Consider the following 45,469-nt stretch of genomic DNA (forward strand, 5'->3'; position numbering starts at 1 on the left):
CCGCGTGGGCGCGCCCAGCCCCCACGCACCCGCACCCAACGACGATACGATGCCTCGCGTAAATCACTCCCAGCCTCGGAGGAAACCCACATGTCAGGGGACCCGCAGGACGACTGCCTCTTCTGCAAGATCGTCGCAGGCCACATCCCCGCGACGATCATCCGAGAGACACCCACCACCGTCGCGTTCCGGGACATCAACCCCCAGGCCCCGACCCACGTCCTGGTGATCCCCCGAGTCCACTACCCCGACGCCGCCTCCCTCGCCGCCGCCGACCCCGCAGTCGCCGCCGACGTACTCCGCGAGGCCGGCGAGGTAGCAACAGACGAGAAACTCGACAGCTACCGCGTCATCTTCAACACCGGCAGCGGCGTGGGCCAGACCGTGTTCCACGCCCACGCCCACGTCATGGGCGGCCGCGGCATGCAGTGGCCCCCCGGTTAACTCACCGTGTCCGTACGCGAATTGGTGGTGCTCGGCACTGCCAGCCAGGTCCCCACCCGCCACCGCAACCACAACGGCTACCTCCTCCGCTGGGACGGCGAGGGCATCCTCTTCGACCCCGGCGAGGGCACCCAGCGCCAGATGCTGCGCGCCGGAGTCGCCGCGCACGACCTGAACCGGATCTGCGTCACCCACTTCCACGGCGACCACTCCCTCGGCCTCGCGGGCGTCATCCAGCGCATCAACCTGGACCGCGTCCCGCACCCGATCACCGCCCACTACCCGAAGTCGGGCCAGCGCTTCTTCGACCGCCTGCGCTACGCCACGGCGTACCGCGAGACAGTCGGCATCACGGAGTCCCCGGTGTCGTCGGACGGCGTGATCGCCACCGGTGGGAGCTACACGCTGGAAACCCACAAGCTCTCCCACCCCGTCGAGTCCTACGGCTACCGCCTCACCGAACCCGACGGCCGCCGCATGCTCCCCGACCGCCTCGCCGCGCACGGCATCAAGGGCCCGGACGTGGGCCGCATCCAGCGCGAGGGCACGATCGGCGATGTCACGCTCGACGACGTCAGTGAGGTACGGCGCGGCCAGCGTTTCGCGTTCGTCATGGACACCCGCCTCTGCGACGGAGTGCACGCCCTCGCGGACGGCTGCGACCTGCTGGTCATCGAGTCGACGTTCCTGGACGAGGACGAGCAACTGGCCGTGGACCATGGTCACTTGACCGCAGGGCAGGCGGCGAGGGTGGCGCAGGAGGCAGGCGTACGGCACCTGGTCCTCACCCACTTCAGCCAGCGGTACTCCGAGCCGGAGGAGTTCGAGCGGCAGGCGCGGGCGGCGGGCTACGAGGGTGAGCTGACCGTGGCCCACGATCTACTCAGGGTGCCGGTTCCGAAACGGCGGTAAAACACCCGTACGATACTTCGATGCCCATTCCCAAAGCCGAACTGCACCTGCACATCGAAGGCACCCTGGAGCCCGAGCTGGCCTTCGCGCTCGCGGCCCGCAACGGCGTCGAGCTGCCGTACGCGGACACCGAGGAACTCCGGAAGGCGTACCTCTTCGAGGACCTCCAGACCTTCCTGAACCTCTACTACGAGCTGATGGCCGTCCTGCGCACCGAGCGGGACTTCGAGGACCTCGCCAACGCCTATCTCGCCCGCGCCGCCGCGCAGGGCGTACGGCACGCGGAGATCTTCTTCGACCCGCAGGCGCACATCGCGCGGGGCGTGGACATGGGCACGGTGGTGGAGGGCCTGTGGCGGGCGCTGGGCAGCAGCGAGACCAACCACGGCATCTCGACCCGGCTCATCCTGTGCTTCCTGCGCGACGAGTCCGCCGAGTCGGCCCTGGAAACCCTGGACGCGGCCAAGCCGTACCTCGACCGCATCACCGGCATCGGCCTCGACTCGGCCGAGGTCGGCCACCCGCCGGTGAAGTTCCGCGAGGTGTACGAGGCCGCCGCGGCGCTGGGTCTACGACGCGTCGCGCACGCCGGTGAGGAGGGCCCGCCGGCCTACATCACCGAGGCGCTGGACATCCTCGGCGTGGAGCGCGTCGACCACGGGCTGCGGTGCATGGAGGACGAGGAGCTGGTGGCGCGGTTGGTGCGGGACCGCATCCCGCTCACCCTCTGCCCGCTGTCGAACGTCCGGCTGCGCGCGGTGGACGTCCTCGCCGAGCACCCGCTCCCCGCGATGCTGGACGCGGGCCTGCTCTGCACGGTCAACTCCGACGACCCGGCCTACTTCGGCGGGTACGCGGGCGACAACTTCGACGCGGTGCGGGAGGCCCTTGGCCTGACCGAGGAGCGGCTGCGGGAGCTGGCCCGGAACTCCTTTGTGGCGTCCTTCCTGGAGGACGACGAGGACCGGCGGGCACGCTACCTCGCCGAGGTCGAGGCGTACGTCTTCTAGTTCTAGCTGGTCGATTCCAAGGTGGGCCCGTGAGCCCGTGAACGCGTCCCGAGTGGCGCTCGTCTCTCCCGCTTGACCTGAGTAGACCTGTCTGTCTAATCTGATGCGCGACTAGACAGACAGGTCTACTCATGCTTCGGACGGGAATGGTCATGACGAATCTCTCGGTCGTCCCGGCGTCCAAAATGGCGCGCACCTCGGATGCGGCGCCCGTCGACGCCGCATCCGCTTCCGGATCCGACACCGCCGCCGTATCCGCCGCCGTATCCGCGCGGGGCCGACGGCTGCCGCCGAAAGTGGCGCTGTACGTACTCGCCTCGATCACCATCTCGTTCCTGGCGGCCTCCAGCGCACCGACCCCGCTCTACGCGGTCTACCAGGCCGAATGGGGCTTCGACCCGATCACCGTCACCGTGGTCTTCGGCGTCTACGCGGTGGCCGTGCTGCTCGGGCTGCTCACCATGGGCAAGCTCTCCGACCACGTCGGCAGGCGGCCGGTGCTGCTCGCCGCACTGGCGGCGCAGGCCGCCTCGATGATCGTGTTCGCCACCGCCGACGGCGTATCGGGGCTGATGGTCGCCCGGATCGTCCAGGGGCTGTCGACCGGCGCAGCGCTCGGCGCGATCGGGGCGGGGATGATGGACATCGACCGGCCGCGCGGCACGATCACCAACGCGGTCGTCCCGGGCATCGGCACGGCGACCGGCGCGCTGGTCTCGGGCCTCGTCGTCCAGTTCCTGCCCGCCCCCACGCATCTGGTCTACCTCGGGCTGCTGGCGCTCTTCGTCCTCCAGGCCGTCGCCGTCGCGCTGATGGCGGAGACGGTGACCCGCAAGCCGGGCGCGCTGGCCAGCCTGGCGCCGGAGATCAAGCTGCCACGCGCCGTGCGCCGGCCGATGCTGGTGGCCGCGCCGGTGCTGTTCGCCGTCTGGGCGCTGGCCGGGCTGTACGGGTCGCTCGGCCCGTCCCTCGCACGGCAGTTGACCGGTTCCAGGTCCGAAGTCCTCGGCGGGCTGAGCCTGTTCGTGCTCGCCGGAGTGGCCGCCGTCTCGGTGCTGGTCCTGCGGACGGCGGCGACCCGGACGGTGATGCTCACCGGCATCCTCGCGCTGATCGCCGGGGTGGCCCTCACCCTCGTCTCGATCCGTGACTCCTCCGCCACCGGCTTCTTCGTCGGCACCGCCATCGCGGGCGTCGGCTTCGGCAGCGGGTTCCAGGGCGGTATCCGTACGGTGATGCCGCTGGCCCGGCCGCACGAGAGTTCCGGGGTGCTGTCGCTGCTCTTCGTCGTCTCCTACCTGGGGATGGGGGTGCCCGCCGTGATCGCCGGGTTCCTCGTCGTCCACGCGGGCGGACTGACCGCCACCGCGCAGGAGTACGGCGTCGCCGTGATCGTCCTCGCGGCGTTCGCGCTGCTCGGGCTCGTGCGCGGCGGCGGGGACGGGGCGGCGGTCCTGCCGGGCGAGCGGATCGGCGGCAACGCCTGAGGGGTGGCCTCCGGCCGGGACAGGGCCGGAGCATGGCCGGGACATGGTGGGGACTGCGTCGGAGGGGCCGCGACCGGCGCATAATGTAGACAGATCTGTCTGAAGGAGTGACCGTCATGGCGAGTGTCCAGAGCACCGCGAAGCCGTCGGCGCGTGAGCGCCTGCTCACCGCCGCGAACGAGCTGTTCTACGCCGAGGGCGTGCAGAGCGTCGGGATCGACCGGGTCATCGAGCACGCGGGCGTGGCCAAGGCGTCGCTGTACAACACCTTCGGCGGCAAGGAGCAGCTCGTCCGGGCCTACCTCGACACCCGGCGCGCGGGCACCGCCGACCGGATCACGCGGGCTGTCGCGGAGCACGACACGCCCCGCGAGCAGATGCTGGCGATCTTCGAGACCCAGGGGCGGCAGTTCGACCGGCCCGACTTCCGCGGCTGCGCCTTCATCCGAGCCGGCGCCGAGGCCGGCCCCGGCGGGCTGGTCCAGGAAGCTGCGGACGCCTACCGCGGCTGGATGCGCGAACTCTTCACCCGCCTCGCCGCCGAGGCCGGCGCCGCCGACCCCGACGCCCTCGGCCACCAGCTCCAGATCCTCTACGACGGCGCCGGCATCTCCGCCCTGATGGACCACGACTCCACGGTGGCCGCGACCACCCGCGCGGCGGCGGCCGCCCTGATCGCGGCGGCGACGGGCGCATCCGCCGAGGCCTGAGCGGCGCCCGGCACGCGAGCGTGGATCACGCGGTGCGCCAGGGACAGGGACACTGACGCGGCGTCGGCAGAGCGGCCTGGCCAACGCACCGGTCACCGGCTCCGGTCGGGCCCGATCCGGGGACGGTGCGCCGCCGCCCGCTCGGCCGACGCCTGGCCGCCGGTTTCCCGACGCGGCACCCCTGGATGATCGATTCCGAGGGATCGGCTGCGCGCAGGGGACGAGAGTGCCCAACGGCAGTGTGTGAAGACAGAGTTGGACACCCTCGCGACCGCACTCCATGCGAAGACCGACGACCTGTTGAAGGCGTCCCGGCATCTGGCACCATGCCGGCCGGCTCCGCCACGCCCGCGTCATGCGGCGAACCCTCGCGCTGACCGTCGCGATCCGGCACAACGACCACACCAGACAGCCCGTCCTGCGCTCACTGGCCGCCTACGACCACTGACCCCTCGGAAGCGATCGTCTACTAGCCGCCGTTGCCGGTGGCTGTGGCACCCGCGTGCCGGGGGCCCGCCGTGTCGTAGGCCCCCTGCGCCGGGATGGCCGGGGTGTCCAGCGGGATCTCGACGACCGGCTGCTCGGGCGCGCCGATCTCCGGTACCGGTCCGGTGGGGATACCGCCGGACGCGGCGACCACGGCACCCGGGGTGCCCCCGCGCCGCCGGACCGTGCCCGGCAGCAGCAGCCGACCGCCGGTGTGGAGAGCGACCCCGGTCATCGGTACGGCGATCACGACCAGCCCCACCGCGAGGATCACGCCCATCGCCGGGAACCCGGCCCGCGCCGACAGCACGCTGCCCACCAGGGGTCCCGCCGCCGTACCGAGCGACGAGGCAGAGCCGACGAGGACGGCCCAACGCCCGCGCGGATCAAGGGAGGCGGCGAGGCCGAGGACGTAGGACAGGACGATCGGGTAGAGGGTGTTCCAGGCGATCTCGCCGGTCGCGAACGTCCTCAGGTCGTGCGCGGACGCGCTGAGCACGATGCAGCCCGCGATGAGCGCCGTACCCGCGCCGATCGGCACCGCGCGCCCCAGCCGGGCCCCGAGCGCGCCCGCACCTATGACACCGACGAGGGCGGTACCGAGCGCGATCGCGAAGACCGCGCCGACGGTGACCTCGGAGAGGTGGGCCTGGTCGATGCCGATGCGGCCGCTGACGCCCCAGAGGGAGTTCTGGGCGAGGGACCAGCACAGCAGGGTGCCGGCGAGGACCAGTCCGGCGCGGCGGTGGGGGAGCCCGGCGGTCTCCACGCGCGTGTGCGGTGTCGCCGTACGGACGGGGAGGCGGCCGGTCAACGGCCATACGGCGAGCGAGGTGAGGGCGATCGCGGCGAGCGGCTGGCCGTGGCCCGCGCCGAGGTGCGGAACCGTCAGATAGACGGCGCCCGCGAGCGCCGACACGCACAACAGGCCGAGCGTGGAAGCGCGGTGGGGGTCCCGTTCGGCGGCGATCCCGGACGCGGCGACCGTGGTGGCCGTACCCGATCCGAAGCCGCCGATCACCGCACCCGCGACGACCGCGGGGACGGCGTGGGTGAGGGCGGCCGAGCCGTACCCGAGAACGGCCAGCGCGAGGCCGATCCGGGCGAGTGTGCGCGGGCCGACCCGGTCGACACGCGAGGCGAGCAGAAACCCCGCCGCGGCCGAATTCAACAGCAGCGCACTGCCGACGGCACCGGCCTGCGTGGCGGACAACGGCAGCCCGGCGTCGAGGCGGCCGACGGTGGTGGGCAGGAGGTAGGGGGCGAGGTACCCGGCCGTGAAAAGGGCGACGAGGGGCCAGGGCGTGGTGGTGCTGCGGGCGAACACGGGCGTTCCCAGGGCATGCGAAAGAAGCGGCTCAAGAAGGGGGTTGGGCGACGACCGTCGACGGACAGGAACGCGCGGCCAATTTGTATCAAGCACGCGGTTCGCGAAAGAAGGGCGGGGGGTGTGATCTGGGGCACGTTCGGTTTGGGGGTTGGGGGGCCGGGTAAACGAGGGCCCAATTTCCGGTGCCGGGCGGCTTCGTTCGGCCGTCCGGCACGTGTTCATGCAGGCCAGCACAGGCGGCTAGCCCGGCGCCTCTCAATTCCGGCTCTTCTCAACGCGGGCCGGCACTCCGTCCGTTCACTTCTGGGCGCAGGCCCGCACCGTCAGCCTGTCCGGCGTTTGAGGACGAGGCCCCTTCAGGGCCGAAGCGGGGGTCTGGGGGCGCAGCCCCCGGAAGGCGCGCCCACTACCGCCAGTGCACAGCTCCACCGGCCGCAGTCGACGCGGTCTCGATCTTCGCCCGCACCTCCCGCATCACCGCGACGATCTCCCCCTCGTGCTCCGGCGTGAGCCGAACCACCGGCACCGAGCAACTGATCGCGTCCAGCGCCGGGTTGTCGTACCGCAGCGCGAACCCGAACCCGACGATCCCGAGGACCCCCTCCTCGCGGTCGACCGAGTAACCCCGGGCGCGAATCGAAGCGAGGTCGGCGGCCAACGCCTCCCGGGACGTGTGGGTGTTGGGGGTCGCGGCCTCGTACGGCCCGTCGGGCAGCTCGGCGTCCGGCCGTTCGGCGAGCAGCGCCTTGCCCAGGGCGCCGACGTGGGCCGGGAGCCGCCTCCCCACCCTGCTGATGGTCCGCAGGTACTCGTGCGACTCCCGCGTCGCCAGATACGCCACGTCCCGCCCGTCCAGCCGCCCCAGGTGGATCGTCTCGCCGAGCGTCTGGGACGCCTCGTCGAGATACGGCCGTACGGCCCTCACGCGCGGGTCGGAGTCCAGATAGCTCGTGCCGGTGAGCAGGGCGTGGATGCCGATGCCGTAGAGCGAGCCGGTGATGTCGGTACGGACCCAGCCGTGTGCGATCAGGGTCTGGAGGAGGGCGTACATCGAGCTGCGCGGCACGCCGAGCGCGTCGGCGAGTTCCTGGAGGCGCGCGGGACGGTCGCCGCGCGCGGCGAGCAGTTCGAGCAGCTCGACCGTGCGGGCGGCGGACTTCACCTCGCGGACGCCACCGGGCTCTGACATGGGGCGATGTTAGCGAGCGCGGGTGCCCCATTGACGGTCGAGGTTCGCGTATCTAACCTCTGTCTTCATACGTGGATAACGTCTACATAGGGAGATGGCCGCGAGATGGCCTCAGTGAACGGCGAAACGGAGAACGGCGAAACGGAGACCGTGGTGCGCAGGCTCCGGGACGGGATGGTGGCCGGTGTGCTCTCCTTCCCGCTCACCTCCTTCCACGACGACGGCTCCCTCGACCCCGACGGCTTCCGCACCCATGTCGCGGCCCGGATCGCCACCACCCCCGGCGCCGTCTTCCCCGCCTGCGGCACCGGCGAGTTCTTCTCGCTCGACGAGGACGAGTACCGCACGGTCGTCACCATCGCCGTCGAGGAGGCGGCCGGCCGCGTCCCCGTCGTCGCCGGAGTCGGCTACGGCTGGGCGCAGGCCGCCCGCTTCGCACGCATCGCCGAGGAGGCCGGCGCCGACGCGCTCCTCGTCCTGCCGCACTACCTCGTCGCCGCCCCCCAGGACGGCCTGGTGGCCCAGCTGGAGCAGCTCGCCGCCCGCACCCGGCTCCCGCTCATCGCCTACCAGCGCGGCCAAGTCGCCTTCACCGCAAGCTCGTTGAAGCGCATCGCGGCGATCCCCGGCGTCATCGGCCTCAAGGACGGCCACAGCGACCTCGACCGCCTGCAACGCCTCACGCTCGCCGCCCCCGAGGGCTTCCTCTTCTTCAACGGCGCCTCGACCGCCGAGATCCAGGCCCGCGCCTACGCCACGGTCGGCGTCCCCGCGTACTCCTCGGCCGTCCACGCCTTCGCCCCCGAGATCGCGAACGCCTTCTTCGCGGCCCTGCACGACGGCGACGACAAGACCATCGAGCGGTTGCTGCGCGATTTCTACGTCCCGCTCGTCGAACTCCGCGACCGGGTACCGGGATACGCCGTGTCGCTGGTCAAGGCGGCGGCCCGGCTGCGCGGCCAGCCGGTGGGACCCGTACGCGCCCCGCTCACCGACCCCTCGGCCGCCGACCTGGCCGAGCTCACGAACCTGCTCACCACCGGACTCGACCTCGTAGGAGCCGCGCTGTGAACCTCACCATCGCCGACGTCCGCCTGACCCCGATCCTGGTCGCCGACCCGCCCCTCCTGAACACCCAGGGCGTCCACCAGCCCTACACCCCGCGCCTGATCGTCGAGATCGAGACGGCCGACGGGATCACCGGCCTCGGCGAGACCTACGGCGACACCAAGTACCTGGAACTGGCCCGGCCGTTCGCCGAGAAGCTGATCGGCCGTCAAGTCAGCGACCTGAACGGCCTGTTCACGGTCGCCGACGAGGTCGCCGTCGACAGTTCGCGGGTCTCCGGGCAGGTCGACGTCGGTGGGCTGCGCGGTGTCCAGACCGCCGACAAGCTGCGCCTCTCCGTCGTCTCCGCCTTCGAGGTCGCCTGCCTCGACGCCCTCGGCAAAGCGCTCGGACTACCCGTACACGCCCTGCTCGGGGGCAAGTTGAGGGACGCGGTCGAGTACAGCGCGTACCTGTTCTACAAGTGGGCCGACCACCCCGAGGGCGTGGCGGCCGAGAAGGACGACTGGGGCGCCGCGATCGACCCGGCCGGAGTTGTCGAACAGGCACGGAAGTTCAAGGAGCGGTACGGCTTCACCTCCTTCAAGCTCAAGGGCGGGGTCTTCCCGCCCGACGAAGAGATCGCCGCCGTACGGGCGTTGGCGGCGGCCTTCCCCGACCACCCCCTCCGCCTGGACCCCAACGGCGCCTGGTCCGTGGAGACTTCGCTGAAGGTCGCGAAGGAACTGGGGGATGTCCTCGAATACCTGGAGGACCCGGCCCTGGGCACCCCCGCCATGGCCGAGGTGTCCGCGGGGACCGATGTGCCACTGGCCACCAACATGTGCGTGACGACGTTCGCGGAGATCAAGGAAGCCTTCACGAAGGACGCTGTGCAGGTGGTGCTCTCCGACCACCACTACTGGGGCGGGCTGCGCAACACCCAGCAACTCGCCGCCATCTGCCGCACGTTCGGCGTCGGCATCTCCATGCACTCCAACACCCACCTCGGCATCAGCCTCGCCGCGATGACCCACGTCGCGTCGACCGTCCCCAACCTCCATCACGCCTGCGACTCCCACTATCCCTGGCAGTCGGAGGACGTCCTCACCGAACGCCTCACCTTCACCGACGCCAAGGTCACCGTCTCCGACGCCCCCGGCCTCGGCGTCCAACTCGACCGCGCCAAGCTGGAGTTCCTGCACCAGCGCTGGCTCGACGACGACGGCTCACTGCGCGACCGCGACGACGCGGCGGCGATGCGGATCACGGACCCGGAGTGGGTGACGCCGTCGATGCCGCGCTGGTAGGGGCGTACGACGACGCCGGGCGCGGCCGGATCCCGACGCGCCCCCGCGGTGCCCGTGGACGGACCGGCACCAGGCGCGGCACCCGCCGTAGCGCCCGGACCTGCGGTCGGCCGGTACCGGCGCGACGGTCGGCACCGGAGCGGGAGCCGCCCCCACGCGCGCACGGTGGTGCACACTGGCCTGATCCGTATCACGTCAGGGAGCGCACCGTGACCGCGTCCAACGCGTCCACCGGAAAGGGACCGTCGTCCCGCAGCGAAGGGCCGTCCTGCGGGGTCGATCCGCTGGCCGGGCTGCGCGCGGCGGACGATCCGCCCTGGGACGTGTATCTCACCGGCACCGTCTTCCTCGACATCATCTTCACCGGGCTCGAATCCGCCCCGGTGCGCGGCACCGAGTCCTGGGCGCGCGGGATGGGGTCCAGCCCGGGAGGCGTCGCCAACATGGCGACCGCGCTGGCCCGGCTCGGGCTGCGGACCTCCCTCGCCGCGGCCTTCGGCGACGACCACTACGGCGAGTACTGCTGGGACGCGCTGGAACAGGGCGAGGGCATCGACCTCTCCGCCTCCCGCTCGGTACCCGGCTGGCACTCCCCGGTCACCGTGTCCATGGCCTACGAGGGCGAACGCACGATGGTCTCCCACGGCCACGAGCCGCCCCCGGAGGTCGTGTTCGGCCAAGGGGGCGCACCTGACTGCCCGCCACGCGCGCGTGCCGCCGTCGCCTCCCTCACCCCCGGCAAGCAGGCACCCTGGGTCGCCCAGGCCGCGAGCGAGGGCACGCGGATCTTCGCCGACGTCGGCTGGGACGACACCGGCGCCTGGGACCTCGCCGGACTCGCCGACCTCGCGCACTGCGAGGCGTTCCTGCCGAACGCCGAGGAGGCCATGCGCTACACCGGCGCCGACTGCCCCCGCGCCGCCGCCCACGCGCTCACCGAACACGTACCCCTCGCGGTCGTCACCCTCGGCGCGGACGGCGCGTACGCCGTGGACCGGCGTACCGGAGAGTCCGCCGAGGTCCCGGCGATCGCCGTCGAGGCCCTCGACCCCACCGGCGCCGGCGATGTCTTCGTGGCCGGCTTCGTCACCGGCACCCTGGCCGGCTGGCCGCTCGCCGACCGCCTCGCCTTCGCCGGCCTCACCGCCGCCCTCTCCGTCCAGGAGTTCGGCGGCTCGCTCTCCGCACCGGGCTGGTCCGAGATCGGCGCCTGGTGGCGCAAGGTGCAGTCGGTCGAGGGCCAGGACCCGACGGCCCTGCGCCGGTACGCGTTCCTCGCGGGACTCGTACCGGAGGAGCAGGGCAGCGGCAGTCCGTGGCCGTTGCGGCGGGCGGTGCCGACGATCGGGTTCGGACGGTCGACGTAGGGGTGGAGCGAGGGACCGGATCACCTGTTGCCCGGCCGGACATTCGCCACCAAGCCACCCAGTCGGCCAGCCACCAAGCCGCCCGGCCGGTCAGGGTGAACGTTCCTGCTCAGCTGCCCCAGCCGCCTCCTCAGCGAGCCCCCGCACGCTCCACCACACCGCCGACCACGTCCCGTACGGCCTCGAAGACCGCCTCGGGCAACGTGCCGAGCGGCGTCAGTGCCAAGGCACGCAGCACCCGACTCGTGTCCGTGTCGTACGGGACGGTCTCGCTGAGCACGTCGTAGCCGTCACGCACGGCGACCCGCAGGACAGGCGCGTCCGCCCCCACGGCCGCCGCGACCACGAAGGGGACCTCGCCCCGCAGCTGGTCGGTCAGCTTGTGGTAACCGCTGGCCACGGGCTCGCGCCAGTGCAGACTCAGCAGCAGGGGCCGCTTCGCGAGCAGCTCGGCGAGGTCGGTCTCGACGGGACCGTCCGGTTCCAGGACGACGGCGCGGGCGTCCAGCACCAGCGCCGCCGGGAGCAGACAGCGCAGCGTGCTGCCGACGATGTTGCCGCCGACGGTGGCGGTCCGGCGTACGGCCCCGGTGCCCACCCCGCCCGCGGCCTTCCGCAGCACCTCCGGGACCCGCTCGTCCATCTCGTGCAGCAGTACGGCCGAGCCCAGCGTCCCGTCCCCGATCACCTTCGCCTCGGGCAGCTCCCGCAGGGACACCGCCTGCTCGGGGAAACCGTCCCGTTGCCAGCCGGCCCAGACCAGGGTCGCCCCTCCGACGGGTACCGCCCCCTCGGCCAGGCACGACTGTGCTTCGGACACGGACCTGGGCAGACGCACGAGCACAGCGGCCGACCTGCTTTCCCTGCAAGGCTTACTTGGCGGACATAGCGCATTGTCCGTACAAGCGAGGGGGCGCGAACAGGGCTCACGGCGTCACCCCGCGCGCCTCCGCTGCGCCGTATCCGCTCCCGGAGCAAGGCCGGACCCGCTCCAGGAACAAGCCCGGACCCAGTCCCGGGACCGGCCCGGATTTCGTGGCCCGACGGTCACCGAAAAGCCCTACGGCGTTGTCAGTGGCCCGGCGTACCCTGGGAATCACCAGGCCGCCCTTGTGGCGGGCGAGTCTTTTCGAGGAGGACGAGCAAGGCCTACAGAGCCGGCCCATGACTCAGACACCCACAGCTCACAGCCCCGCGCAGGAGCAGGCGAAGGCACGGTTCACCGTCCCCGCCCAGCATCCGATGGTCACCGTCCTGGGGTCCGGAGACGCCCTCCTGCGCGTGATCGAGAAGGCCTTCCCGGCGGCCGACATCCACGTCCGGGGCAATGAGATCAGCGCGGTCGGCGACGCCCGCCAAGTCGCCCTCGTCCAGCGCCTGTTCGACGAGATGATGCTGGTGCTGCGCACCGGGCAGCCGATGACGGAGGATGCGGTGGAACGCTCGATCGCCATGCTGCGGGCGAGTGAGAACGGAGATGGTCCCGAGGAGACACCGGCCGAGGTGCTCACCCAGAACATCCTGTCCTCGCGAGGCCGCACGATCCGCCCCAAGACCCTCAACCAGAAGCGGTACGTCGACGCGATCGACAAGAACACGATCGTCTTCGGCATCGGCCCCGCCGGCACCGGCAAGACCTACCTCGCCATGGCCAAGGCGGTCCAGGCACTCCAGGCCAAGCAGGTCAGCAGGATCATCCTGACCCGCCCGGCGGTCGAGGCCGGCGAGCGCCTCGGCTTCCTCCCGGGCACCCTCTACGAAAAGATCGACCCGTACCTGCGCCCCCTGTACGACGCCCTGCACGACATGCTGGACCCGGAGTCGATCCCGAAGCTGATGGCGGCGGGCACGATCGAGGTCGCGCCGCTGGCATACATGCGTGGCCGCACTTTGAATGACGCCTTCATCATCCTGGACGAGGCCCAGAACACGAGCCCCGAGCAGATGAAGATGTTCCTCACCCGGCTCGGTTTCGAGTCGAAGATCGTGATCACCGGTGACGTGACGCAGGTCGACCTGCCGAGCGGCACGAAATCGGGGCTGCGGCAGGTGCAGGACATTCTGGAGGGGCTCGACGACGTGCACTTCTCCCGCCTGTCGTCGGCGGACGTCGTCCGGCACAAGCTGGTCGGCCGTATCGTCGACGCGTACGAGAAGTACGACAGCGAGAACGGTACGGAGAACGGCACCCACAAGGGTGCCCGTGACAAGCGGAAGTAGATCAGCACGACCATGTCGATCGACGTCAACAACGAGTCCGGAACCGAGGTCGACGAGCAGGCGATCCTCGACATCGCCCGCTACGCGCTCGCGCGGATGCGCATCCACCCGCTCTCCGAGCTCTCGGTGATCGTCGTGGACGAGAACGCCATGGAGCAGCTTCACATCCAGTGGATGGACCTGCCCGGGCCGACCGATGTCATGTCCTTCCCGATGGACGAGCTGCGTCCGCCGAGCAAGGACGACGAGGAGCCCCCGCAGGGGCTGCTCGGTGACATCGTGCTGTGCCCGGAGGTCGCCACGAAGCAGGGGGCCGAGGCCGAGACGCAGCACACCATGGACGAGGAGCTCCAACTCCTCACCGTCCACGGTGTGTTGCACCTCCTCGGCTACGACCACGAGGAGCCCGACGAGAAGGCCGAGATGTTCGGCCTCCAGGCCGCCATCGTGGACGGCTGGCGCGCGGAGAAGGGCCATACCGGCCCCTCCCCGGCGCCGACGGTCTCCTAGGGCACCGGGGCACCACTTCTCATGAGTCCTCAGATCGTCGTCGGGGCCATCGCCCTTGTCGTTGTCGCCTGGCTCGCCGCCTGCGCGGAGGCGGGCCTCGCGCGCGTCTCCAGCTTCCGCGCCGAGGAGGCCGTACGGTCCGGTCGGCGCGGCAGTGCCAAGCTCGCGCAGGTCGCCGCCGACCCGACCCGCTACCTCAATGTCGCCCTGCTGGTGCGGGTCGCCTGCGAGATGGCCGCCGCCGCGCTCGTCACCTACGAGTGCCTGCACGTGATCCACGGCACCGCGCCCGCGCTGCTCGCCGCGATCGGCGTCATGGTCCTCGTGTCGTACGTCGCGGTCGGGGTCTCCCCGCGCACGATCGGGCGCCAGCATCCGCTGAACACGGCCACGGCGGCGGCGTACGTGCTGCTGCCGCTCGCGCGGATCATGGGCCCGATCCCGTATCTGCTGATCCTCATCGGCAACGCGCTCACCCCGGGCAAGGGGTTCCGGCGTGGTCCGTTCGCGTCCGAGGCCGAGCTGCGGGCGCTGGTGGACCTCGCCGAGAAGGAGTCGCTGATCGAGGACGAGGAGCGCCGGATGGTGCACTCGGTCTTCGAGCTGGGCGACACCCTGGTCCGGGAAGTGATGGTGCCGAGGACCGATCTCGTCGTCATCGAGCGGTACAAGACGATCCGTCAGGCCCTCACCCTCGCGCTCCGCTCCGGCTTCTCGCGGATCCCGGTGACCGGGGAGAGCGAGGACGACATCGTCGGGATCGTGTACCTGAAGGACCTGGTCCGTAAGACGCACATCAGCCGTGACGCCGAGTCGGAGCTGGTCTCCACGGCCATGCGGCCCGCGAGCTTCGTGCCGGACACCAAGAACGCAGGTGATCTGCTGCGCGAGATGCAGCAGGAGCGCAATCACGTCGCCGTCGTCATCGACGAGTACGGCGGCACGGCCGGCATCGTCACCATCGAGGACATCCTGGAGGAGATCGTCGGCGAGATCACCGACGAGTACGACCGGGAACTGCCTCCGGTGGAGGAGCTGGGCGACGACCGCTACCGGGTCACCGCCCGCCTCGACATCGGCGACCTGGGGGAGTTGTACGGCTTCGAGGCCTACGACGACGAGGACGTGGAGACGGTCGGGGGGCTGCTCGCGAAGGCGCTGGGGCGGGTTCCGATCGCCGGTGCCTCGTCGGTCGTGGAGCTGCCGGACGGGCGTGAACTGCGGCTGACGGCGGAGGCCTCGGCCGGGCGCAGGAACAAGATCGTGACGGTGCTGGTCGAGCCGGTGGAGCCGGCCGAGGAAGAGACGAAGCCGGAGTGAGCCCCGAGCAACTGCGCGCGTTCTGCCTGTCGTTCAACGCGACGGTGGAGGATTTCCCGTTCAACCCCGACACGTCCGTCTTCAAGGTGCTCGGCAAGCTGTTCGCGCTGACCCGGCTGGACGGCAGCCCGCTCACGGTCAATCTCAAGTGTGACCCGGAGGACGCGATCCGACTCCGGGAGGAGTACCCGGGGTTGATCATCCCCGGGTACCACATGAACAAGCGGCACTGGAACACGGTGACGGTGGACGGGGAACTCCCGGACCGGCTGGTCCGGGAGCTGGTGGAGGACTCGTACGACCTCGTCGTCGCCGGGCTACCGCGCGCCGAGCGGCTCCGTCTCGACCGTCCCTGACCCGGCCCGCCGGGACCGCAGTCCTACGGCCACCAGCACCGCCGCCCCCAGCGCGATCGCCGCGTCGATGCCGACGACTGTGTGGACCCCCGACATGAGATCGCCCGAAGTGGTGGCGAGGACGCCCAGCAGCGGGATGCCGATGGTGATGCCGACCTGCTGGGTGGAGGTCACCAGGCCGGTGGCCAGGCCCTGTTCCTCGTCGGGGACGCCCGAGGTGACCGTCAGGCCGTAGGAGATGATCGCGCCCAGGTGGCACATGCTCGCCAGGGAGACGGCGGCCGTCGCCACCCAGACCGACCAGGTGTGGGTGGTGAGGGTGAGGAGGGTGGCGGTGAAGGCCGCCTGGCCGGTGAGGGAGGCGATCAGGGTGCGGCGGGCGCCGATGCGGCCGATGACCTTCGGGGCGTAGACCCCGGCGACCGCCGAGAGGATGCCCTGGACGCCGAAGACCAGGCCCGTCTCGAAGGACGACAGGTGCAGGATCTCCTGGAGGTACAGGGTCAGGACGAAGACCACCGTCGACATCATCGAGAAGGTCACCAGTCCGCCCAGGTTGCCCCACGCCACCGTGCGGCGGCGCAGCATGGGGAGGGAGACCAGGGGGTGCGTCGTGCGGGACTCGACGTACGCGAAGGTGGTCAGGAGCAGGACGCCCGCGATGAGTGTCGTGATCACGTCCGGGCGGGCGAAGCCGTGGTCCGCCGCCGTCGACAGGGCGTAGATCAGGGCCAGTAGGCCGCCTGTGACGGTGAACGCGCCGGGGACGTCCAGGCGCGGGCGGTCCGGGGTGCGGGACTCGGGGAGCAGGGCGGGGGCCAGGGGCAGGACCAGTACCGCGAACAGGGTGAGCAGGGCCATCGTCGAGCGCCAGCCGAACGCGTCGGTCAGGACACCGCCGGCCACCATGCCGACCGTGAAGCCGAGCGAGAGCAGGGTGCCGGAGATGCCGAGCGCGCGGTCGCGGGCCGGACCCTCGGGAAACGTGGTGGTGAGGAGGCTCATGCCGGTCGGCACGATGGTTGCCGCGCCGAGGCCTTGCAGCGCCCTGCCGGTCAGGAACGATGCCGGGTCCCAGGCGAAGGTGGCGAGCAGTGAGGCCGCGCCGAACAGGGCCAGGCCGGTGAGGAACAGTCGGCGGCGGCCGTAGAGGTCGCCGATGCGGCCGAAGAGGAGCAGGAAGCCGCCGGACGGCAGCGCGAACGCGGTGACCGCCCACTGGAGTCCGGACTGGCTCATGCCGAGGTCGGCGCCGAGGGTGGGCAGGGCCACGTTGAGGACGGAGAAGTCCAGGGCGACCATGAACTGGGCCGCGCAGAGGACGAAGAGGACGAGTTTGTCGCGGGTGGACAGTTTGGTGGGGGTGCCAAGTGGTGTGTGGGTGCCGGTAGTTGTCGTGTCGGTCGCCATAGGGAGAGCTTGTGGCCGTCGGAATAGGCGTGGGGAGCCGGAAGTTGTGCTGGTGGTGGCACCACCAGGCAGCGGCACCACTGGTCTAGGGGGATGTGTACGTGGCTGAGGATGCCCTGAAGAGTCGTCGGCTGAGCGAACTGCGTGAGTTCCTGATGAGCCGCCGCGCCCGGGTCTCCCCGGCCGAGGCGGGGCTGCCGGACGGTGGGGCGCGGCGCCGTACACCGGGGCTACGGCGGGAAGAGGTCGCCGTGCTCGCGGGGGTGGGCGCGTCCTGGTACCAGTGGCTGGAGCAGGGGCGGGACATCTCCGTGTCGCCGCAGGTCCTCGACTCCGTCGCCCGGGTGCTGCGGCTGAGCAACGCCGAGCGGCGGCATCTGTACGTCCTGGCCGGGCTGAACCCGCCCGCGGCCGAACCCGCCGCCGATCACGGGTGTGAGGGCATGCGGCGGCTCATCGACGCGTGGATGCCGTTTCCGGCGCACATCATGGACCGCTACTACAACTGCGTGATGTACAACGACGCGGCCGGCTGGGTGCTCGGTATGCGACCCGAGAACACGCAGAACTGCCTCGTCGACTTCTTCACCGATCCGCTCTACCGGGCCCGTTCGCAGAGTTGGGAGCGGAACGCGCGGACCGTCGTCGCGCAGTTCCGGGCGGCGTGCGCGGACCGGCCCGATGACGAGGGCTTGCAGGCGGTGCTGGCCGAACTGGCCTCCGTGAGCCCGGAGTTCAGTGCGTTGTGGGCGCGGCGGGACATTCTGGACGCGGGTGTGGTCCGTAAGGAGTTGGATCATCCGCTAGTCGGGTTGCTGTGTGTCGAGTCGACGGCGTTGAAGGTGCCGGCGCGGCCCGATCTCACGATCGTGCTGCACACGCCGTTGGACGAGGCGAACACGGTGGGGAAGCTGGAGTGGCTGGCCTCGCCGGAGGGGCGGCGGGGGGCGATGTACCCCGTGGCGGGATAGCGCCGGTACTTCTTCGTATGCTCTGGTCATGACCGACAGCAGCGCGCTTGATCCCGAGGACCGCAAGATCGTCACCCTGGCCCGTTCGGCTCGGGCCCGTAATGGTGTACCGGAGGGTGCCGCTGTGCGGGATGAGACCGGGCGTACGTATGTCGCCGGAACGGTTGCTCTTGAGTCGCTGAAGTTGAGCGCGTTGCAGACGGCGGTGGCCATGGCTGTGGCGTCGGGGGCGAAGTCCTTGGAGGCGGCGGCGGTTGTGACGGCGGCGGAGTCCGTGGCTGCGGAGGATCTGGCGGCTGTACGGGATCTGGGTGGGCCGGAGACGCCCGTGCTGGTGGCTGGGCCGGACGGGGTTGTTCACCTTACGGTGACCGCCGGTTGAGGCGCTCCCCAGCAACTGACAGGAACCGTGTCCGGAAGTAACCCGTCCGGATTTCGCCCTTGCTCTCCCCCCGTCTCCCGCGCATCAATGGAACCGTAAGTTCCGACGGACCGTCAGATTCTCGCTCGCGTGGCGCACCGCACCGCGTCCGTGAGGGGGCTCTGAGGTTTTTCTTCCGTCCGTCCCCACATGGCATTCCCAGACACGGGAAGGGAACCAGACCCATGAAAGGCACGCTGAGAAGCAAGCGGATCGGTACCGGTGCGGCACTGGTGACGGGGGTCCTCGCGGCCGTCTCGCTGGCGTTCGCGCCCGCCGCGCTCGCCGTCACTCCCCAGACGGCGACGATCACCGCGGACTGCGGCATCTTCGGCGGCGGCGCGGCCACGCTCACCGCCACCCAGGACGGCACCGCGGCCACGGTCACCATCACCTCCTCCATCACGGCGCCACTCGCCCTGTCGGCCGACTCGATCTCTTCCACCTTCACGTTCGAGAACGCGAGCGGTGGCACCACCGTCTTCAGCGGCACGAAGAACCCGGCCATGGCGACCGGCGACGCCGTCACCGTCGGTCCCCTCGACGGCACTGTGGCCTCCGGCGACAGCCTGGAGGCGTACGGCGGGTCGCTGCAGATGACGATCTTCGGGATCGCCGTCACGTGCACGGCCACCGGACCGCAGTCGCCGGGTCCGTTCGTGTTCGACTGAGAAGTCGCCTGAGGAGTCGGCTGGGAAGTCGGCTGAGGAGGCGCCTGAGAATTCCCCCCACGGGCTCAACTGGGCCGTCGGTTCCCGCTGTTGCGGGAACTGACGGCCCATCAGTTTGTTTCACCGTGTCCATTGACTTCTCACGCGATCCCCACATCAATGCCCCCTGTGGGCGCAGACGAGCCGCTGCGCCCATCGTCCTCAGGAGGGGGCACAGCCATGGCTACGACATTCCGAAGACGCCGTTGGGCGTCGTTGCTCGGGGTGACCGCGCTCGCGGTCGCCACGGGCGGTGCGCTGGCCTGTCCGGCCGGTGCGTCCACGAACGTGGACTTCGCCACGCACTGCATCCCGCCGGCGATCGCGGGCATCCCGCCCATCGACGGCACCACGACCGCCGCGATCACGGTGGACAACACCGCGCCGAAGGTCGGCGACACCGTCACCGTGACGTACACGGTGGTCAAGCCCGCCGCCAGCAACCCCACCGCCATCGCCCTGCCCGCCGACATCATGACGCCCACCGGGAAGGTCACCCTCGGCGGTGCCCAGACCGGCAGCCTCACGGTGGCCGGGCCCAAGAAGAACGACCCGGTGCCGGGCAACGGCGCCTTCCCGTCGTTCTCCATGACCGGCACCTTCACGGTCACCACCCCGGGCGCGATCACCCTCTCGCCCGGCGACTACAACATCCACACCAGCTACATCCTGGAGCTGGACACCCCCTGCACGGTGACGAACCCGCCGGCCCCGGTCTCCGAGACCGTCACCGCGACCGCCACCGTTCCGGTCAACACCCGTGCGATCAGCCTGGGTTCGGCCTCCGGGAATGCCGGTGACAGCGTCACCGTGACCGGCAGCAACTTCACCCCGGGTGCCACCGTGACCCTGGCCGGACGCTCCGGCACCGCCCAGACCGCGGACACGGCGACCGTCACGGCCAGTGCGAGTGGTGCCATCAGTGGTTCGCTCGTCGTCAACGACAAGACGACCACCGGGGTCGTCGCTTACGAGGGCAGTGCGTGGACCGATGACCTGGGGGCCGGGCCGGCCGCCTACGTCGTCAACGACACCACGCCCGTTCCGCCGGGGAGTCAGAGGCTGACGACCACCGTCAAGGCGGGCACGCTGTCGATGGCCCAGGCCGGGGACGCCGTGGGCCTCTCCGCCGTCGACTTCGGCAAGGGCGGTGCCTCCACGGGCGCCCTGAACACGGTGACGGTCCAGGACTTCCGCGGCGGACCCGCGGGCTGGTCCCTGACCGGCAAGGTCACCGACTTCACCGGTCCCGGCGCCAAGATCGATGCCGGGGCGCTGAGTTGGACACCCGCCTGCGCCACCAAGGCGGGCAGCCCGAGCACGTGTGTCGCCGGTTCGGCGGGCACGGTGGGCAGTTCGGGAGCGACGCTCGCGTCCACACCCGACGGCACGCTCACCGGCGGGCAGTTCACCGTCGACGCCGGACTCTCCCTGAACGTACCGGCGTTCACGCCTCCGGGCTCGTACTCCGGTGTGCTCACGCTGACGCTCACCTGACCGTCCCACTCATTTCCGGTGGCCGGGCGCTCGCACCCGCCCGACCGCCACACCTCGTCCGTGGGGGTCCGCACCCATGCGCAAGCTGTACGTCCTCCTCCTGAGCCTCTGCCTCGGCCTCTGTTTTGGCTGTTTTGGAGTGCTCGCCGCGCCCTCCGCCCACGCGGCGGACAACGGCAGTTGGTCCGTGTACCCGGCCGCCTCGCAAGTCGCCGCGCGACCGTACTTCTACCTCTCCGCCGACCCCGGCCAGACCATCCAGGACAAGGTCGTCGTCGCCAACAAGACGGCCGAGCCGCTGACTTTCCGGCTGTACGCGGCCGATGCCTACAACACCGCGCGTGACGGCGGGTTCGCCGTGCGGACGGTGACGGAGACGATGCACGGGGTGGGCGCGTGGGCGAAGCCCGCGAAAACCCGGGTAACTGTGCCCGCCCACAAGACAGTTGCCGTGCCGTTCACCCTGCACGTGCCTGAAGGGGCCGAACCGGGCGACCACCCGGGCGCGTTGGTCGCCCTCGACGAACGCGTCGACAAGGGCGACGGCTCGCTCGCCCTCGGTGTGCAGCGGGCCGTCGGCGCCCGCGTGTACCTGCGGGTGAGCGGCCCTACGCTGCCCGCACTCGCCGTCGAGCACGTCCACGTGTCCCACCACCAGCCGCTGGTACCGGGGTTGGGGGACAGCGACGCGACGATCTCCTACACGCTGCACAACACCGGCAACGTCACCCTCGATCCGAAGGTGACGTTGAAGGCGCAGGGTCTCTTCGGCCGTACGTTGTTGTCGCGCGGACTGACCAGGATTCCCGCCGAGTTGCTGCCGGGGCAGCGCGTGAAGCTGAGCGAGCCGTGGAAGGGGTCGCCCCAACTCGACTGGGGGGACATCACGTTGACCGCGAGCGCGCCGGGCACGAAGCAGTCGGCGAGCGCGTCGTTCTTCGCGCTGCCGTGGCTCGCGGCGGCGCTGCTGCTCGCGGTCGGGTTCGTCGGGGGAGTGCTGGCGGTCAGAGCGCGTCGGGGCCGCGTTCGCCCGTCCGAACCCGTACGACCGTCTCGACCGGCATCGACCACACCTTCCCGTCCCCGATCTTCCCCGTCTGCGCGGCCTTGACGATCGCGTCGATCACGGCGTCCGAGTCCGCGTCGTCGACGACGACCTCGATCCGCACCTTGGGCACGAGGTCGACCTGGTACTCGGCGCCGCGGTACACCTCGGTGTGGCCGCGCTGCCGGCCGTAGCCGCTGGCCTCGGTGACGGTCAGGCCGTGCACGCCGAGCTCCTGGAGCGCCGTCTTGACCTCGTCGAGGCGGTACGGCTTGACGATCGCGGTGATGAGCTTCATGCCTGGGACTTGACCTTCTGAAGGGAGGGGAGGGATGCGCCGACCGGGGCTCCGTGGCCCAGGACGCCGTGATCGTATGCGGTCTCGGCGTGCACCGTAAGGTCAAGACCCGTCTGCTCCTGCTCCTCGCTCGCCCGCAGGCCCATCAGCCGGTCGAGCAGCTTGCCGATGCCGTACGTCACGAGGAACGCGTACGCCCCTACGGCGACCACGGCCACCAGCTGCTTGCCGAGCTGGGCGAGCCCGCCGCCGTAGAGGAGGCCGTCCGTCTTTCCGGTCAGTTCGGTGGTGGCGAAGACGCCGATCAGGAGGGTGCCGATGATGCCGCCGACCAGGTGGACGCCGACGACGTCGAGCGAGTCGTCGTAGTTCAGCTTGAACTTCCAGCCGACCGCGTACGAGCAGACGGCACCGGCGGCGAGGCCGATGCCGAGTGCGCCGAGGAGCGAGACCGAGCCGCAGGACGGGGTGATCGCGACCAGGCCCGCGACCGCGCCCGAGGCCGCGCCCAGGGTCGTCGGGTGGCCGTCGCGCTTCTGCTCGACGAAGAGCCAGCCGAGGAGGCCGGTGCAGCCGGCGGTGAGGGTGTTGAGGAAGGCCGCGGCGGCGAGGCCGTTGGCGCCGAGCGCGGAACCGGCGTTGAAGCCGAACCAGCCGAACCAGAGCAGGCCCGCGCCGAGCATCACCATGGGGAGGTTGTGCGGGCGCATGGCGTCTTTCTTGAAGCCGAGACGGGGGCCGACCACCAGGCACAGGGCCAGACCCGAGGCGCCCGAGGTGATCTCGACCGGGAGGCCGCCCGCGAAGTCGAGGGCGCCGAGGCGCGTCGCGATCCAGCCGCCCGGGCCCCATACCCAGTGCGCGACGGGAACGTATACGAGGAGCGCCCAGACGGGGACGAAGACCAGCCACGCCCCGAACCGGACCCGGTCGGCCACCGCGCCGCTGATCAGGGCCGCGGTGATGATCGCGAAGGTGAGCTGGAAGGTGGCGAAGAGGAGGGTGGGGACGGTGCCGTGGACGGAGTTCGGGCCCAGGCCGGCCATGCCGGCGTGCTTCAGGCCGCCGATGAGTCCGCCGCCGATGTCGTCGCCGAAGGCGAGGGAGTATCCGGCGGTCAGCCAGACCACCGTGACCAGGGCGATCGACACGAAGCTCATCATCAGCATGTTGAGGACACTCTTCGTGCGGACCATGCCGCCGTAGAAGAGGGCCAGGCCCGGGGTCATCAGCAGGACGAGGGCGGTGGCGGCGAGCAGCCAGGCGGTGTCGCCGGTGTCGATGCGGCCGTCGGCCAGTGCGGCAGCTTTGGTGACGGCATCGGTGACGGCTTCGGTGGCGGCGAGGGGCACGGTCGTCTCCAACGGTGTGGGGGCTCGTCAGAGGGTCACCGGTGCTGGTTTCCGGTTGTGCACGGGGGTGTTTCCGTGATGTTTCGTTGCGGTGGGGTTACCGAAAGCTCACCGTGGTGGGCGCGGGTGGACTGTTGTGCGGCGGGAGCTTGTGGATCAGGGACAATGGGCGCCATGAGCGTTCGTACCCCGTCATCCAAGCCGCCCGCGTCGTCGGAGCCTCCCCACCGCGCCGGCTTCGCCTGCTTCGTGGGCCGCCCCAACGCGGGCAAGTCCACCCTTACGAATGCTCTGGTCGGCCAGAAGGTGGCGATCACCGCCAACCAGCCGCAGACCACGCGGCACACGGTGCGGGGCATTGTCCACCGGCCGGACGCGCAGTTGATCCTGGTGGACACGCCTGGGCTGCACAAGCCGCGCACGTTGCTCGGGCAGCGGCTGAACGACATCGTGCGTACGACGTGGGCCGAGGTCGACGTCATCGGTTTCTGCCTGCCGGCGAACGAGAAGCTCGGTCCGGGTGACCGTTTCATCGCGAAGGAACTGGCGTCCATCAAGAAGACGCCGAAGATCGCGATCGTTACGAAGACCGACCTGGTGGACTCGAAGACCCTTGCCGAGCAGTTGATCGCCATTGATCAGCTGGGCAAGGAGCTCGGGTTCGAGTGGGCGGAGATCGTGCCGGTGTCGGCGGTCGCGGACCAGCAGGTGGGTCTGCTTGCCGATCTGCTCATTCCGCTGCTGCCGGAGGGGCCGGCCCTTTACCCCGAGGGTGACCTCACCGATGAGCCCGAGCAGGTCATGATCGCGGAGTTGATCCGGGAGGCCGCGCTGGAGGGGGTTCGGGACGAGCTTCCGCACTCCATCGCCGTTGTGGTCGAGGAGATGCTGCCTCGCGAGGACCGGCCCGCCGACAAGCCGCTGCTCGACATCCATGCGTTCGTGTACATCGAGCGGCCCAGCCAGAAGGGCATCATCATCGGGCCGAAGGGTGCGCGGCTGAAGCAGGTCGGTATCAAGTCGCGTAAGCAGATCGAGGCGTTGCTGGGTACGCCGGTCTTTCTCGACCTGCATGTGAAGGTGGCGAAGGACTGGCAGCGGGATCCTCGGCAGTTGCGGAAGTTGGGGTTCTAGAGGGGGAGTTGGGGTTCTGGGGGGCTTTTCTCGCCCCCGCCGCCCCTACCCGTCCCATCCTTCTGGGCTCCGCCCCAGGCCCCGCTCCTCAAACGCCGGAGGGGCTGAATTGCCGTCGGCCGGGACTTTCAAGTGCTGGGCAGGGACATGTCCTGGAGGCCAATCACCCGGAGCAGCTGGAGCCGTTCGTGCGACTCCGTGCCGGGGCGGGCCGTGTGGATGATCAGGAGGTGGTGGGCGTCCTGGTTGAGGAGGATCTCGCAGTCCAGCTCCAGGAGACCCACCAGGGGGTGGCGGAAGCGCTTCGTTGACTGACGCCGTACCGCCACCTCGTGTTCCTCCCACAGTCGCGCGAACTCCTCGCTGGACGACCGGAGTTCGGCCACCAGCGCGGCCGGCTCGGGGTCGTCGGGGCGGGCCGCGGCCACCGCGCGCAGGTTCGCGACGTGGGAGCGCGCGTGGTCCGGGATGTCCTCCGGGGGAAACATCTCCCGTGCCGTCGGGTTCAGGAAGAAACGGCGGAGCAGGTTGCGGTCCTGGGGTGGGCGGGCGAACACGTCACCCGTCAGCGCCCGTGACATCGCGTTCTGCGCGATCATCTCGCCGCAGTCGCTCGACACGTGCGCCGGGGTGTCGTGCAGGCGGTCCAGGACCAGGAGGAGGCCCGGCCGTAGGTGCGTGGATGTAGCGCCCCGGCGCGGCGGCTCCTCGCCGGTCAGGTGGAACAGGTGGTCGCGCTCGTCTTCCGTGAGCCGTAGCGCCCGCGCCAGTGCCGTCAGCATCTGGCGGGACGGGTGCGGGCCGCGGGCCTGTTCCAGGCGTGTGTAGTAGTCCACGGACATGCCGGTCAGCTGGGCCACCTCCTCGCGGCGCAGCCCTGGCGTACGGCGCCGGGCGCCGGCCGTGAGGCCCACGTCGGCGGGGTCCAGGCGGGCCCGGCCGCGGCGCAGGAAGTCGGCGAGTTCGGCTCGGTTCACGCTTCCAGGGTGCGGCAGTCCGCCCGGCTTATCCAGGGACTGCTGATCCCCTGATCGGAAGGTCTCTCCCGGTGCCGACCCGCCCGTCCGAAGCTGGTCGGGACAGGACGGGACACGACGAGAGGAGCACATGATGCTGACACTGGTGACAGGCTCGACGGGACAGGTCGGACGTCGCTTCGTACCGAGGCTGCTGGCGCAGGCCCGGCCGGGGGAGCGGGTGCGCGTGCTGGTGCGGGACGAGGCCCGCGGCGAGCGATTCGCGGAGCTGGGTGCGGAGGTCGTCCTCGGCGATCTGCGGGACGAGGACGCCCTCGGCAAGGCGGTCTCCGGCGTCGACGCCGTCGTGAACGTCGCCGCGTCCTTCCGCGGCGTACCGGACGAGGAGGCCTGGGCCGTCAACCACGCGGCGGCGGTCGCCCTGGGACAGGCGGCACTCGCCTCCGGCGTGCGGCGCTTCGTGCAGGTCAGCACGGGGCTCGTGTACGGCACCGGGCGGGGTCGCCCCATGACCGAGGAGGACGAGAGCCGCCCCGGCGGCGAGATGTGGGGTGCCTACCCCGACGCGAAGGCCACGGCCGAACGGGAGTTGCTCGCCCTGGACGGCATGGACGTCCGCGTCGCCCGACTCCCCTTCGTCTACGGCGAGGGTGACCCCCACCTCGCCAACTCCCTGCGCTGGGCCGCCCATTGGGCCTCGAACCAGCGCCTGCACATGGGCCACCACGCGGACGTCGCCCAGGGCCTCCTCCGCATCCTGCACGCCCCGGGAATCGCCGGCCGGATCTACAACATCGCCGACGACGCCCCGGTCACCGCGGTCGAACTCCATCTGCTCAACGGCGTCGAGATCCCCGCCGAACTCCACGAACGCACCGACCCCGACCCGTGGTTGGGCATCATGTCCACCGAACGGATCCGCCGCGAGCTGGGCTACCGCCCGCTGTTCCCGACGGCGTGGTCGGCACGGGACGCGGGCGTGCTCTGACCCTGCCCCCGCACCTGTTCAGTCCACCCCCCGAATCCGCCGGACCAGCAACGCCCCCACCATCCCGATCACCGCGGCCACCAGATACAGCACCCGGTACCCGCCCAGATACGTCACGATCGGCGCGGCGAGGGCGGGCGCCGCGACCTGCGGCAACGCGTTCGCCACGTTGATCACGCCGAGGTCCTTGCCGCGGTCCAGGGCCTTCGGGAGTACGTCCGTCATCAGGGCGAAGTCCACCGACGTGAAGACGCCGAAGCCGATGCCCAGGACCGCCGCCGCGACGACCGCGCCGGGCCAGGTCTGCCAGCCCGCGAGGACCGCCGTCGCCACCGCCATCAGCACGCCGGACCAGATCACGAACGGCTTGCGGCGGCCGACCCGGTCCGACCACACCCCACCCACCACCACTGTGGCCAGCAGCGTCAGGCCGTTCACCGCCGTGAGGATCAGTACGCCCTGGTCGGGGTCGTGGTAGTGGAGGCGGTCCCGCAGGTAATACAACAGATACAGCAACACCAGCGCGTTGCTCAGGTTGATCAGGAAGCGGGTCAGCCACGCCCAGCCCAGGTCGGGATAGCGGCGCGGGCTCAGCCAGAAGCCCCGCACGAAGCCCGGCCAGGACCACACCGGCCGTGCTGTGGGCGGGAGTTGGAGATCCTTGTAACGGAGTACGTACGGCAGCACGCCCACCGCCGTGAACACCGCGCACGCCACGTAACCCGCCCCGATGCCCCCGGCCGCCGTCGCCAGACCCGTACCGCCGACCACGCCCAGGATCTGCGCGGCGCCCAACCAGCCGCCCACAGAGCCCCGTTGGAGCCGCGGCACCCGGTCCGGCACCGCCGCCGTGACCGCCGCGAAGGCCGCGTTCAGGGTGAGTTGGACCAGGCACCAGCCGGCCGCCATCGTCCACACCCCGCCCGCACCCGCGAGCAGCAGCAACGACAGCGCCCCGCCCGCGGCCCCGCCCACGATCCACGGCGTACGGCGCCCCCACCGCGCCGACGTACGGTCCGACAGCGCGCCGAAGAGCGGATTGGCGACCAGCGACACCAGCGCGCCCGCGCCCGTCACCCACGCCAGCATCGACTCCTTGGACATGCCCGTGCCGGGTGCGAAGTCTTTGGCCTGCGAGGCCAGCAGGATCTGCAGGGGGCCGTACCAGCCCACCCAGATCGCCCCGTTGGCGAGCGAGAGCGCGGACGTCCAGCCCCGGCCCACGCGTTCGACGGGTTCGGCCAGGGCGAGCGCCGAAGTGGCCGTGGCGGGAGCCGGGTTGCCGTCGTCCACCGAACTCCCCGTCGTCGTCATCTCTGCGCCCGCAGCATGCCCTGGAACCAGCCGTACGACGCCTTCGGAGTGCGCGCCTGTGTCTCGTAGTCCACGTGTACGAGGCCGAAGCGGCGCTCGTAGCCCTCCGCCCACTCGAAGTTGTCCAGCAGCGACCACACGAAGTACCCGCGTACGTCCACGCCCGCCTCCAACGCCCCGTGCAGCGCCCGGACATGGCCGTCGAGGTAGGCGATCCGGTCCTGGTCGTCGACGCCGTCGTAGGAGCAGCCGTTCTCGGTGATGACGACGGGCGGGAGGCGGTCGCCGTAGCGGTCGTGGAAGGTGGTGAGGAGTTCGGTGAGGCCCTCGGGGACCACGGGCCAGCCGAAGTCCGTCACCGGGACGTGCTCGATCTCCCTTACGGAGAAGGGGAGTTCGGCGGGGAGGGTCAGGCCGCCGAACTCGATCTCCGCGCCCTGGGGTGCCCCGACCCTGCTCGGCGCGTAGTAGTTGATGCCGTACCAGTCGATCGGCTCGGCGATCACCTTCAGGTCCGACTCGACGTCGCCCGGCATCAACTCGCCCAGCCCGGACGGGTATTCACCGAACAGGAGAGGGTCGGCGAACAGGCGGTTCAGGAGCAGGTCGTAGAAGTTCGCCGCCTCTATGTCCTCCGGCTCCTGCGAGGCCGGCCAGGTCGGGCCGTGCGAGTTGGCGATCCCGATGTCGGTGGCACCGGCGGCGCGCAGGGCCCGTACCGCCAACCCGTGGGCGAGCAACTGGTGGTGGGCGACCGGCAGCGCGTCGAACAACAGCGTCCTGCCGGGGGCGTGGGCGCCCAGCGCGTGGCCCAACAGAGTATGTTCCGCGGGCTCGTTGAGGGTGATCCACTTCTTCACCCGGTCGCCGAGGCGGTCGGCGACCAGCGACACGTACTCGGCGAAGTGTGATGCCGTGTCCCTGTTCAACCAGTCCTGCGTGACCGGGAGATCCCAGTGGAACAGGGTCGGGACCGGACGTACGCCCGCCTCGCCCAGTTCGTCGACGAGGCGGTCGTAGAAGTCGAGGCCGCCGGGAGAGTTCACCCGCGGCCAGGAGATCGAGAAGCGGTACGCGTCCACGCCCAGGTCGGCCAGGAGGGCCACGTCCTCGCGGTGGCGGTGGTAGTGGTCGCAGGCCACCGCCGCCGTCGAGCCGTCCTTGATCCGGCCCGGCTCGGCCTCGAACCGGTCCCATACGGACGGTTCGCGCTCGTCCGCCGCGCCCTCGATCTGGTGGGCCGAAGTCGAGACGCCCCAGAGGAAATCGGCCGGGAACCGAGGTATCGGATTGCCTGCATCAGTCGCCATGCGCCGGATCATGGGTACCGGCGGTAACGGGTGTCAACGGGCGGGCGTGAACAAGCAGTTACGCCCGCCCGAGGACATCAGTTCACGCGCCTTCCTTCAACACCCTTGAGATCAGCTCCCGTTGATCGTCGGTGAGCCGGGGGTCGGCCGTGTGCACCGTTTTTCCGTCCACCGTGATCTCGTAGTGGAAGCCGTCCGGGACCCCCGTCGAGGGAGCGCTGTGGCCGGCGGCGACCGCCCGTTCGGCGAGCGCGTGCCACTCATGGGCGTCGGGCCGCGTCGAGGTGTCGACCTCGCCGCGGCGCTGGATACCGCCGAAACCGCCCGTGCGCCGTACCTGAATACGCATGGGTCCTGTCTAGTACGGATGCGGATCCGGCGCGACTGCCGCCGACACCGCGACCGTCGCGACTACGAGGTCGGCACCCCGACCTGTTCCCATGCCTTCGACACGGCCTGCAACTCCTCGCCGCCGTCCCCGAACCGGGTCTTCGCGGCGGCCACCGTGAGCGTCGCGAAGTCCGTGAACAGGGCGTCCTTCTTCAGCTCGCCGCCGGTCAGGACGTCGTACCAGATCTGTCCCGCCTTCTCCCACGCGTGCCCGCCGAGGGCGTCGGCGACCAGGTAGAAGGCGTGGTTGGGGATGCCGGAGTTGATGTGCACGCCGCCGTTGTCGCTGCCGGTCTTGACGAAGTCGTCCATCGTCGCGGGCTGCGGGTCCTTGCCGAGGGCGTCGTCGTCGTAGGCCGTGCCCGGGGCCTTCATCGAGCGCAGGGCGACGCCCGAGACGCGCGGGGCGAGCAGGCCCGCGCCGATCAGCCAGTCGGCCTCGGTGGCGGTCTGGCCGAGCGTGTACTGCTTGATGAGCGAGCCGAAGACGTCGGAGATGGACTCGTTCAGGGCGCCGGACTGGCCGAAGTAGGTCAGGTTCGCGGTGTACTGCGTGACGCCGTGGGTGAGTTCGTGGCCGATGACGTCGACCGGGATGGTGAAGTCGAGGAACAGCTCGCCGTCGCCGTCGCCGAACACCATCTGCTCGCCGTTCCAGAACGCGTTGTCGTACTTCACGTCGTAGTGGACGGACGCGTTGAGCGGCAGGCCCTCGCCGTCGATGGAGTGCCGGTTGAAGGCGTTGAGGTACAGCTCGAAGGTGGCACCGAGACCGGCGAAGGCGCGGTTGACGGTGGCGTCCTTGCCGGGGTCGGAGCCTTCGGCGCGCACCTTCTTCCCCGGCAGCTCCTGCTTGTGCTTCGCGTCGTAGATCGTGCGCTGAGGCTTGTCGGACACGACCGGCGCGGTGAGGGTCGGGGCGCCGATGACCGTGGTCAGCCGGCGGTGGGTGCGCTCGTAGGCGTCGCGCTCCAGGGTCTCGCGGGCGGGACCGGCGAGCGCGGGGTCCTCGTGCTGGGCGAGCCGGTCGAGGACATGCGGCGGGACGATCGTGCAGAAGACGGGCTCGAAGCCCCCGTGAGTCGTCATGCCCGGCACCCTGGCACCGAGTGACGCAGATGTCACTACCGGCAACCATGATTGGTGGAAAACGCGGACATTCATCACAGTCTCGTAGCGGAGAGTGGTATACGACGGCGAATATCCCGCATAGTGATACGGCCCCCCGCACCGCGCACGACTCGGCTAGTCTGCTGAACATCATGCGTATCGGGCTGCTTCTCCTTAGCTGCCGCGGCGAGGGCCTGTAGTCGTAGGCCGACCCCCTCCCCGCGGAGTCTGGCGTTGCGCCGTCGGCCGTCCTTCAGGACACCACGAGGAGCCCCCGCATCATGGCAAGCAGCCGCGTCAATCGCCAGCAGCCCAGTTCCATGCCGATCCACAAGTACGGCCAGTACGAGCAGGTCGACATCCCCGACCGCACCTGGCCCTCGCAGCGGATCACCGTAGCCCCCCGCTGGCTCTCCACGGACCTGCGCGACGGCAACCAGGCCCTGATCGACCCCATGTCACCGGCGCGCAAGCGCGCGATGTTCGACCTGCTGGTCAAGATGGGCTACAAGGAGATCGAGGTCGGCTTCCCGGCCTCCGGCCAGACCGACTTCGACTTCGTGCGCTCGATCATCGAAGAAGAGGGCGCGATCCCGGACGACGTCACGATCTCCGTGCTGACGCAGGCCCGCGAGGACCTGATCGAGCGGACCGTGGAGTCCCTGAAGGGCGCCAAGCGCGCGACCCTGCACCTCTACAACGCGACCGCCCCCGTCTTCCGCCGCGTGGTCTTCCGCGGCTCCAAGGACGACATCAAGCAGATCGCCGTCGACGGCACCCGCCTGGTGATGGAGTACGCCGAGAAACTGCTGGGCCCCGAGACCGAGTTCGGGTACCAGTACTCGCCGGAGATCTTCACGGACACCGAGCTGGACTTCGCGCTGGAGGTCTGCGAGGCGGTCATGGACGTCTGGCAGCCCGGCCCGGACCGCGAGATCATCCTCAACCTGCCTGCCACCGTTGAGCGTTCGACCCCCTCGACCCACGCCGACCGCTTCGAGTGGATGGGCCGCCACCTGTCCCGCCGCGAGCACGTCGTGCTGTCGATCCACCCGCACAACGACCGCGGTACGGCCGTCGCCGCCGCCGAACTGGCGCTGATGGCCGGCGCCGACCGCGTCGAGGGCTGCCTGTTCGGACAGGGCGAGCGCACCGGCAACGTCGACCTGGTCACCCTGGGCATGAACCTGTTCTCGCAGGGCGTCGACCCGCAGATCGACTTCTCGAACATCGACGAGATCCGTCGTACGTGGGAGTACTGCAACCAGATGGAGGTCCACCCGCGCCACCCGTACGTGGGCGACCTGGTCTACACGTCCTTCTCCGGCTCCCACCAGGACGCCATCAAGAAGGGCTTCGACGCCATGGAGGCCGACGCCGCCGCGAAGGGCGTCACCGTCGACGACATCGAGTGGGCCGTCCCGTACCTGCCGATCGACCCGAAGGACGTGGGCCGGTCCTACGAGGCCGTCATCCGGGTCAACTCGCAGTCGGGCAAGGGCGGAATCGCGTACGTCCTGAAGAACGACCACAAGCTGGACCTGCCGCGCCGGATGCAGATCGAGTTCTCCAAGCTCATTCAGGCCAAGACGGACGCCGAGGGCGGCGAGGTCACCCCGAAGGACATCTGGGCGACCTTCGAGGACGAGTACCTGCCGAACCCGGACAACGCCTGGGGCCGTATCCAGGTGAAGAACGGCCAGTCGACCACCGACACCGACGGCGTGGACACGCTCAAGGTGGAGGCGAGCGTCGACGGCGTCGACACCGTCCTGACGGGCTCCGGCAACGGCCCGATCTCCGCGTTCTTCGACGCCCTGGGGTCCGTCGGGATCGACGTACGGCTCCTGGACTACCAGGAGCACACGATGAGCGAGGGAGCCTCCTCGCAGGCCGCGTCGTACATCGAATGCGCGATCGACGACAAGATCCTGTGGGGAATCGGCATTGACGCGAATACGACACGTGCGTCCCTGAAGGCGGTCGTCTCCGCCGTCAACCGCGCTACCCGCTGAACCATCCTGACCGGCGGTTTACTCGTCGCAGAAGGGCCCCGTACGCCGGTCTCCGGCGGGCGGGGCCCCGTCGTTTCCCGGCCATTCCGTGTGCAGGTCACGGAGAGGTCTCGTCCTGGGTACTGACTCCGGCTCGACAATGTGGCTAACATCACGCCAGCGCGGCGATGTTGCCGCGGCGTTACGGAGGTGCGACGTGCTGCCTGAACGGGGACGAGACGGCCGAGTGGTCCATGAGGGCCGTGCGGCGCGCGTGCTGGGCATCCGTACCGCGTGGACCAGCGTCGGAGACGGCGAGTTCTTCTGCCCCGGATGCGGGGGCGACCGCAACTACCAGCGACTCACCGGGCGCCGCCGCTTCACCTTCCTCGGCATGCCGGTACTGCCGCGCGGTGACACCGGCCCCGTCGTCGAGTGCGCCGCCTGCCAGGGCCACTACGGCACCGACGTCCTCGACCACCCCACCACGAGCCGCTTCTCCGCGATGCTCCGCGACGCCGTGCACACGGTCGCCCTCGCGGTCCTCGCGGCGGGCGGCAGCTGCGCCCGTACGTCCCTGGAGGCCGCCGCGGGCACCGTACGGGCCGCCGGCTTCCAGGAGTGCACGGAGGAACAACTGGGCGCCCTCGTCGAGGCCCTGGCCGCCGACACCGGCCGTATCTTCGGCGAACCGAGCGGTGCGGGCCTCGCCATAGAGCTGCACGAGGCCCTCGACCCGCTCGCCCCGCATCTCGCCCCGGCCGGCCGCGAATCGATCCTGCTGCAGGGCGCCCGCATCGCCCTCGCCGACGGCCCGTACACACCGGCGGAACGCGACGCCCTCGCGACGGTGGGCGCGGCCCTGACCATCTGCGCGGACGACGTGACCCGACTGTTGGCGGCGGCGCGGACGCCGTCGTAACCCCGACCCGCCCGCTACTCCCCAGGGAGTAATACGGCCGCCCCGGCCGCCCCCGGCAGTACGCCAGAACTCGCCCTCCCGTGCGATGACTCAGCCCTCCCGCGCCGGAAGTCTGGAGATTGCAACCAGACATCCGCGCCGGGGGTGAGCGCGAGCCCCTGAGAGCACGGCGGGAGTGGCTGTTACGTCCCGGGAGTGGAGCGGCGTTCGCTGTCCTCGGCCGCGCGTCGTACGAGTGATACCAGCCATGAGTTGAGGGAGCGGTCGTCTGCGGCGGCCAGCGTCTTGGCCTTGGCGTACAGGTCGTCGGGGAGTCGGAGATTCAGCTTGATCATGTGTCAATTGTGGCCCTAAAGTGGGGCCATGTCACGTTTCCGGATGTATCCGACGAGTGAGCAGGCGGGCGTCATGCTCGGTCACTGCGCGCACGCCCGGTACGTGTGGAACCTGGCAGTCGAGCAGCACTCCCACTGGCGCAGGGGCAGGAAGGCGGCGCCGGGTTTTGCAGAGCAGTGTCGTCAGCTCACCGAGGCCCGGCGGGAGAACGAGTGGCTGCGTGAGGGCAACGCCGATGTGATGCAGCAGGCCCTCAAGGACTTCGCGCAGGCCAAGAACGCCCGCTTTACGTCCGGGTTCGGTGAACCGACCTGGCGCAAGCGGTTCCAGCACGAGGGCTTCCGCGTCATCGGCACCGACCGCGTTCCCGAGTCCGGGCCGGACGGCAGTCCGAAGCTGAACGCCAGGACCGGCAAGCAGGTCATGGGCCGCTCGGTGGTCGTGCAGAAGCTCAACCGCCGCTGGGCGCAGGTGAAGGTCCCCGGCTGCGGCTGGGTCCGCTTCCGGCTCACCCGCACCGGCCTGCCGGACGCGAAGACATTCCGGGTCACCTTCCGCGATAACCAGTGGCACATCGCGTTCGCCGTCATCCCCGCACCGCTCCCCGCGCCCGGCACGGGTGAGGTCATCGGCATCGACCGGGGTGTGACCATCACCGCCGCCCTCTCGGACGGACGCAGGCTCAACTGCCCCCAGCTCACCGTGAAAGAGCGGGCGCAGGTCCGCAAGCACCAGCGCCGTGCCGCCCGCGCCCCGAAAGGCAGCGAGCGGAAGAGTGCCGAGTACGCGAAGGCCGCCAGGCTCAAGGCCCGCGAAGCCGACCGGCGCAAGGACTGGTGCGAGAAGACCTCAACCATGCTCGCCCGGACCTACGGCCTGATCCGGTTCGAGAAGCTGAACATCAGGAACATGACCGCCAGGGCCAAGCCGAAGCACGACCTGGAGCAGCCGGGTACGTTCCTGAAGAACGGCCGGGCCGCCAAGGCCGGGCTGAACCGGGCCATCCTCGCCCAAGGTTGGGGAATGCTGCGTCGGCGCACCGAAGATAAGGCGCCGGGCCGGGTCGAGGACGTACCCGCCCCCTACACGTCTCTGCGGTGCAGTGCCTGCGGATGGATCGACAAGAACTCGCGCAAGAGCCAAGCCGACTTCGTCTGCTCCTCCTGTGGTTTCACCTGTAACGCGGACAGCAACGCAGCAGTCAATGTCGCGGCAGGACAGGGCGGGATCCCCCGCCCCCGGCGTACTGCCGGTGCCGGAGGGGTGACAGCGGCCACCAGTCGTTCGAGCGCCCGTGAACCTCAACCCACCTGGGTTGGAATCCCCCTCTTCTAAGAGGCGGAGGATGTCAACCTCATGTACCCGGTCACCGGCAATTGGCCCGGCAACGACGAGAAGAAGCGCACCGCCCTCAACGACGATATCCGCCGAGTCGCCCACGATAAGGGCGGGTTGACGGTTCTAGGTCGGCGGCCCCGGTTCACTGGTCACTGACGTCGGCACTAGCCGTGATCGCGGTGTGGGGCGCGGCGCTCGGCATCGGCGAGCTGGTGTTCGGCCCGCTGTTCGGATTCCAGGGCGCCGACCCGGTGCTGGGACTGCTCTCCTTCGTCTTTCTCGTCGCCCTCGGGGTCGACTACGGCATCTTCCTCATGCACCGGATGCGGGAGGAGGCGATCCGGGGCGCCGAACCGGTCGCCGCCGCGCTGACCGCCCTGCGGACGACGGCCAGGGCCGGGGGCGCGAAGGTCGACCTGTCGGTGGAGGCCGCCGCGGGTATCCCGGCCGCAGTGGGCGCCGCCGCGTACCGGATAGTCCAGGAGGCGCTCACCAATGCCGTACGACATGGCGGGCGCGCCGACCTCACGGTCCGGGTCGGTGTGCACGAGCGGGACGGCGCGCTCCGCGTGGACGTCACGGACGACGGCGCGGGTACCGGTGACGGCACCCCCGGCTTCGGGCTCGTCGGCATGCGCGAACGCGTCCGCAGTGTCGGCGGCACGCTGGACGCCGGGCCGTTGGACGAACTGGACGAGCTGGGCGAGCGGGCGGGCTTCGCGGTGACCGCCGTACTGCCGCTGCGGGCGCGCGGCGAGGAGGAGGCACGATGACCGCCACCGCCGCTGCCATCCGGGTGCTCCTCGCCGACGACCAGACCCTCGTACGGGCCGCGTTCGCGATGCTCGTCGAGTCGGCGCGGGACATGGAGGTCGTAGGACAGGCCGCGACCGGACGCGAGGCGGTGGCGCTGGCCCGCACCTCGCGCGCGGACCTCGTCCTGATGGACATCCGCATGCCGGACCTGGACGGCATCGAGGCGACCCGCCTGATCGCGGCCGACGAGGACCTCGCCGGGGTGCGGATCCTCGTCCTCACGACCTACGACACCGACGAGAACGTGGTCGACGCGCTGCGCGCCGGCGCCTCCGGATTCCTGGTCAAGGACACCCGTCCGGCCGAACTCCTCGACGCGATCCGCACGGTGACGGCCGGAGAGGCGCTGCTGTCACCGGGTCCCACGTCCCGGCTGATCGCCCGTTTCCTGCGCGGTCCCGCAACGCCCACCACCGGCGGTCCCGAATGCCTCTCCGAACGCGAACGCGGAGTCCTCGCGCTGGTCGCGCGCGGCCTCAACAACACCGAGGTGGCCGAAGCGTTGGGCCTGAGTCCGCTCACCGCGAAGACGCACGTCAGCCGCATCATGGGGAAGCTGGGGGCGCGGGACCGGGCGCAATTGGTGATCGTGGCGTACGAGTCCGGACTCATCGTTCCGGGTACCACCTGACGGGCACTCGTCGAAAATCGGTCATATTCCTGTGGAACTCATATTCGGTATTCTCTGTTGCTTTGCACATCCGTGCGTGCGGGTATGGGGGGAGTGAAGTTGCCGGTCCGGCCGGCACGGGGGAAGGGGGAACGTTTACGTCCACGTACATCCTGGCATGATCGAATTTCGAGGCCGTCGTGCTGCGCTCGATCAACTGCGCTGATCATCGCGCGTCGGGTACCTGCAAAGGGCGCAACTTCGGCCATGTTGTGCTGCTAGCCTCGATGTCTCGATCAATCAACGGGAGGAAGATCATGACATGGGCTGAAGCGGTGGGAACCCTTCCCGGATACGCGTTCCTGAGTGGGCTGGACGAACTGGAAATAGCGGCTCCGGATGCGGAACTCTCACAGCTCCTCGATTTCCTTGGCCGGATGGATGAGTTGAAACACGTCCAACGGCAGAATCCGGTATCAAATGGGTCGCGCCCGGAGAATACCGCTGAACATTCATGGCACGTCGCCCTGGCCTGTTTACTCTTCACTCGCTATGCCACCGAGCCGATCGACCCGATGCGCTGTGTCGGGCTCGCCGTGCTCCACGACATGGTGGAGGTGGTCGCCGGGGACACGTTCGTCTACGGTCCCGCGGCCGCCGGCCGCCGCCGGCGCGAGGAGCACGCCATCGGAGTCCTCCTGGAGCCGTTGCCGACCCGGGAGCGCGAGGTCCTGGAACAGGGCTGGCGCGAGTACGAGTTCACGAAGACCGCCGAGGGCAAGTACGTCATGGCCCTGGACGTACTGCTGCCGATCTTCATGAACCTCATGGCGGGCGAGAAGTCCTCCTGGCGGCGGCACGGCGTGGCCGCGGCGGCCGTACGGCATCGAGTGGAAGGTGTCGAGGACACCATCCCGGCGCTGGCGAAGGTCGCGTACGAGGCCATCGAAAAGGGAATCGAGCGCGGTCTGCTCACATCACCATAACGGGGGAGCGAGGGGGAAATGCTGAGTGCGCTGCTGCCCACCGGTACGGCGATACTCGGCCTGGTGGCCGGACTGCTCGCGCCCATGGTGAGCAATTTACTCGACGGCCGTAAACGCCGGGCCGAAAATCAGCGCGTGCAGTGCGACGAAATACTCATGCTCTTTCAAGGGGTCGATGTCGTCCAGACCCTGACCGAATCGAGCAGCGTCGTAAGGCGCACTCTTCTGCTGCGGGCGGTTCGCATTCAGGACGACCGGGCGAGGCAGGCGTGCCACGATCTTGTCGAATACGCGGTCGGTGCCAACTTCCAGGAGGATGAACTGCTGGTCCGGTGGAGCGTGATGATTCATGAAGTCGCTCGGGTGTATCGGTCCCAAAACTGAGGAACAGCCCATATCCGTAGCGAATGTCCTGAAGGTTCATCGGGGGATGGTGATGGCATATGCCATCGGGGATAGAAGCCGACCAGGCACTGGCGGCCAGAGGACTACTGCGTTCCGGTTCCGCTGTGGGGCAGACCGCGACCGGCGTCGCGCAGAACGCCGGAGCGGTGAGCATGACCGCCGCCTCACTGCAGAGCGAGCTGGGTCAGGCACTGCGTGAGGCCTCCGAGGTCACGGTGTGCGGGGTGGCGTCCCGGGAGTTCATCACGGCCATTCAGGCGGTGGCCTCCAGTGCGCACGGGACTCCGGCGGAACTTCCCTGGGACGTGTTCCGCTATGTGACACCGGCACCGACCCTGATTCTCGCCAACCGGTGGAACGTACGCCTCGGTCCGGTGGTGCAGCAGTGGCAGTCGGCCGTGACGGCCCTGCGCAACTCGGTCCAGCAGTGGCAGCCGACGCCCACCGAGTCGGGAACACGTGACCGGGGGTTCCACCTGCTGTCCATGAACCTGCTGTACCTGCAGATGTCGATCCTGGTGAAGCAGCGGGAGACCGGGCGGCAGCGGGTGTGGGCGCCCATCGGGCCGCCGTCCGTCTCCGGTGTCGAGCAGTACGAGTCCTACGAGGACGACGCGCCCAAGTTCCAGCAGATCGCCGACAGCATCAGGGGGTGGGCCGACGGCGCCAGCGACTTCCTGACCCGGCAGGTCGACTGCGAGCCCGTCGATCCGAGGATCGCCGATGTGGGCAACGAACTCCTCGCGTCGGGAACCCCGACAACGGATCCGGAACTGTGGAAGCTGCCCGTCCGGTCACTCGAACCGTACGGTGCGACGCCGAAGCACAGGACGTGCCTTCCCGTCGCCATCTGCGTGGTGCGTTCGAGGTCCGCGGGGCATCCGGTCGTCCTTCTGAAGCGACGCACCCACATGACCGCCAACGACGACTTCGGAAAGCTGTCGCTGTTGAGCGCGCGGGTGCTGGAGGAGGACGTCGCGGTCGCGCTGGGGGTCGTGCCCTTCCTGGACCGGGACTCCACCGGCGCGATCGACGGCATGTGGATGGCGGCCAACGATCCCGCCTCGGCCCTCACCCTGTCGCGGGAGGCGTTCATCCACGCCGGGCAGCGCGAACTGTTCTACTCCACCGGTCTCGACATCCCGGAGAACCGGTTCCGGCTGTGCGGGTTCCGGGTGGTGGACCGGGAGAACACCCACGAGCAGTTGTTCTTCTGCATCTTCGAAGTGATCCTCTACCGCCGGGAGCCCGACGAACTCGGCCTCGCCATCCAGTGGAACCTGGGAGATCTCCGCATGCTGTCTCAAGTGGGCGAGTCCGCCCTCTATTCGGGAACGTACGACGAAGAGCTCAACCGGCTCCTGTTGCGTGCTCGGGAGTGGTTGGTGACCCACGTCTTCAACGAGCCTGTTCCGGTGGTGCCTGATGGACCATGAAGCGGTGGCGGCCTTCGTCTTCCTGAGTGAGGGCCCGAGGCCGAGGATTCTGGTGGGCATACGAAGGCCGGAGTACAACGACCGGCATCCGGGCGTGGTCAGCGTGCCCACGATCCGCATACCACCGGAGTTGGCACTGCAACTGGCGTGCCTGGCCACGGTCGGTCTCCCCGGCTTCGCCGGTTCCGAAGGGAACGGCCCGCACCGGGCGTTCGGGGTCTCCCGGGCGACCACGACGGTGGAGGGGCTGCTGGTGGAGACCGTGCTCGCGAAGAAACTGCGGATGGGGGAGGCTCTTGAGTCGGGACTGGTCTCGGGAGAGTGTTTCGTCCACTGTGTGCTGCGGGGCGACGTCGAGGATCCGACGGGGCGGGACGGAAGCGTCGAGCCGACGTTCATGGTGGCGCTGGTCGCGCAGCTTCATTCGGGTCTTGAGGCGTTCCCCGTCAGTACCTCCAGCTATTCGGCGCTGTCCTGGGCGGAGCCGGAGGAGTTCCGGACGGCCTGGCGCACCAGGGACGGGCAGCGGCTCTTCCCCGACGCCAGCCCGTTGGAGGTGTGCATCAGAGGCCTGTGCGTGCAGGCCGCGGTGAGAGTCCTGGAGCGGGTGAACGCCGACGTGGCCTAGAGGCGAGGCCTGGGCGCAGCGGCATGGCCCAGCGGCGGGGCTTTCCGAGGAGCAGGGAACAACGACTCCGGGAAGTATGTCCGCGTGATCCTCTTGAGCCGCATCCTCCTCGCCGGCACCGTGCTCCTCACTCCGTTCACCGCCACACAGACGGCTTCCGCGCACTCCGGCTGCACGTCCTCCGTGCCGTACGTCTCGGGAAGCGGCGGCTACGACACCTACCGCATCCCCGCGACCGTCACCACCGACCAGGGCACCGTCCTCGCCTTCGCCGAGGGACGCCACAACAGCGCGGGCGACACCGGCAACATCGACGTCGTCCTCAGACGTTCCGGCGACGGCGGCTGCACCTGGGGTCCGTTGTCGGTGGTGGCCGCCGGGGACGGGGACACCCGGGGCAACCCAGCGCCCGTCGTCGACCCCCGCACCGGCGCGATCGTGCTGGTCACCTCCTACAACAGCGGTGCCGTCACCGAGGGCCGGATCATGCGGGGCGAGGTCACGCCGGAACAGAGCCGTCGGGTGTTCGTGCAGCGCAGCTGGGACGACGGGCGGAGTTTTACCGCTCCTCGGGACATCACGGGCGAGGTGAAGCTGCCGAGTTGGCGGTGGTACGCGACCGGGCCCGGGCATGCCGTCGCGCTCACGCGGGGGCCGCACGCGGGGAGGCTGGTGATCCCGGCCAACCACTCCGCCGCACCGGCCGCCGGGTCGACCGACACCGGGCAGGAGGCGAAGTACTACGGCGGGCACGACCTGTACAGCGACGACGGGGGCGAGACGTGGCGGCTGGGGTTCGTGGACGCCACGTACGACGGGGTCGACAACGCGAATGAATCCACTGCTGCTCAACTCCCTGACGGTCGGCTGTACTTCAGCTCCCGGGACCAACTGGGGACGAGCGTGGGGAATCGGCTCGACACGTACTCCAGCGACGGGGGTGCGAGTCTGGATCGGCCCTACGCGATCCAGCACACCTTGGATGATGCGCCGGTGGTCGAGGGGAGTGTTCTTCAACTGCCGGTCGTGGGGGCTCCGTTGCTGTTCTCGGCGCCGTCCGTGCCCAACGTCCGCCAAGGGATGGCGATTTGGCGGAGTGCGGATGGCGGGGGGAGCTTTGCGAAGGCGGTTGTGCTGTCGGGGGAGTGGGCGGGGTACTCGGATCTGGTGGCGGTGGACGGGGACACCGTCGGGGTGCTTTATGAGACCGGGGGGACGAGCGCGTACGACACGATCGAGTTTCGGCGGGTGGGCGTGGCCGGGCTGAGTGGTGGGTGAGCGTCCCTGGGGGCTCCACCCCCAGGCCCTCGTGGTCACGAAGGACGGCCGTGCTCCGGGTCGGCCTACCGCGCCGGGCGGAACGGCCGCAGGAAACGCCTTCATCGCGGCTTCCTTCCCGGGCTTGCTCCTCCTGACTCCGAACAGCATCGTCGTGCGCCGTTCACGACTCGACACTGGTCCCCGGGGAGCGTCGGCGGGAGCTGCGGGGCTTCGTGGTACAGCGCGTACCACCCGGTGGGGCGGGGTGTGCGGGAGGATGGTGGGCATGGATCAACTCGGTGCCGCGCTGCGGGCGTGGCGGGACCGGCTGGATCCCGCGACGATGGGCTTCGCGCACGGCTCACCCCGTCGGGTCCCCGGTCTGCGGCGCGCGGAGCTGGCGACGCTGGCCGGCATCTCGGTCGAGTACGTGGTCCGGCTGGAGCAGGGACGGGTCGCGACGCCCTCGGCGCAGGTCTGCTCGGCCCTGGCCCGCGCCCTGCACCTGTCCGACGACGAGCACGCGCACCTTATGCGCATGGCCGGGCACGCGGCGGATCCCGCCCGGGTTCCGCGCGTGATCACGGGGAGCCTGTACCGGATCGTGGACCAGCTCGCCGGCAACCCGTTGGCGATCTACGACGCCACCTGGCAGCTGCTGCACTGGAACCCGCTGTTCGCGGCCACGTTCGGCGACCCCACGGTCCACGATGTGGGCGACCGCAACGTCCTGGTCCGGCAGTTCCTGGGTGAGCTGCCCCGGATCCGGCGGACGGCGGCCGAGCGGGCGGCGTTCGAGGAGTCCCTCGTCGCCGACCTGCGCGCGACGACGAGCCGGTACCCCGACGATCCCGACCTCGCGGCGCTGGTGTCGAGGCTGAACCTCAGCCCACGGTTTTGCGAGTTGTGGAGCCGCCGAGCGGTGGGCGGTCACCAGAGTGCGCACAAACTCGTCCGGCACCCGGACGTCGGAGACATCGCCATGAACTCCGACATCCTCGCCACCCAGGACACCAACCTCCGCCTCGTGGTGTACACGCCGCGGCCGGGCACCGACGCCCGCAGCAAACTCGAACTCCTCGCGGCCATCGGGGTCCAGCGGATGTCTCCGCAGAAGTGAAGCCGGGTGGTACGCGCCGTACCAGGAAGTCCCGTAGCTCCCGCCGACCCTCCCAGGGACCCAGCATGAAGTGCGTGAACAGCGCACGACCGTGCTGTCCGGACCAGGAGGAGCCAGCATGACCACCACCTTCATCACCGGGGCCAACAAGTCCCTCGGCCTGGAAACCGCCCGTCGCCTCGTCGAGGCGGGTCACACCGTCCTCCTCGGTGCCCGCGACCGTGAGCGCGGTCGGGCCGCTGCCGCCTCGCTCGGCGCCCGGTTCGTCCGGATCGACGTGACCGACGACGCCTCGGTCCAGGCCGCGGCCGCGGACGTCGCCGCGCACGAGGGAACGATCGACGTCCTGGTCAACAACGCCGGCGTCCTCGGCAAGGTCGGCCCCGTCGAGGAGTACACCGCGGCCGACGTGAGCGCCGTGCTCGACGTGAACGTCGTCGGGATCGTGCGCGTCACGCACGCCTTCCTCCCACTGCTGCGCAACTCGCCGAACCCCGTCATCGTCAACGTGTCCAGCGGGATGGGCTCCTTCGGCATGACCCAGGACCCGGCGCGGATCGAGTCGCAGTACACCCTGCCCCTCTACAGCGCCTCGAAGGCCGCGGTCACGATGCTCACGACGCAGTACGCCAAGGAACTGAAGGACGTGAAGGTCAACGCCGCGGACCCCGGGCAGACCGCGACCGACTTCACCGGCGGCCTCGGACACGGCGTCGCCGAGGGCGCGGAGTCCATCGTGACCCTCGCGACGATCGGCCCGGACGGACCGACGGGACAGTTCATCGACCGGTCCGGGAACCTTCCGTGGTGAACGTGCCCTGAGCTCAAACGGGTGGGTGGGAATCCCGGTCGGTCACAGCAACCCCGCCGCCGCCAGAAACTTCCCCACCCGTCCCACCTCGTCCGCCGACAACGACACCTGAGGCTCCGCAGTCGCCGCACACTCGATCACGCCCCGCAGCTGCAGCGCCGCCTTGAATGCCCCCAGCGCCGACGAACTACCCCCCATCCGCGCCGGGTCCCCCACCCCCACCAGCCCGAACAACGCGCACAGCCGCTCCTGTTCGGCACGCGCCCGATCCCAGTCCCCGGCCCGGCACAGCGCGTCGAGACGGACGTACCCGTGCGGATCGACGTTGGCGAGACCGGGCACCGCCCCGTCCGCGCCCAGCGCCAGCGCGGAGTCGACGAACAGTTCGGAACCGGTGAGCACGCTGAACCCGGTGATGTCCGGATCAACACGCGCGCCAGTCACCACCGTTCGAAAGCCCCCGAGGTCCCCGCTGGAGTCCTTGAGCCCGGCGAGGACCCCCTCGGCGGCGAGTTCGAGGACGAGCTCGGAGGGCAGCTTGGTGTGGACGGAGGCGGGGAGGTCGTAGGCAACGACAGGGGCCGGGGACGCGGCGGCGATCAGGCGGTAGTGGCGGGCGATCTCGGCGGGGTGGGTGCGCGTGTAGAAAGGCGCAGTCACTACGACCGCGTCCGCACCCGCATCGGTCACCGCGGCCACATGGTCCAGAACCCGGGGCGTAGTCATGTCGATCGCCCCTGCCAGCACCGGCAGTTGACCCCCGACATGAGCCACCACGGCCTCGACGACAAGCCTCCGCTGCCGGTCCGTCAGATACGCCGCCTCCGAGGTCGAGCCGAGCAGGAACAGCCCGTGTACCCCGGCCTCCACCAGATGGTCGACGAGCCTGAGCAGGGAACGGACGTCCACCTCGCGGTCCGGTGTCAGGGGCGTGCAGACGGGCGGTACGACACCGGTGAGCGGGGCGGGGAAGGTCATGGGGCTCCCTCGGTCTGCGGCAATTTGCGTCAACTATCTTGTATAGTCCCGGTGTCGCGGCGGGACACGCCGGAGGGGTGACGTCACGTGAGTGGTCGAGCGCCCGTGAACCCCAGTCCGTTCAGGGCTGGAACCCATCTCCTTCAGAGAGTGGGGGATGTCAAAGGATGGTGGCAGCGGTAGCTGTGGCCGGGCGTCGACGCATTCGCGAGGCCCGGCATCACCTCGGCACACATGTCGTCGGCCCTCCAGCAGCGTGTGCGGAACGGGCAGCCGCTCGGCGGTCGTGTCGCCGACGGTACCGGCCCCTCCAGCGTGATCGGGTCGACCGCATGCAGCAGGCTTGGCGTCGCCGAGAAAAGGGCTCTGGTGTACGGGTGCCTCGCCCGGTCGGTGACCTGGTCGGCCGGGGTCTCCTCGACGATCCGGCCCAGGTACATCGTGATCACACGGTCGCTCATCCGCCGTACCGTCTGGATGTCGTGGGACACGAACACCAGGGCCAGGCCCAGCCGTTCCTTCAGGTCCAGCAACAGATTGAGAATCTGGGCCCGGACCGACACATCCAACGCGCTGGTCGGTTCGTCGGCCACCACGAGGTCGGGGTTCAGCGCCAACGCCCTCGCGATCGCGACGCGTTGGCGTTGCCCGCCGGAGAGCTGGCCCGGTAGACCGTCCGCGAGCGCGCGTGGGAGGCCCACCAGCGACATCAACTCCCGTACGCGTTCCTCGCGTTGTCTCCTGTCGCCGCGCCCGTGCACGTCCAACGGATCCCGCAGTATCTGCCGGATCGTCAGACGCCGGTTCAGCGCGGTCGACGGGTCCTGGAAGATCATGCCGATGCCCGTGCCGACGGCCGCCCGGCGTTCGCCCTCCGGCATCGACCACAGGTCCCGGCCCCGGAAGGACACCGTGCCGGACGTCGGCCGCTGTACGCCCACCAACACCTTGGCCAGCGTGGACTTTCCACAGCCCGACTCGCCGACGACGCCGACCGTCTCGCCGGGCGCGATGCTGAGATCGGCACCGGTCAGGGCGTAGACCCGATCACGGCTGAACAGCCCACCGCTGCGCGCCTTGTGGACGACATGAGCACCGGCCAACTCGACCAGCACACCGCTCACTTGATCACCCTCCGCCTCAACACCCGCGCCGCTCATCCTTCTGCCTCCCGCTCGACACCCGCACCCTCCACCCCGCCCAA

General features: G+C 69.8%; 45 protein-coding genes and 2 pseudogenes. 33 read left to right on the top strand and 14 right to left on the bottom strand.

Annotated features, from left to right (window positions below; genetic code table 11):
• The first annotated feature begins 90 nt into the window (after positions 1-90).
• From SPR02S_RS47965 to SPR02S_RS66515, 7 genes and pseudogenes are all read left to right on the top strand, one after another.
• On the top strand, positions 91-444 hold the full coding sequence (locus tag SPR02S_RS47965) for an HIT domain-containing protein (protein ID WP_019064198.1): 354 nt from the start codon (positions 91-93) through the stop codon (positions 442-444).
• A 6-nt stretch (positions 445-450) separates the two neighbouring features.
• Positions 451-1,356 (top strand): ribonuclease Z, encoded by a 906-nt coding sequence (locus SPR02S_RS47970; RefSeq protein ID WP_026151557.1) that lies wholly within the window; start codon positions 451-453, stop codon positions 1,354-1,356.
• Positions 1,357-1,376: 20 nt separating this feature from the next.
• A complete protein-coding gene (locus tag SPR02S_RS47975) occupies positions 1,377-2,366 on the top strand; it encodes an adenosine deaminase (protein WP_019064200.1) in 990 nt (329 codons plus the stop codon).
• Between the two features lie 152 nt (positions 2,367-2,518).
• Complete coding sequence (locus tag SPR02S_RS58105; RefSeq protein ID WP_019064201.1) at positions 2,519-3,853, top strand: MFS transporter; 1,335 nt, start codon at positions 2,519-2,521, stop codon at positions 3,851-3,853.
• 116 nt (positions 3,854-3,969) lie between these two features.
• Positions 3,970-4,563, top strand: coding sequence for a TetR/AcrR family transcriptional regulator (locus SPR02S_RS47985; RefSeq protein WP_019064202.1), 594 nt, complete (start codon positions 3,970-3,972; stop codon positions 4,561-4,563).
• A gap of 243 nt (positions 4,564-4,806) precedes the next feature.
• Positions 4,807-4,902 (top strand): annotated as a pseudogene (locus tag SPR02S_RS66510) (IS982 family transposase); the annotation flags it as partial.
• A 7-nt stretch (positions 4,903-4,909) separates the two neighbouring features.
• Positions 4,910-5,011 (top strand): annotated as a pseudogene (locus SPR02S_RS66515) (IS982 family transposase); the annotation flags it as partial.
• Positions 5,012-5,032: 21 nt separating this feature from the next.
• Here SPR02S_RS66515 and SPR02S_RS47995 read toward each other — a convergent pair.
• Together SPR02S_RS47995 and SPR02S_RS48000 are read right to left on the bottom strand one after the other, a co-directional pair.
• Complete coding sequence (locus SPR02S_RS47995) at positions 5,033-6,376, bottom strand: MFS transporter (RefSeq protein WP_019064203.1); 1,344 nt, start codon at positions 6,374-6,376, stop codon at positions 5,033-5,035.
• Positions 6,377-6,785: 409 nt separating this feature from the next.
• The gene (locus tag SPR02S_RS48000; RefSeq protein WP_026151558.1) at positions 6,786-7,568 is read right to left on the bottom strand and encodes an IclR family transcriptional regulator; all 783 of its coding nucleotides are present in this window, start codon (positions 7,566-7,568) and stop codon (positions 6,786-6,788) included.
• Between the two features lie 105 nt (positions 7,569-7,673).
• On the opposite strand from SPR02S_RS48000, the gene SPR02S_RS48005 reads away from it, so the two are divergent.
• From SPR02S_RS48005 to SPR02S_RS48015, 3 genes are all read left to right on the top strand, one after another.
• Positions 7,674-8,639 carry a 5-dehydro-4-deoxyglucarate dehydratase gene (locus SPR02S_RS48005; protein WP_019064205.1) on the top strand — a complete coding sequence of 322 codons (966 nt, stop codon included), beginning with the start codon at positions 7,674-7,676 and terminating at the stop codon, positions 8,637-8,639.
• Complete coding sequence (locus SPR02S_RS48010) at positions 8,636-9,925, top strand: glucarate dehydratase family protein (RefSeq protein ID WP_019064206.1); 1,290 nt, start codon at positions 8,636-8,638, stop codon at positions 9,923-9,925. Before SPR02S_RS48005 ends, SPR02S_RS48010 begins: the two co-directional genes overlap by 4 nt.
• A 209-nt stretch (positions 9,926-10,134) precedes the next feature.
• Positions 10,135-11,292, top strand: coding sequence for a carbohydrate kinase family protein (locus SPR02S_RS48015; protein ID WP_019064207.1), 1,158 nt, complete (start codon positions 10,135-10,137; stop codon positions 11,290-11,292).
• Positions 11,293-11,422: 130 nt separating this feature from the next.
• On the opposite strand, the gene SPR02S_RS48020 is transcribed toward SPR02S_RS48015, so the two are convergent.
• The gene (locus SPR02S_RS48020; RefSeq protein WP_019064208.1) at positions 11,423-12,136 is read right to left on the bottom strand and encodes an FAD binding domain-containing protein; all 714 of its coding nucleotides are present in this window, start codon (positions 12,134-12,136) and stop codon (positions 11,423-11,425) included.
• Between the two features lie 320 nt (positions 12,137-12,456).
• Between SPR02S_RS48020 and SPR02S_RS48025 the strand changes: the two genes are divergently transcribed.
• From SPR02S_RS48025 to SPR02S_RS48040, 4 genes are read left to right on the top strand one after another with little or no spacing between them, the layout of a single operon-like run.
• A complete protein-coding gene (locus SPR02S_RS48025; RefSeq protein ID WP_019064209.1) occupies positions 12,457-13,512 on the top strand; it encodes a PhoH family protein in 1,056 nt (351 codons plus the stop codon).
• Between the two features lie 12 nt (positions 13,513-13,524).
• Positions 13,525-14,022, top strand: a complete 498-nt coding sequence (gene ybeY / locus SPR02S_RS48030) for an rRNA maturation RNase YbeY (protein WP_019064210.1) — start codon at positions 13,525-13,527, stop codon at positions 14,020-14,022.
• Positions 14,023-14,043: 21 nt separating this feature from the next.
• Positions 14,044-15,342, top strand: a complete 1,299-nt coding sequence (locus tag SPR02S_RS48035; protein ID WP_019064211.1) for a hemolysin family protein — start codon at positions 14,044-14,046, stop codon at positions 15,340-15,342.
• Positions 15,339-15,698: an MmcQ/YjbR family DNA-binding protein gene (locus SPR02S_RS48040; RefSeq protein WP_019064212.1), complete on the top strand. Its 360-nt coding sequence runs from the start codon at positions 15,339-15,341 to the stop codon at positions 15,696-15,698. Before SPR02S_RS48035 ends, SPR02S_RS48040 begins: the two co-directional genes overlap by 4 nt.
• Here the strand turns inward: SPR02S_RS48040 and SPR02S_RS48045 are convergent.
• Positions 15,660-17,108: an MFS transporter gene (locus tag SPR02S_RS48045; RefSeq protein ID WP_019064213.1), complete on the bottom strand. Its 1,449-nt coding sequence runs from the start codon at positions 17,106-17,108 to the stop codon at positions 15,660-15,662. The genes SPR02S_RS48040 and SPR02S_RS48045 overlap by 39 nt on opposite strands.
• Positions 17,109-17,263: 155 nt before the next feature.
• Between SPR02S_RS48045 and SPR02S_RS48050 the strand changes: the two genes are divergently transcribed.
• The 5 genes from SPR02S_RS48050 to SPR02S_RS48070 all read left to right on the top strand — a co-directional run bounded on the left by SPR02S_RS48050 (position 17,264) and on the right by SPR02S_RS48070 (position 21,818).
• Entirely contained in the window at positions 17,264-18,079 is an 816-nt protein-coding gene (locus SPR02S_RS48050; protein WP_078623228.1) for a helix-turn-helix transcriptional regulator, read from the top strand.
• Between the two features lie 28 nt (positions 18,080-18,107).
• The gene (locus SPR02S_RS48055) at positions 18,108-18,461 is read left to right on the top strand and encodes a cytidine deaminase-like protein (RefSeq protein WP_026151559.1); all 354 of its coding nucleotides are present in this window, start codon (positions 18,108-18,110) and stop codon (positions 18,459-18,461) included.
• 224 nt (positions 18,462-18,685) lie between these two features.
• Positions 18,686-19,171: a hypothetical protein gene (locus SPR02S_RS48060; protein ID WP_019064216.1), complete on the top strand. Its 486-nt coding sequence runs from the start codon at positions 18,686-18,688 to the stop codon at positions 19,169-19,171.
• Positions 19,172-19,390: 219 nt separating this feature from the next.
• Positions 19,391-20,707, top strand: coding sequence for a beta-xylosidase (locus SPR02S_RS48065; RefSeq protein ID WP_026151561.1), 1,317 nt, complete (start codon positions 19,391-19,393; stop codon positions 20,705-20,707).
• 76 nt (positions 20,708-20,783) lie between these two features.
• Positions 20,784-21,818 (top strand): WxL protein peptidoglycan domain-containing protein, encoded by a 1,035-nt coding sequence (locus SPR02S_RS48070; RefSeq protein WP_026151562.1) that lies wholly within the window; start codon positions 20,784-20,786, stop codon positions 21,816-21,818.
• Here SPR02S_RS48070 and SPR02S_RS48075 read toward each other — a convergent pair.
• Positions 21,712-22,050, bottom strand: a complete 339-nt coding sequence (locus tag SPR02S_RS48075; protein WP_019064219.1) for a P-II family nitrogen regulator — start codon at positions 22,048-22,050, stop codon at positions 21,712-21,714. The genes SPR02S_RS48070 and SPR02S_RS48075 overlap by 107 nt on opposite strands.
• Positions 22,047-23,402, bottom strand: coding sequence for an ammonium transporter (locus SPR02S_RS48080; RefSeq protein ID WP_373283440.1), 1,356 nt, complete (start codon positions 23,400-23,402; stop codon positions 22,047-22,049). The genes SPR02S_RS48075 and SPR02S_RS48080 overlap by 4 nt, the downstream gene beginning before the upstream one ends.
• 174 nt (positions 23,403-23,576) lie before the next feature.
• Here SPR02S_RS48080 and era point away from each other — a divergent pair, with 174 nt between their 5' ends.
• Entirely contained in the window at positions 23,577-24,536 is a 960-nt protein-coding gene (era, locus tag SPR02S_RS48085; RefSeq protein ID WP_043259017.1) for a GTPase Era, read from the top strand.
• A 128-nt stretch (positions 24,537-24,664) separates the two neighbouring features.
• On the opposite strand, the gene SPR02S_RS48090 is transcribed toward era, so the two are convergent.
• Positions 24,665-25,513: a helix-turn-helix transcriptional regulator gene (locus SPR02S_RS48090; protein ID WP_019064222.1), complete on the bottom strand. Its 849-nt coding sequence runs from the start codon at positions 25,511-25,513 to the stop codon at positions 24,665-24,667.
• A gap of 133 nt (positions 25,514-25,646) precedes the next feature.
• On the opposite strand from SPR02S_RS48090, the gene SPR02S_RS48095 reads away from it, so the two are divergent.
• The gene (locus SPR02S_RS48095; protein ID WP_026151564.1) at positions 25,647-26,501 is read left to right on the top strand and encodes an NAD-dependent epimerase/dehydratase family protein; all 855 of its coding nucleotides are present in this window, start codon (positions 25,647-25,649) and stop codon (positions 26,499-26,501) included.
• A gap of 18 nt (positions 26,502-26,519) precedes the next feature.
• On the opposite strand, the gene SPR02S_RS48100 is transcribed toward SPR02S_RS48095, so the two are convergent.
• The 4 genes from SPR02S_RS48100 to SPR02S_RS48115 form a co-directional block, all read right to left on the bottom strand.
• Positions 26,520-27,815: an MFS transporter gene (locus SPR02S_RS48100; RefSeq protein WP_052347182.1), complete on the bottom strand. Its 1,296-nt coding sequence runs from the start codon at positions 27,813-27,815 to the stop codon at positions 26,520-26,522.
• Entirely contained in the window at positions 27,812-29,137 is a 1,326-nt protein-coding gene (locus SPR02S_RS48105; RefSeq protein WP_174447610.1) for a GH1 family beta-glucosidase, read from the bottom strand. The genes SPR02S_RS48100 and SPR02S_RS48105 overlap by 4 nt, the downstream gene beginning before the upstream one ends.
• A 70-nt stretch (positions 29,138-29,207) precedes the next feature.
• Positions 29,208-29,474 (bottom strand): protealysin inhibitor emfourin, encoded by a 267-nt coding sequence (locus tag SPR02S_RS48110; protein WP_019064226.1) that lies wholly within the window; start codon positions 29,472-29,474, stop codon positions 29,208-29,210.
• 62 nt (positions 29,475-29,536) lie between these two features.
• Positions 29,537-30,604 (bottom strand): M4 family metallopeptidase, encoded by a 1,068-nt coding sequence (locus SPR02S_RS48115; RefSeq protein WP_019064227.1) that lies wholly within the window; start codon positions 30,602-30,604, stop codon positions 29,537-29,539.
• Between the two features lie 302 nt (positions 30,605-30,906).
• Here SPR02S_RS48115 and leuA point away from each other — a divergent pair, with 302 nt between their 5' ends.
• The gene (leuA, locus tag SPR02S_RS48120) at positions 30,907-32,640 is read left to right on the top strand and encodes a 2-isopropylmalate synthase (protein ID WP_019064228.1); all 1,734 of its coding nucleotides are present in this window, start codon (positions 30,907-30,909) and stop codon (positions 32,638-32,640) included.
• Between the two features lie 196 nt (positions 32,641-32,836).
• On the top strand, positions 32,837-33,541 hold the full coding sequence (locus tag SPR02S_RS48125) for a TerB family tellurite resistance protein (RefSeq protein ID WP_026151566.1): 705 nt from the start codon (positions 32,837-32,839) through the stop codon (positions 33,539-33,541).
• A gap of 182 nt (positions 33,542-33,723) precedes the next feature.
• On the opposite strand, the gene SPR02S_RS61235 is transcribed toward SPR02S_RS48125, so the two are convergent.
• On the bottom strand, positions 33,724-33,876 hold the full coding sequence (locus SPR02S_RS61235; RefSeq protein ID WP_019064230.1) for a toxin-antitoxin system HicB family antitoxin: 153 nt from the start codon (positions 33,874-33,876) through the stop codon (positions 33,724-33,726).
• 28 nt (positions 33,877-33,904) lie between these two features.
• Between SPR02S_RS61235 and SPR02S_RS48135 the strand changes: the two genes are divergently transcribed.
• From SPR02S_RS48135 to SPR02S_RS48180, 10 genes are all read left to right on the top strand, one after another.
• Positions 33,905-35,212: an RNA-guided endonuclease InsQ/TnpB family protein gene (locus SPR02S_RS48135; protein WP_043259015.1), complete on the top strand. Its 1,308-nt coding sequence runs from the start codon at positions 33,905-33,907 to the stop codon at positions 35,210-35,212.
• Between the two features lie 215 nt (positions 35,213-35,427).
• Positions 35,428-35,988 carry a sensor histidine kinase gene (locus SPR02S_RS65905; protein ID WP_373283441.1) on the top strand — a complete coding sequence of 187 codons (561 nt, stop codon included), beginning with the start codon at positions 35,428-35,430 and terminating at the stop codon, positions 35,986-35,988.
• Positions 35,985-36,662, top strand: a complete 678-nt coding sequence (locus SPR02S_RS48145; RefSeq protein WP_019064233.1) for a response regulator — start codon at positions 35,985-35,987, stop codon at positions 36,660-36,662. Before SPR02S_RS65905 ends, SPR02S_RS48145 begins: the two co-directional genes overlap by 4 nt.
• 416 nt (positions 36,663-37,078) lie before the next feature.
• Positions 37,079-37,627: an HD domain-containing protein gene (locus SPR02S_RS61245; protein WP_245607757.1), complete on the top strand. Its 549-nt coding sequence runs from the start codon at positions 37,079-37,081 to the stop codon at positions 37,625-37,627.
• A gap of 18 nt (positions 37,628-37,645) precedes the next feature.
• Positions 37,646-38,011 (top strand): hypothetical protein, encoded by a 366-nt coding sequence (locus tag SPR02S_RS48155; protein ID WP_019064235.1) that lies wholly within the window; start codon positions 37,646-37,648, stop codon positions 38,009-38,011.
• Positions 38,012-38,136: 125 nt separating this feature from the next.
• Positions 38,137-39,468 carry a hypothetical protein gene (locus SPR02S_RS48160; RefSeq protein ID WP_019064236.1) on the top strand — a complete coding sequence of 444 codons (1,332 nt, stop codon included), beginning with the start codon at positions 38,137-38,139 and terminating at the stop codon, positions 39,466-39,468.
• Entirely contained in the window at positions 39,458-40,096 is a 639-nt protein-coding gene (locus tag SPR02S_RS48165) for a hypothetical protein (protein WP_019064237.1), read from the top strand. Before SPR02S_RS48160 ends, SPR02S_RS48165 begins: the two co-directional genes overlap by 11 nt.
• An 84-nt stretch (positions 40,097-40,180) precedes the next feature.
• A complete protein-coding gene (locus tag SPR02S_RS48170) occupies positions 40,181-41,374 on the top strand; it encodes a sialidase family protein (RefSeq protein WP_019064238.1) in 1,194 nt (397 codons plus the stop codon).
• Positions 41,375-41,642: 268 nt separating this feature from the next.
• The gene (locus tag SPR02S_RS48175; protein ID WP_019064239.1) at positions 41,643-42,476 is read left to right on the top strand and encodes a helix-turn-helix transcriptional regulator; all 834 of its coding nucleotides are present in this window, start codon (positions 41,643-41,645) and stop codon (positions 42,474-42,476) included.
• 118 nt (positions 42,477-42,594) lie between these two features.
• A complete protein-coding gene (locus tag SPR02S_RS48180; RefSeq protein ID WP_019064240.1) occupies positions 42,595-43,287 on the top strand; it encodes an SDR family NAD(P)-dependent oxidoreductase in 693 nt (230 codons plus the stop codon).
• Positions 43,288-43,329: 42 nt separating this feature from the next.
• On the opposite strand, the gene SPR02S_RS48185 is transcribed toward SPR02S_RS48180, so the two are convergent.
• Positions 43,330-44,265: a dihydrodipicolinate synthase family protein gene (locus tag SPR02S_RS48185; RefSeq protein WP_019064241.1), complete on the bottom strand. Its 936-nt coding sequence runs from the start codon at positions 44,263-44,265 to the stop codon at positions 43,330-43,332.
• A 143-nt stretch (positions 44,266-44,408) separates the two neighbouring features.
• Positions 44,409-45,425 (bottom strand): oligopeptide/dipeptide ABC transporter ATP-binding protein, encoded by a 1,017-nt coding sequence (locus SPR02S_RS48190; protein ID WP_052347184.1) that lies wholly within the window; start codon positions 45,423-45,425, stop codon positions 44,409-44,411.
• Positions 45,426-45,469: the final 44 nt, after the last annotated feature.

This window comes from Streptomyces prunicolor NBRC 13075 (assembly GCF_000367365.1).
Classification (GTDB): domain Bacteria; phylum Actinomycetota; class Actinomycetes; order Streptomycetales; family Streptomycetaceae; genus Streptomyces; species Streptomyces prunicolor.

What these genes read in the sequence shown, in the direction of transcription:
- SPR02S_RS47965 (WP_019064198.1), top strand. Translation starts at nt 91, where the DNA reads ATGTCAGGGGACCCGCAGGACGACTGCCTCTTCTGCAAGATCGTCGCA.
- SPR02S_RS47975 (WP_019064200.1), top strand. Translation starts at nt 1,377, where the DNA reads ATGCCCATTCCCAAAGCCGAACTGCACCTGCACATCGAAGGCACCCTG.
- SPR02S_RS58105 (WP_019064201.1), top strand. Translation starts at nt 2,519, where the DNA reads ATGACGAATCTCTCGGTCGTCCCGGCGTCCAAAATGGCGCGCACCTCG.
- SPR02S_RS47985 (WP_019064202.1), top strand. Translation starts at nt 3,970, where the DNA reads ATGGCGAGTGTCCAGAGCACCGCGAAGCCGTCGGCGCGTGAGCGCCTG.
- SPR02S_RS48000 (WP_026151558.1), bottom strand. Translation starts at nt 7,568, where the DNA reads ATGTCAGAGCCCGGTGGCGTCCGCGAGGTGAAGTCCGCCGCCCGCACG.
- SPR02S_RS48005 (WP_019064205.1), top strand. Translation starts at nt 7,674, where the DNA reads ATGGCCTCAGTGAACGGCGAAACGGAGAACGGCGAAACGGAGACCGTG.
- SPR02S_RS48025 (WP_019064209.1), top strand. Translation starts at nt 12,457, where the DNA reads ATGACTCAGACACCCACAGCTCACAGCCCCGCGCAGGAGCAGGCGAAG.
- ybeY (WP_019064210.1), top strand. Translation starts at nt 13,525, where the DNA reads ATGTCGATCGACGTCAACAACGAGTCCGGAACCGAGGTCGACGAGCAG.
- SPR02S_RS48035 (WP_019064211.1), top strand. Translation starts at nt 14,044, where the DNA reads ATGAGTCCTCAGATCGTCGTCGGGGCCATCGCCCTTGTCGTTGTCGCC.
- SPR02S_RS48045 (WP_019064213.1), bottom strand. Translation starts at nt 17,108, where the DNA reads ATGGCGACCGACACGACAACTACCGGCACCCACACACCACTTGGCACC.
- SPR02S_RS48050 (WP_078623228.1), top strand. Translation starts at nt 17,264, where the DNA reads ATGAGCCGCCGCGCCCGGGTCTCCCCGGCCGAGGCGGGGCTGCCGGAC.
- SPR02S_RS48055 (WP_026151559.1), top strand. Translation starts at nt 18,108, where the DNA reads ATGACCGACAGCAGCGCGCTTGATCCCGAGGACCGCAAGATCGTCACC.
- SPR02S_RS48060 (WP_019064216.1), top strand. Translation starts at nt 18,686, where the DNA reads ATGAAAGGCACGCTGAGAAGCAAGCGGATCGGTACCGGTGCGGCACTG.
- SPR02S_RS48065 (WP_026151561.1), top strand. Translation starts at nt 19,391, where the DNA reads ATGGCTACGACATTCCGAAGACGCCGTTGGGCGTCGTTGCTCGGGGTG.
- SPR02S_RS48070 (WP_026151562.1), top strand. Translation starts at nt 20,784, where the DNA reads ATGCGCAAGCTGTACGTCCTCCTCCTGAGCCTCTGCCTCGGCCTCTGT.
- SPR02S_RS48075 (WP_019064219.1), bottom strand. Translation starts at nt 22,050, where the DNA reads ATGAAGCTCATCACCGCGATCGTCAAGCCGTACCGCCTCGACGAGGTC.
- era (WP_043259017.1), top strand. Translation starts at nt 23,577, where the DNA reads ATGAGCGTTCGTACCCCGTCATCCAAGCCGCCCGCGTCGTCGGAGCCT.
- SPR02S_RS48095 (WP_026151564.1), top strand. Translation starts at nt 25,647, where the DNA reads ATGCTGACACTGGTGACAGGCTCGACGGGACAGGTCGGACGTCGCTTC.
- SPR02S_RS48100 (WP_052347182.1), bottom strand. Translation starts at nt 27,815, where the DNA reads ATGACGACGACGGGGAGTTCGGTGGACGACGGCAACCCGGCTCCCGCC.
- SPR02S_RS48105 (WP_174447610.1), bottom strand. Translation starts at nt 29,137, where the DNA reads ATGATCCGGCGCATGGCGACTGATGCAGGCAATCCGATACCTCGGTTC.
- SPR02S_RS48110 (WP_019064226.1), bottom strand. Translation starts at nt 29,474, where the DNA reads ATGCGTATTCAGGTACGGCGCACGGGCGGTTTCGGCGGTATCCAGCGC.
- SPR02S_RS48115 (WP_019064227.1), bottom strand. Translation starts at nt 30,604, where the DNA reads ATGACGACTCACGGGGGCTTCGAGCCCGTCTTCTGCACGATCGTCCCG.
- leuA (WP_019064228.1), top strand. Translation starts at nt 30,907, where the DNA reads ATGGCAAGCAGCCGCGTCAATCGCCAGCAGCCCAGTTCCATGCCGATC.
- SPR02S_RS61235 (WP_019064230.1), bottom strand. Translation starts at nt 33,876, where the DNA reads ATGATCAAGCTGAATCTCCGACTCCCCGACGACCTGTACGCCAAGGCC.
- SPR02S_RS48135 (WP_043259015.1), top strand. Translation starts at nt 33,905, where the DNA reads ATGTCACGTTTCCGGATGTATCCGACGAGTGAGCAGGCGGGCGTCATG.
- SPR02S_RS48145 (WP_019064233.1), top strand. Translation starts at nt 35,985, where the DNA reads ATGACCGCCACCGCCGCTGCCATCCGGGTGCTCCTCGCCGACGACCAG.
- SPR02S_RS61245 (WP_245607757.1), top strand. Translation starts at nt 37,079, where the DNA reads ATGGATGAGTTGAAACACGTCCAACGGCAGAATCCGGTATCAAATGGG.
- SPR02S_RS48155 (WP_019064235.1), top strand. Translation starts at nt 37,646, where the DNA reads ATGCTGAGTGCGCTGCTGCCCACCGGTACGGCGATACTCGGCCTGGTG.
- SPR02S_RS48165 (WP_019064237.1), top strand. Translation starts at nt 39,458, where the DNA reads ATGGACCATGAAGCGGTGGCGGCCTTCGTCTTCCTGAGTGAGGGCCCG.
- SPR02S_RS48175 (WP_019064239.1), top strand. Translation starts at nt 41,643, where the DNA reads ATGGATCAACTCGGTGCCGCGCTGCGGGCGTGGCGGGACCGGCTGGAT.
- SPR02S_RS48180 (WP_019064240.1), top strand. Translation starts at nt 42,595, where the DNA reads ATGACCACCACCTTCATCACCGGGGCCAACAAGTCCCTCGGCCTGGAA.
- SPR02S_RS48185 (WP_019064241.1), bottom strand. Translation starts at nt 44,265, where the DNA reads ATGACCTTCCCCGCCCCGCTCACCGGTGTCGTACCGCCCGTCTGCACG.
- SPR02S_RS48190 (WP_052347184.1), bottom strand. Translation starts at nt 45,425, where the DNA reads ATGAGCGGCGCGGGTGTTGAGGCGGAGGGTGATCAAGTGAGCGGTGTG.